The organism is Flavobacteriales bacterium (assembly GCA_016779995.1).
Classification (GTDB): domain Bacteria; phylum Bacteroidota; class Bacteroidia; order Flavobacteriales; family UBA7312; genus UBA8444.
In genome coordinates this window covers 1-57671 of record JADHMO010000007.1, presented here as the reverse complement: position 1 = coordinate 57671, position 57671 = coordinate 1, and the positions used below count along the sequence as shown (strand labels likewise).

44 protein-coding genes and 1 tRNA gene (1 of these 45 running past the window's edge) are annotated in these 57671 nt (G+C 34.2%); 23 read left to right on the top strand and 22 right to left on the bottom strand.

Annotated features, from left to right (window positions below; translation table 11 throughout):
• The 3 genes in view from ISP71_05950 to ISP71_05940 are tightly spaced (at most 8 nt apart) and all read right to left on the bottom strand, a layout consistent with a single transcriptional unit that may run on beyond the window.
• Positions 1-1266: the 5' portion of a T9SS type A sorting domain-containing protein gene (locus ISP71_05950; GenBank protein ID MBL6663632.1), read on the bottom strand. Its footprint begins 558 nt before the window's first position; 1266 of the gene's 1824 nt are visible here — the first part of the coding sequence; the start codon lies at positions 1264-1266; its stop codon lies off the left edge, out of view.
• An 8-nt stretch (positions 1267-1274) separates the two neighbouring features.
• A complete protein-coding gene (locus tag ISP71_05945) occupies positions 1275-2321 on the bottom strand; it encodes a c-type cytochrome (GenBank protein MBL6663631.1) in 1047 nt (348 codons plus the stop codon).
• Entirely contained in the window at positions 2308-3087 is a 780-nt protein-coding gene (locus ISP71_05940; GenBank protein MBL6663630.1) for a hypothetical protein, read from the bottom strand. Before ISP71_05940 ends, ISP71_05945 begins: the two co-directional genes overlap by 14 nt.
• Positions 3088-3231: 144 nt before the next feature.
• Between ISP71_05940 and ISP71_05935 the strand changes: the two genes are divergently transcribed.
• Positions 3232-6372: a UvrD-helicase domain-containing protein gene (locus tag ISP71_05935; GenBank protein MBL6663629.1), complete on the top strand. Its 3141-nt coding sequence runs from the start codon at positions 3232-3234 to the stop codon at positions 6370-6372.
• Positions 6366-9125: a PD-(D/E)XK nuclease family protein gene (locus tag ISP71_05930; GenBank protein MBL6663628.1), complete on the top strand. Its 2760-nt coding sequence runs from the start codon at positions 6366-6368 to the stop codon at positions 9123-9125. Before ISP71_05935 ends, ISP71_05930 begins: the two co-directional genes overlap by 7 nt.
• Before the next feature lie 7 nt (positions 9126-9132).
• Here the strand turns inward: ISP71_05930 and ISP71_05925 are convergent, their stop codons facing one another.
• From ISP71_05925 to ISP71_05910, 4 genes are all read right to left on the bottom strand, one after another.
• On the bottom strand, positions 9133-9954 hold the full coding sequence (locus tag ISP71_05925) for a hypothetical protein (GenBank protein MBL6663627.1): 822 nt from the start codon (positions 9952-9954) through the stop codon (positions 9133-9135).
• Positions 9955-10049: 95 nt separating this feature from the next.
• A tRNA-Glu gene (locus ISP71_05920) sits at positions 10050-10121 on the bottom strand.
• Between the two features lie 81 nt (positions 10122-10202).
• The gene (locus tag ISP71_05915; protein ID MBL6663626.1) at positions 10203-10874 is read right to left on the bottom strand and encodes a hypothetical protein; all 672 of its coding nucleotides are present in this window, start codon (positions 10872-10874) and stop codon (positions 10203-10205) included.
• Positions 10874-12349, bottom strand: coding sequence for a proline--tRNA ligase (locus ISP71_05910; GenBank protein ID MBL6663625.1), 1476 nt, complete (start codon positions 12347-12349; stop codon positions 10874-10876). Before ISP71_05910 ends, ISP71_05915 begins: the two co-directional genes overlap by 1 nt.
• Positions 12350-12472: 123 nt before the next feature.
• Between ISP71_05910 and ISP71_05905 the strand changes: the two genes are divergently transcribed.
• Together ISP71_05905 and ISP71_05900 are read left to right on the top strand one after the other, a co-directional pair.
• A complete protein-coding gene (locus ISP71_05905) occupies positions 12473-13516 on the top strand; it encodes a hypothetical protein (protein ID MBL6663624.1) in 1044 nt (347 codons plus the stop codon).
• Positions 13517-13524: 8 nt separating this feature from the next.
• The gene (locus tag ISP71_05900) at positions 13525-14988 is read left to right on the top strand and encodes a hypothetical protein (protein MBL6663623.1); all 1464 of its coding nucleotides are present in this window, start codon (positions 13525-13527) and stop codon (positions 14986-14988) included.
• On the opposite strand, the gene ISP71_05895 is transcribed toward ISP71_05900, so the two are convergent.
• The 3 genes from ISP71_05895 to ISP71_05885 are packed head-to-tail and all read right to left on the bottom strand — an operon-like array spanning position 14985 to position 18375.
• Positions 14985-16460 (bottom strand): hypothetical protein, encoded by a 1476-nt coding sequence (locus ISP71_05895; GenBank protein ID MBL6663622.1) that lies wholly within the window; start codon positions 16458-16460, stop codon positions 14985-14987. The two genes, ISP71_05900 and ISP71_05895, sit on opposite strands and share 4 nt — an antisense overlap.
• A gap of 53 nt (positions 16461-16513) precedes the next feature.
• Entirely contained in the window at positions 16514-17278 is a 765-nt protein-coding gene (locus ISP71_05890; protein ID MBL6663621.1) for a hypothetical protein, read from the bottom strand.
• A 2-nt stretch (positions 17279-17280) separates the two neighbouring features.
• Entirely contained in the window at positions 17281-18375 is a 1095-nt protein-coding gene (locus ISP71_05885; GenBank protein ID MBL6663620.1) for a Nif3-like dinuclear metal center hexameric protein, read from the bottom strand.
• Positions 18376-18445: 70 nt separating this feature from the next.
• On the opposite strand from ISP71_05885, the gene lpxK reads away from it, so the two are divergent.
• The 9 genes from lpxK (at position 18446) to ISP71_05840 (ending at position 29884) form a co-directional block, all read left to right on the top strand.
• Positions 18446-19519, top strand: coding sequence for a tetraacyldisaccharide 4'-kinase (lpxK, locus tag ISP71_05880; protein MBL6663619.1), 1074 nt, complete (start codon positions 18446-18448; stop codon positions 19517-19519).
• Positions 19458-20270 carry a purine-nucleoside phosphorylase gene (locus tag ISP71_05875; protein ID MBL6663618.1) on the top strand — a complete coding sequence of 271 codons (813 nt, stop codon included), beginning with the start codon at positions 19458-19460 and terminating at the stop codon, positions 20268-20270. The genes lpxK and ISP71_05875 overlap by 62 nt, the downstream gene beginning before the upstream one ends.
• Before the next feature lies 1 nt (position 20271).
• Positions 20272-21603 (top strand): choice-of-anchor B family protein, encoded by a 1332-nt coding sequence (locus ISP71_05870; protein MBL6663617.1) that lies wholly within the window; start codon positions 20272-20274, stop codon positions 21601-21603.
• 74 nt (positions 21604-21677) lie between these two features.
• Positions 21678-21836 (top strand): 50S ribosomal protein L34, encoded by a 159-nt coding sequence (gene rpmH / locus ISP71_05865; GenBank protein MBL6663616.1) that lies wholly within the window; start codon positions 21678-21680, stop codon positions 21834-21836.
• A 153-nt stretch (positions 21837-21989) separates the two neighbouring features.
• Complete coding sequence (carB, locus tag ISP71_05860; GenBank protein ID MBL6663615.1) at positions 21990-24839, top strand: carbamoyl-phosphate synthase large subunit; 2850 nt, start codon at positions 21990-21992, stop codon at positions 24837-24839.
• Positions 24840-24842: 3 nt separating this feature from the next.
• Positions 24843-25082, top strand: a complete 240-nt coding sequence (locus tag ISP71_05855) for a DUF4834 domain-containing protein (protein ID MBL6663614.1) — start codon at positions 24843-24845, stop codon at positions 25080-25082.
• A 10-nt stretch (positions 25083-25092) separates the two neighbouring features.
• A complete protein-coding gene (locus tag ISP71_05850) occupies positions 25093-27486 on the top strand; it encodes a YfhO family protein (protein MBL6663613.1) in 2394 nt (797 codons plus the stop codon).
• Positions 27486-28778 (top strand): glycosyltransferase, encoded by a 1293-nt coding sequence (locus ISP71_05845; GenBank protein ID MBL6663612.1) that lies wholly within the window; start codon positions 27486-27488, stop codon positions 28776-28778. Before ISP71_05850 ends, ISP71_05845 begins: the two co-directional genes overlap by 1 nt.
• On the top strand, positions 28775-29884 hold the full coding sequence (locus tag ISP71_05840; GenBank protein MBL6663611.1) for a hypothetical protein: 1110 nt from the start codon (positions 28775-28777) through the stop codon (positions 29882-29884). Before ISP71_05845 ends, ISP71_05840 begins: the two co-directional genes overlap by 4 nt.
• Here the strand turns inward: ISP71_05840 and ISP71_05835 are convergent.
• Entirely contained in the window at positions 29865-30488 is a 624-nt protein-coding gene (locus ISP71_05835) for a PIG-L family deacetylase (protein MBL6663610.1), read from the bottom strand. The genes ISP71_05840 and ISP71_05835 overlap by 20 nt on opposite strands.
• Before the next feature lie 91 nt (positions 30489-30579).
• Here ISP71_05835 and ISP71_05830 point away from each other — a divergent pair, with 91 nt between their 5' ends.
• Complete coding sequence (locus ISP71_05830; protein ID MBL6663609.1) at positions 30580-32043, top strand: polysaccharide biosynthesis C-terminal domain-containing protein; 1464 nt, start codon at positions 30580-30582, stop codon at positions 32041-32043.
• On the opposite strand, the gene ISP71_05825 is transcribed toward ISP71_05830, so the two are convergent.
• The 4 genes from ISP71_05825 to ISP71_05810 are packed head-to-tail and all read right to left on the bottom strand — an operon-like array spanning position 32028 to position 39928.
• Positions 32028-33218, bottom strand: coding sequence for a glycosyltransferase (locus ISP71_05825; GenBank protein MBL6663608.1), 1191 nt, complete (start codon positions 33216-33218; stop codon positions 32028-32030). The genes ISP71_05830 and ISP71_05825 overlap by 16 nt on opposite strands.
• Positions 33219-33220: 2 nt before the next feature.
• Positions 33221-34216 carry a UDP-glucose 4-epimerase GalE gene (gene galE, locus ISP71_05820; GenBank protein ID MBL6663607.1) on the bottom strand — a complete coding sequence of 332 codons (996 nt, stop codon included), beginning with the start codon at positions 34214-34216 and terminating at the stop codon, positions 33221-33223.
• 13 nt (positions 34217-34229) lie between these two features.
• Complete coding sequence (locus ISP71_05815; protein ID MBL6663606.1) at positions 34230-37427, bottom strand: M1 family peptidase; 3198 nt, start codon at positions 37425-37427, stop codon at positions 34230-34232.
• Positions 37428-37471: 44 nt separating this feature from the next.
• Positions 37472-39928: a TonB-dependent receptor gene (locus ISP71_05810; GenBank protein MBL6663605.1), complete on the bottom strand. Its 2457-nt coding sequence runs from the start codon at positions 39926-39928 to the stop codon at positions 37472-37474.
• A gap of 105 nt (positions 39929-40033) precedes the next feature.
• Here ISP71_05810 and ISP71_05805 point away from each other — a divergent pair, with 105 nt between their 5' ends.
• Positions 40034-40447 (top strand): arsenate reductase ArsC, encoded by a 414-nt coding sequence (locus ISP71_05805; GenBank protein ID MBL6663604.1) that lies wholly within the window; start codon positions 40034-40036, stop codon positions 40445-40447.
• A gap of 3 nt (positions 40448-40450) precedes the next feature.
• Here ISP71_05805 and ISP71_05800 read toward each other — a convergent pair whose 3' ends face one another.
• Positions 40451-42154 (bottom strand): M23 family metallopeptidase, encoded by a 1704-nt coding sequence (locus ISP71_05800; protein MBL6663603.1) that lies wholly within the window; start codon positions 42152-42154, stop codon positions 40451-40453.
• Between the two features lie 132 nt (positions 42155-42286).
• Between ISP71_05800 and ISP71_05795 the strand changes: the two genes are divergently transcribed.
• The 3 genes from ISP71_05795 to rny all read left to right on the top strand — a co-directional run bounded on the left by ISP71_05795 (position 42287) and on the right by rny (position 44622).
• A complete protein-coding gene (locus tag ISP71_05795; GenBank protein ID MBL6663602.1) occupies positions 42287-42568 on the top strand; it encodes a hypothetical protein in 282 nt (93 codons plus the stop codon).
• A 13-nt stretch (positions 42569-42581) separates the two neighbouring features.
• The gene (locus tag ISP71_05790; GenBank protein ID MBL6663601.1) at positions 42582-42863 is read left to right on the top strand and encodes a cell division protein ZapA; all 282 of its coding nucleotides are present in this window, start codon (positions 42582-42584) and stop codon (positions 42861-42863) included.
• A 220-nt stretch (positions 42864-43083) separates the two neighbouring features.
• Positions 43084-44622 carry a ribonuclease Y gene (rny, locus tag ISP71_05785; protein MBL6663600.1) on the top strand — a complete coding sequence of 513 codons (1539 nt, stop codon included), beginning with the start codon at positions 43084-43086 and terminating at the stop codon, positions 44620-44622.
• Positions 44623-44624: 2 nt separating this feature from the next.
• Here the strand turns inward: rny and ISP71_05780 are convergent, their stop codons facing one another.
• A complete protein-coding gene (locus tag ISP71_05780) occupies positions 44625-45479 on the bottom strand; it encodes a transglutaminase family protein (GenBank protein MBL6663599.1) in 855 nt (284 codons plus the stop codon).
• 1 nt (position 45480) lies between these two features.
• A complete protein-coding gene (locus ISP71_05775) occupies positions 45481-46323 on the bottom strand; it encodes a nucleoside phosphorylase (protein ID MBL6663598.1) in 843 nt (280 codons plus the stop codon).
• Positions 46324-46365: 42 nt separating this feature from the next.
• Between ISP71_05775 and ISP71_05770 the strand changes: the two genes are divergently transcribed.
• The 3 genes from ISP71_05770 to bshA all read left to right on the top strand — a co-directional run bounded on the left by ISP71_05770 (position 46366) and on the right by bshA (position 51400).
• Positions 46366-47250: a universal stress protein gene (locus ISP71_05770; protein ID MBL6663597.1), complete on the top strand. Its 885-nt coding sequence runs from the start codon at positions 46366-46368 to the stop codon at positions 47248-47250.
• Positions 47251-47327: 77 nt separating this feature from the next.
• Entirely contained in the window at positions 47328-50264 is a 2937-nt protein-coding gene (locus ISP71_05765; protein ID MBL6663596.1) for a serine hydrolase, read from the top strand.
• The gene (gene bshA / locus ISP71_05760) at positions 50264-51400 is read left to right on the top strand and encodes an N-acetyl-alpha-D-glucosaminyl L-malate synthase BshA (protein ID MBL6663595.1); all 1137 of its coding nucleotides are present in this window, start codon (positions 50264-50266) and stop codon (positions 51398-51400) included. Before ISP71_05765 ends, bshA begins: the two co-directional genes overlap by 1 nt.
• Here bshA and ISP71_05755 read toward each other — a convergent pair.
• Genes ISP71_05755 through ISP71_05745 form a run of 3 tightly spaced genes read right to left on the bottom strand, consistent with a single transcriptional unit; the run spans position 51397 to position 54413 of the window.
• Positions 51397-51735 (bottom strand): translation initiation factor, encoded by a 339-nt coding sequence (locus ISP71_05755; protein ID MBL6663594.1) that lies wholly within the window; start codon positions 51733-51735, stop codon positions 51397-51399. The genes bshA and ISP71_05755 overlap by 4 nt on opposite strands.
• Positions 51728-52600 carry a diacylglycerol kinase family lipid kinase gene (locus ISP71_05750; GenBank protein MBL6663593.1) on the bottom strand — a complete coding sequence of 291 codons (873 nt, stop codon included), beginning with the start codon at positions 52598-52600 and terminating at the stop codon, positions 51728-51730. The genes ISP71_05755 and ISP71_05750 overlap by 8 nt, the downstream gene beginning before the upstream one ends.
• Positions 52590-54413 (bottom strand): sulfatase-like hydrolase/transferase, encoded by a 1824-nt coding sequence (locus ISP71_05745; protein ID MBL6663592.1) that lies wholly within the window; start codon positions 54411-54413, stop codon positions 52590-52592. The genes ISP71_05750 and ISP71_05745 overlap by 11 nt, the downstream gene beginning before the upstream one ends.
• Positions 54414-54603: 190 nt before the next feature.
• Between ISP71_05745 and ISP71_05740 the strand changes: the two genes are divergently transcribed.
• Together ISP71_05740 and ISP71_05735 are read left to right on the top strand one after the other, a co-directional pair.
• Complete coding sequence (locus tag ISP71_05740) at positions 54604-56583, top strand: dehydrogenase E1 component subunit alpha/beta (protein ID MBL6663591.1); 1980 nt, start codon at positions 54604-54606, stop codon at positions 56581-56583.
• A 42-nt stretch (positions 56584-56625) separates the two neighbouring features.
• Complete coding sequence (locus ISP71_05735) at positions 56626-57075, top strand: hypothetical protein (GenBank protein MBL6663590.1); 450 nt, start codon at positions 56626-56628, stop codon at positions 57073-57075.
• Between the two features lie 56 nt (positions 57076-57131).
• Here the strand turns inward: ISP71_05735 and ISP71_05730 are convergent, their stop codons facing one another.
• On the bottom strand, positions 57132-57647 hold the full coding sequence (locus ISP71_05730; GenBank protein MBL6663589.1) for a methyltransferase: 516 nt from the start codon (positions 57645-57647) through the stop codon (positions 57132-57134).
• Positions 57648-57671 lie beyond the last annotated feature (24 nt).

Below are 57671 nucleotides of genomic sequence, written 5' to 3'. Positions count from 1 at the left end.
AAAATTTACCAAAAGCGTGTCATTGTTGGGATTTAAATCACGAAACCCGTTTGGAGAAGATGAATAAATTAAAAGTGTATGTTGACCTCCTGATAAAGTGAAATTGCCAAGATTTATCTCTACTGAGGAGTTTGGCAGAAGGTCACCATTCCATTCCATCATTTGTGTTTCTCCATCATCAATTTGAAAAAAGATTTGAGATTCGTAAACACTAGAAGTTGAATAGTTAAATAGTGAAGTTATTAATTCAAAATCATAGCCGCAATAGTCTTGGTTATTAGCTGGAGATATATTTTCATTGATACCAACATCTTCATAGGGTAGTGCACAGGCTTGCGATTGAATTAAATCTGTTCTTTGTGAATTTAGGGTGGCGTGCATTCTATCTTTTTGTCCTTCTGTAAAAAGATTCATACAGGCATCGTCTGTATAGTCCATAAAGTTTTGAAACATATCCCCATTATTTGAGCAAGATGGACTAGGGTGTGAAGGACAGCCGTAGTTTTCTGTATCTTGTGTAGGAGTGTCTTGCACTTGGTCGTTTCCACAATTGCTATCGCCCCAAATATGAAATAGATTGAGCCAATGACCAAGCTCATGAGTAGCAGTTCTACCTTTGTTAAATGGAGGAGAAACATCTATAGTTCCAAAATTACTGTAATTAATGACTATGGCATCTCTATTTTCAATACCTCCTGGAAAGGAGGAGAAACCAAGGGCATTGGTTAAATCACAAACGTAGATATTTAAATATCTTTTTGAGTCCCAAATAGTCTTACCTCCCAAAGAGTCCTGAAAAATTCGGTTGTCGTATAAAGAAAAAGAGCTTATATCGGTTTGGGTGTAGGTAATGCCCGATGTACTGTCATTATTAGGTGTTCGCTGAGCTAGACAGAAATTGATATTGCAGTTGGCTGCAACATTAAGGAATTCTGCAGGTGTTTGATTGGCATCAGTATTAGTTCGATTAAAGTCTTGATTAAGCACATCAAGCTGGCTTTGAATTTGTTCTAAACTAATGTTCTCGCTTTCGTTTTCATAAAGAATATGGAATACTACAGGAATGTTGTATGAGTTTAAAGCGGTACTTTTTTGCCATTTTATTAGGTCATTTTCAATTTTTTGACGCTTTTCAATGAGGTGAGGATGGTCTTTGATTTCAGCAGTCCATCTTTGCATAGTACCACATCTAAGCTGAGAAAATGCCTCAGAAGATATGAGTGTCATAAATGAAACAGTTAAATATATTTGGATTATTCGCCTCATATCAAAGTCTAAGGTTGAAAATTGGGATTATTGATAAAACTTGTATCTGTCAAGGTTTTTAGAAAATTTATCAAATCTACTTTGTTTTGCTGGCTCAAACCTAATCCTATACCAACTTTTTTCATTAGTGGGTCAATAGTAGTTGAATTATGACCGCCAAAATTATAGTGTTCAATAACCTCTTCTAGGGTTTGAAATCTACCATCATGCATGTATGGTGCTGTGAGTTCGATATTTCTAAGAGATGGGCTTTTAAACTTGCCTTTATCATTAACATCTCTTGTAACATTAAACCTACCGTTGTCCATTTCTAATTCAGGGTCTAGACCATTGTTATGGAAATCATTACTTGTGAATAAAGGGTAGGAGTGACAGTGAAAACAATCCCCTTTTTCTGTGGTGAAAATTTCTTTACCTCTCAATTCAGATGGGGTAAGACTTGCTCTATAATCCAAGAATTTATCGAATTTAGAATCGGCAGAAATTAATGTTCTTTCAAATTGAGCAATGGCCTTAACAACGTAATTTGAATCAATAACTTCAATATTGAATGCCTCTCTAAACATGTTTTTGTAGGTGTCGTTTGCCATAAGCTTACGACTTACCTCTTGCCAACTGGGCGAATGTAATTCTATAAAGCTCGTAACAGGTCCAAAAGCTTGGTCTTCTAAAGTAACAGACCTGCCGTCCCAAAAGTTTGAAGTGTTCCATGCTGGATTTACAATGGTAGAAGCATTCATATCGCCCAAGACACCTTCTATACCAACACTAAATTGTACGGGGTCACTGAAAGAATTGGCCTGAAAATGACAATCAGCACAAGACATTGTGTTATCTCCTGAAAGAATAGGGTCGTAGAAAAGTTTTTTACCTAATTTAATACCTTCTTCTGTCATAGGGTTATCTGCTGGAATACTAGCTTGTGGAAAGCCCTTAGGTTTTTCTAAAACTACATAAGTAGGATTGTAAACAAATGGTTCTATATATGGGATATCTCTTTGACAAGAAAAGAGTATCAATGTTAAAAGTAGATATATGTATTTACTGAATTTCAAAGGTAGTAGAGAAGTTATCCATTAATAGCTGTGCTAGCTTAGAGTTAGTGCTTTGGTGTGGTAATTCTTCAGATAAATCAACAGAGTCAAAAATTTTGGATACATCTACATCAACTACCAAGGTGTTTGTATTTTCATGGGATATATTTATTGGTTTTTCTAAAGCTACATTTCTAAGCAAATCACTATGAGCCAAATGATAGGTTAATGGATAATAGTCATCGCCCACTAGGGTATCCATTTTGCCTTCTATCATTACAAAAATATAAGATGAGGGCTCCATAGCCCAAAAGGTATTTTGATTTAACCCTAACGGATGGTTCACATCATAATTTGCAGGGGTTGTGCTATTCTGTTCACTATTCAGTCCCAAATCAAAATACAAGCTATCAAACGTTCCTTCTTCTAAGTTAAAAGTTAGACTTTTGGAATTAGCATTATCTATGTCGTAGAGGTGAACTTCACTAAGAAATTTGTTCTCATCCGAAGACTTGAGTTGTAAATTACTTATGTAGAATTTAATTTTTTCAAGACGAAAACTATAATCTTGGCTTTGTATAGTATCGTATTTGCTAAAGGCTTGATTGCCATTTACTAGTCTGAAGTCTATGTTTAAGCTGCCGTTGTATAAGCAAGAGTTATCATCTTCATTAGCTGCACTATCATAATTTATAGCGTTGGCATCGGTGCAGCCAGGTTCTTTACAAGAGAAAATTGTCAGAAAAAGTCCGAATAAAAATAAGTTAAAAATATGGGAAATCTTCATAGGTACAAATATAACGATTATCTAGATTTAAATTTTAAACGTTGATGTTAAATGATTAATTGTGAAATGGACAAATTGTGAATAAATGTTGCTGATTTTAAGATTTTTTTTCTTTTTAATTATCTATTTTGCGAGTACAAATCGATGAGTAAAAACCTACACATATACCGTTCTTCTGCTGGCTCTGGAAAAACCTACTCATTGGTGCGTAATTTCATAGGAATGGCATTGATTGGTGATGGTAAAACATTTTACCCTCGTTATTTTAGACATATTTTAGCTATCACCTTTACCAACAAGGCGGCCTCTGAAATGAAAGAACGGGTATTATCGTTCATTTCCGATTTGTCAAAAGGAGTGGGGCAAGGAAAGACTAATTCATTTTTTAGTCACATACAGGAAGATACTTCTTTAAGCGATGAGGAAATCAAAACTCGCTCACAGCAGATTCTCACAGCTATATTACATAACTACACTGATTTATCCATTTCTACTATTGATAAGTTTGTTTTTCGTATTGTACGAACTTTCGCCCATGATTTGCAAATGGCTCAATCCTTTGAGGTAGAGATGGATAAAGATTTGCTAATACAACCAACAGTATCTTTTTTAATTAGTCGAATAGGAACAAATAAAGAAGTGTCTGATGCTTTGGTAGCATTTGCTTTGAGCAAGGCAGATGAAGGTAAGAGTTATAATCTTGAAAATGCTCTTGAACAGTTTGCTAAACATTTATTTATCGAAAAATCTGAGAAGTTTATTAGTTCACTCAATGATGTAAGTATTTCCGATTGTTTGGAAGTAAAGAACGATTTATTATCAGAAATCGATGCTTTTGAACAGATATTGTTAAATAAAAGAACGGAATTCTTAGCTTTTTGCAAAACCTTCAATCTAGGTCCAAAAGACTTTACGAGAGGTTCATTTTACAATTATTTTAATAATTTTAGAAAACGTTCTTCAGATAAATTCTTCCCTTCAGACACATTACAGAAAAATGTAGCCGATAACAAATGGTGTGCCAATTCGGTAGATGAGGATAAAAAAGAAATTATAATTAATCACGCTGATTTTCTAACCGCTCTTTTTGACGATGTACAAAAGCATTTAAGAGTAGGATTTAAGGATTATATTTTCAATAAGCTCTTGTTAAACAATATCTTTTCAATAGCAGTGCTTAATGAGTTGTCAAAGGAATTGGAACAGTTTAAAGAAGAAAATAACGTTAAGCATATTTCAGAATTTAACAATGCCATTGCGGAAATAATCCGTAAAGAACCCACGCCATTTATTTATGAAAGGTTAGGAGAGAGGTATCATCATTTTTTGATAGATGAATTTCAAGATACTTCGGTAATGCAATGGCATAATTTATTGCCTTTGGTTCATAACTCTTTATCTGAGGGTTATCAGAACCTTATTGTAGGCGATGCTAAGCAATCCATTTACCGATGGCGAGGGGGTGAGGTAGAACAATTTGTTCAGTTGCCAGAACATATCTTTCAATCTGAATTATTGCCAAACCCAGATGAATTGAATAACAGTTTATTGAACAATGCTGAGGAAAAAGTATTGTCGGACAATTGGAGAAGTGATAAAGAGATAGTACAATTTAATAATGCTTTCTTTAATAATTTAAAGAGCATCATTAGTCCAGATTTACAAGCCATATATGAATCTAGCGAACAAAACCCTAAAGGGAAAGATGGTGGGTATATACATATCGATTTGACCCCTGATACCAAAAGCTTTAAATCCGATGTAATGGATAAGATTATACAACAGATAGAGGTGTTGAGGTCTATGAATTACGATTTTAAGGATATGGCTATTTTGTGTAGATCTGGAAAAGAAGCATGTCAAGCAGCAGAAAGTCTAAACCGGGCAGGAGTGAATGTTTTATCAGATGAGGCTTTATTATTGAGTGCCTCAAAAGATGTGAATTTCATTTTAGCTGTATTGGCATATTTGCATAATACTCAGGATAAAGTGTCCCAAACTTATATAATTAGTTATTTATACTACAATAATGAAAATGATGATTACAACTTGCACCAAGTTTTGGAGTCAATTGGTAAAGGCGATAGACGTGTATTTAATGACTTTATTACATCTTTAGGAATTGATTTCCAACCACAAGCACTTTGGGAATTGGCTATATATGATTTGGTAGAACGATTAATACATGTCTTTAAACTTTCTTCAACAGATATTTACCTTCATTATTTTCTAGATACTATACATAAGTTCTCTATAAAAAATAGTAACGATATAGTGGCATTTTTAGAATGGTGGGACAAAAACCAAGATAAAGAAGCTATTGTAGTACCTGACGATATGGATGCCGTAAAAGTAATGACTGTACACAAGTCTAAGGGTTTAGAATTTCCAATAGTGTTTATTCCCTTTAATTGGAAGGTAGGTAAGGCAAGTGAAGAGTTATGGGTTGATGCCAAAGGCAAAATAAAGAAAATGAAAGTGGCATTATTGAAGAATAGTCAGCAATTAGAACGTTCAGAATATGCCGAGATTCATAAAGAGGAGAAAAATAAAGCCATAATGGACGATTTGAATGTTCTGTATGTGGCTATGACTCGAGCTAAGCAACAGTTATACATCTATACTGCTGAATATAAAAACCTAGATGATTTTAATACACTAAGTAAGTTAATTGGTTATTACTTTCAAAGTACAACAGATGAATTCCCAATTAGTGTAGGAAAGTTAGAGCCTAAATCAGATAAAAAAGCCATTGATAACTTGGCGCTTAATTTAAATTATTCTTCTTTATCTGATTGGAGGAAGACCATTCGTCTAAAGAACAATTCCAATCAATTATGGGATATCAATTTAGATAGACAACAATGGGGGAGTTTGTTGCACGAATGTTTGGCTCAGATTCATTATCCAAAAGATAAGGAGGAAGTACTTGATAAATTAGAACGTAACGGCTTAGTATCAGTAGAGATGAAAAGTAAGCTTAGAAAAAGAGTTGAGGAATTGCTAAATGATGAACAGCTAAGACCATTCTTTTTAGAAGATTGGGAAGTGAAAACTGAACAAATTATTTTACAAGAAAGTGGCGAAAGTTATGTGCCAGATCGACTTTTAATTAAGAATAATAAAGTAAAAATTATTGACTACAAGACGGGCTCGACTTCTCAAATGGAAAAGCATAAAAATCAAGTAGATGGATATTATAAAGCATTGAAAAAGATGGGTTTTAATGAAATATCTAAATATATAATTTATACTGAAGAAAACGATAAAATAGTACAGTGGTAAAGCCTTTTTTAGAACATATCGCTCAACAAATTTTGGATAAAGGTAATACCGACAGACTAACGGTTGTGTTGCCCTCAAAACGTTCCATAGTATTTCTAAAACATTATTTGTCTAAGTACATTTCTAAGCCCATTTGGTTGCCCAAAATTTATTCGATTGAAGATTTTATTACTGAGCTTTCAGGACTACATACTATTGATAATTTGAGTTTGCAGTTTCGCCTCTATGAAATATTTGATGCCAATAGACCAGATAATAATGACGATAATTTTGAGCAATTTCTAAAATGGAGTCAAACTATATTGTACGACTTCAATGAAATGGATAGATATTTGGTTGATACCCAAGCTCTATTGACTAACCTTAGAGATATTAAAGAGTTAGAACAATGGAGTTTAAATAGTGCTGAATTAACTCCATTTCAAGAGAAATATGTTCAGTTTTTTGCTTATTTGTATGATTGGTATACAACATTTAAGGCTTCTTTACTCAAAGATAATTTGGCTTATCAAGGTTTGGCATATCGTCAAGCTGCCGATTCTATAGTTAATTTAAAACACGATTTTGATGAGGTTTGGTTTGTTGGTTTAAATGCTCTTACAACCGCTGAAAACAGAATAGTGAATCACTTTGTGACTCATAAAAATGCTAAATTGTTTTGGGACGCTGATGCCCATTATGTAGAAAACGATAAACACGAGGGAGGACTTTTTCTAAGACAACATTTTCAACAATGGGGAAATGCTAAACTTAGTCGCTTTTTTGAAAACGATAAAACCATAGATATAATAGGGTGCGCTAAGAATGTAGGACAAGCACGTACTGCGGGTCATTTGTTAGCCAACTTTCCTAAAGGAGATTTGACTGATAGTCAAACGGCACTAGTACTTGCAGACGAAAACTTATTATTTCCTGTGTTGAATAATTTGCCTGATTCAATTCAGAGTGTAAATATAACCATGGGTGCGCCAATAAGTAGTACACCTTTGTTTAGTTTGGTTGATTTACTCTTTAAAACTCAGTTGAAGAAACAGCAATACGGTAAAAATAAATTCCATTCGAAAGACATTCAAAAACTTCTTAGAAATCCATATTTGAGCCGTCTGATAGATTCCTCTAAATTGATGGCAATCAATCACCATTTGAATAAAAAAAATATTGTTTTTGTTTCAACTTCTTCTCTGAAAAAAGTTGTTAACGATGATAGCCAATGGGATATTCTTGCTTTCATCTTGGGCGATTGGTCGGATACCACTTTAGCCATTCATAACATTAAGCTTTTGCTAGATAAATTAAAAAACCAATTGGTTAAGCAAGAGGCAAGTGTAGAATCTGAAATTTTATTTTCTTTTTACAAATCCATTCAGATATTAGAAAACCATTTGATAGATTTTAAAGGAGATATGGATTTAAAGACGCTAAGAGCCATCTTTTTCCAAATCATAGGCAAAGAGTCCATTGCTTTTATGGGAGAACCGCTTAACGGCTTACAAATGATGGGAGTGCTAGAAACACGTACACTTGACTTTAAGAATGTTATTATTATGAGTGTTAACGAAGAAAAATTACCTGCTGGTAAGTCCGTCAATTCGTTTATTCCTTTTGTATTGAAAAAGCATTTTAAGATGCCTACACACGAAGAAAGAGATGCTATTTTTGGGTATCACTTTTATAGATTACTTCAACGTGCAGAACATGTTTCCTTGATATATAACACCCAAAACGATGATTTTGGAAGCGGTGAAAAAAGCCGATTCATTACTCAAATTATCAATGAGTTAGACCATCTTCAGATTAATGAAAAGGTCTTGCAATCGGAGGTTAATAGTGTAAACTCAATAGAGCCTATTATCATTGATAAATCAGAAACTATAAAAGGAAAACTCGAGGAATGGGCAGCTAAAAGGGTGTCGCCAACGGCCCTAACTACCTTTATAAATTGTAGGTTGCAATTTTATTTCAAATACATCGCTAAAATATATCCACAAGATGAGATTGAGGAATTTATGGAAGCCAATTCTTTTGGTACAATTATACACGAGGCTCTGTGCGAAGCCTACTCTCCACATCTGTATGCACCTTTAAGACCTCAATTGTTAGATGAAATCAAGAATACCACTTTGATGGCTATAACAGAAGGTTTTCAAAAAGAAGTAGGAGATCGTATGAATCACGGTAAAAATCATTTGTTGTATCAAGTAGCACAACGACTTACCTCAAATTACTTTGAGGCTGAACAGCATTTTTTATCTGAATGTGAAGAATCCTTTTTTGTTACCGATGTAGAGCGTTCTCTTTCTTACCCTATAAATGTCAATGGTATAGAGTTTAACTTGTTTGGAAATGTGGATAGGGTAGATAGAGTAGGTGATTCTGTGCGAATTATTGATTATAAATCGGGAAAAGTTGAACAAAAAGACCTAAGTTTTAAGTCATTTCAAGAATTAAGAGAAAACCCCAAAAAAGCTAAAGCCTTTCAACTGATGACATACGCCTATTTGTATGCCAAGACTGTAATGAATGACAGTAGTTTTACGGCTGCTAACTATTCGTTAAGAAATTTAGACGATGGACCTATCTTTGTAAAGCTAGATAAAACAATACTCAAAATGGACGCTTTAGTAATGGAAAAATTCGAAGAAGAATTGGAAATTCTATTATCGACCATAGTAGAAGATGAAAAAGAATTTTATCCTACTGAAAATAAAGATGCTTGTCAATGGTGCGATTTTAAATCGGTGTGTGGTAGGTAATTATAATCTAGTAAGCTGTGATTTGAGAAGATAAACTAGAGTCGTAGTCTATTATCAAATGCCTCAACCCCATATCTATAGCTTGTTGGTAATTACTTTTGTTAATACCATACACTACTTTACGGGGCATTAAATTTTGTTCATTTAAAAACTTTATATGCTTGTCATCTACTTCTGAGAAAAAACTAGCAAAATAATCTGGTTTTAAAGACGATGGTATGAGGTAATAAGTCCATTCTTTTCCTTTATTAAAACCTTCCAAAACAGTTTTAATCTGGGGTATTTTATGCTTTAAGTAGGCTAAAAACAAGATGTTGGCATCAGCAAGAAGTACACGTTCATATGCTTGATGTTTTTCCATCAAAGCCAATAGGCTATCTGCAATGGTTTTGTTAGTTGTTTTGAAATCTAGATAGAGGTATTGAAAATCTGACGATAATCTAAGTAGTTCATCTAAAGATAGTACATATTGCTCACTAATTTCGTTGTTGTGTATAATGGCTTTAGTTTCGATTTCACTCCATATCAAGTCTTCTATGTTCTGGTCTATTCCTAGTAACCTTTTGGCATTTTTATCGTGAAAAATGATGAGTTTATTGTCTTTGGTGAATTGCACATCGCACTCAATGGAATTAAAACCGAGAGTTTGAGATTGTTTGAAACCCTGCCAAGAATTTTCAGCAAATTCAGCTAAGCCTCTATGTGCAAATAGCATTTTATCAGTGCTGCTAAAGTCATGATTATTATCTTCATCATTATTGAAATCCACGAATGCAATTAGGATAAGAATAGCACAAATAAAAAGAATACTTTTTATGATGGTCTTCATTACGAACAGTTGTTAAGGAATTTGCAATTTACATCAATCTATTCTATTAGAAAGTGGTAAAATAAAAAAACCCACTCTGAAGTAGAGTGGGTTTGCAGCCCCTAGGAGAATCGAACTCCTGTTTCCAGGATGAAAACCTGGCGTCCTAACCACTAGACGAAGGGGCCAGTGTATTAGTCCTTAAAAAAGGCGAGTGCAAATATAATATCTTTTGTATTTCTACAAAGAAGTTGAACAAAAAAAAGAAATTATTTTTCGTTGCTGAACTTGAAACCTAGTTTTTTGGCTGTTTTGAGCTTCATATTTTGGCTCATTTGATTGATTTGATCTAGACTAACTACTTGGACATCTTTAAAGGAAGGTGTGACAAGTTCAAAGTCCATAGCGTGCAACATTAACTCGTGTACGATATTTTTTAAAATATTCTTATCTAAAACGTCGTTTTGAAAGTTGTTGTATAAAAATCTCATTCTTCCATCACCTTCCGTAAAAAAGTGCTGTTCTTTATTAATAAATAGCCTTCCTATCATATAGCCTAAGTCATTTATTCTATTGTATTTGAAGCTATCGCTTAAAAAATTATAGACGTTTATAACACCACAGTAAGCTTTGTATTCGTCTTTTTTAACGTAGCTAGAATTCCAAATCTGATGACTTTTCTCAAAGGAGAAGGTATTGGTGTGCATGTGAAAAATTAGGGTGTCACCCGAAAATTTAAGCTCAATTTCAAATTCTCCTTTATCTGTGTACTTAATTTCTACATGTTTGTCCACCGGTGACACATTATTGGACAATTCTTCTGAAAGCTCACTAACGACCTCTTTTAGCATTTCAAAAGATGATTTACATACTCTATAAACTTCTTGTTTAGTAGCAGCTTTCTTAGTGAGTCTATTGATGATTTTTTCAGATGAATCCATTAGTATGCTTTTGCAAATATTACTTTTTGTGAAGAAGGCTTATCGCTATATATACATTTTCCTGCTTCGGCTTTATTGTTAAGAGGAATACAACGGATAGTAGCTTTGGTTTCTTCTTTAATTTTTTGTTCGGTTTCTCCTGTACCGTCCCAATGTGCATAAACAAAACCAGCATCTTTTGAGATAAGCTCTTTAAAGTGATTCCAATCCTTAGCGTGATGAGTATTGTCATCTCGATAGGTTTGAGCTTTTAATAGTAGAGTTTCTTGAATTTTTTCTAGTAGGTTAGCAATTTTATTACTCAAATCACTAGTGCTGACCGTTTCTTTCTCTAAAGTATCACGTCTGGCCAATTCAACAGTACCATTTTCTAAATCTCTTGGACCTATGGCAATACGTAAGGGTACACCTTTAAATTCGTATTCCGAAAATTTCCATCCCGGTTTGTGTGTATCTCTGTCGTCGTATTTTACTGATATTCCGATTTTTTCTAAGTCATTTTTGATTTTTACAGCCTCTTCACTGATTTGCTGTAATTGTTCGTCACCTTTGTAAATTGGAACAATGACAACTTGAAAAGGAGCTAGTTTCGGTGGTAATACCAGTCCATTGTCGTCTGAATGTGTCATTACTAGAGCACCCATTAATCTAGTGGAAACACCCCAAGATGTCGCCCAAACGTGTTCTAACTTACCTTCTTTACTTGTAAATTTCACATCAAAGGCTTTCGCAAAATTTTGACCTAAAAAGTGTGAGGTTCCTGCTTGTAAAGCTTTGCCGTCCTGCATTAAGGCTTCAATACAATAGGTTTCTAATGCACCGGCAAAACGTTCGTTAGCACTTTTTAAACCTTTAATTACTGGCATAGCCATAAAATCTTCTGCAAATCGAGCGTAAACTTCAATCATTTGTTCAGTCTCTTCAATGGCTTCTTGCTTGGTAGCGTGTGCTGTATGTCCTTCTTGCCATAAAAATTCGGCTGTTCTTAAGAATAAACGGGTTCTCATTTCCCAACGCACAACATTTGCCCATTGATTTACTAAAATTGGTAAATCTCTGTAGGATTGAATCCAGCCTTTGTAGGTATCCCAAATAATTGTTTCAGAAGTAGGACGTACGATAAGTTCTTCTTCTAACTTAGCATCTGGGTCGACCACGACACTCTTACCGTCTTCACTATTTTTTAAACGGTAGTGTGTAACAACGGCACATTCTTTAGCAAAACCTTCTACGTGCTCAGCTTCTTTACTCAAATATGACTTTGGAATGAATAAAGGGAAATAAGCGTTGGAGTGACCAGTTTCTTTGAACATTCTATCCAACTCCTGTTGCATTTTTTCCCAAATGGCAAAACCATAGGGCTTAATAACCATACAGCCTCGAACACCTGAGCTTTCAGCTAAGTCTGCCTTCACCACTAATTCATTGTACCATTTTGAATAATCTTCTGCCCTTGACGTAAAATTCTTTGCCATTTTTTAATTTGAAAGTTTGTTTGTAATTTTACAGTTAATAATGCGTTATCTATAATGCTAAGCAAAATTAAACTTTTTGATGAATTGCCTAAAGATTATACGTATCATTTAAATTGTAACATTATGAAACCTATTCAGCTCCTTTTTTTATTTCTAATATTTATTTTTTCATCTTGTATTACTATCGAGACAACTTCATCAGGTTTCAAAGATGAAATATATTATACGGCTGACCAATATGCCCAAGTAGCAGAGAAAGAAGAACAAGAGCAACAATCTTTTGAGGAGGAACAAGTACAAGATTCAGATGATAATGAAGAAAATTATTATGACGAATATTCATCTGACGACTATTACGACTACGGATACTCTGCACGTTTAAGACGTTTTCATGGTCCTACTTTTGGTTTTAGTTATTACAATAATTACTATACTAATTCCTTTTGGTATTCAGGCTATCCGGCTCATTGTGGAGTGAGTATATATTATGGTTATAATTTTTGGAATCCACATTATTACGATCCTTTTTATAGCTTTTATGCTTACAGCCCCTATTATTACAATCCTTTTTACTACAACCATTTTTATCCTCATCATCATTATAACCATCATCACGGTGGTATTTATGCCTATAATTCTTACCCTACATACTACAATTCGTATGATAATAACAGTATCTATTATGGACCTAGAGAAAATAATAAAAATAAGACCCCAGAAACTTTTGCTAATCGCTACATAAGTCAGGTTAAAAATAGAGTGCCTGAACAAGCAACCAAAGTCAATGATTTTGATAGAAAGCCTAATAACAACTTTCAATATTCCAATGGCTTAGATAATAAAAAACCAAGCTACACTAATAATAATAGCGACTTAGATAATAAGGTTAACTCAAACTATAGTATTTCTAATAATCCTAATTTTTCCAAGCCTGTTAGTAATAAACCGTCTAATAAGCCAACATATAGCAAGCCAGTAAGTAATAATCCTAAACCTATTAGTAATAAAAAACCTAGTTATTCTAAACCAATCAAAGATAACAAGCCTAACGATTATAATAATCCTAAACCCAGCAGAACCTATTCTAAGCCAACGTTTAACTCTTCGCCAAGAAATTCTTCGCCAAGTAGAGGAGGTTCTAATAATTCAGGAAGAAGACCTAGATAACATATATTATGAGAAAAGAAATTTTAAGTTTTTTAGCACTATTTATTGTTGTAACAACTACAGCTCAAACGCATGAAGATGCTTTGTTGTTTTCTGAAAATGCAGTAGTCGGAACAGCCCGTACAGCCGCAATGTCCAATGCTTTTGGTGCTTTAGGTGCAGATTTGTCAACACTTAGTACTAACCCTGCTGGTCTTGGAGTTTATCAATCCTATGAATTTGCTTTTTCTTTGAATCTAGGTGGTATAGATATGGCATCTTACTATTTGAATAATAAAATTACAAATAGTTCGGGTAACTTCAACATTCCATCTGTAGGTTTAGTAACGCCTTTGAAATCGAGTGCAACTTCGGATTGGAGAAGAACAAATTTAGGTTTCGCCTATAATACCACTAAGATATTTAAAGCCAATACCATACAATCGGCTTACAACCCCAATTCATCATTAGTAGATGTGTTTTATGCTTTTGCTGATGGATACCGTTTAGATGATTTAGACCCTTTCTTTGAATTAGCTGCTTTTGATACGGACTTAATTGATTTACAGGTTGATTCAAACGGTTGGATTGATGATGGTAATTACTTTAGGGAAGTTCAGACAGGACAAGATCAATTTAAACAAACTCATACTTTTGGTTCAATGGGCGAGTTTGCCATAAGTTATGCCGGCTCATATATGGAAAAATTATACTTGGGAGCTACTTTAGGTTTGACTTCTATTGAGTACACCAAAAAATCAAGATATAATGAAAGAAATTTTGCCGATACGTCATCTACGGTAGAATATTTTGATATGTATGAAAATCAATTTACTACTGGCAGCGGTGTCAATCTTAAATTAGGTGCTATATACAGAGCAAGTGATAATCTAAGATTAGGTGTAGCTTGGCATTCGCCAACCTTAAACGAAATGCACGATGAATGGGAAATGGTGCTTAGAACACAGCACAACAATGATAGCACCTATTCATATACCTATACCTCGCCATATGGTGTTTACGATTATACCATTACTACTCCAATGAAATTTATAGGTTCTGCTGCTTTAGTATTGGATAATATTCTGTTAAGTGGTGATTTAGAGTATGTAGATTATGCAACTATGAGTATAGACGGTGATAATTTTGATTATTTTAACAATCAACAAAACATCATTGAAAGTAATTATATATCGGTTGTTAACGCTCGTTTTGGAGCTGAACTAAACTTATCACCTTTTGTTATAAGAGCTGGATATGCTCAAGTTAAATCTCCTTATACTGATGCCTCAACTTTAAATACGTATAGAGATGAGCGAAAATCATATTCATTTGGGCTAGGTAAGAGAAATCAATTCAGTTATTTTGATTTAGCTTATGTGTTCTCTGAATATTCTAATTCAGCATCGCTTTACAACACTTATTTTGAACCAGCTCATAGAGTAACAACAACGGCTTATAACCTTGTTTTTACAATGGGTTGGAAATTTTAGTTCAAACGATTTAGTCCTGCTTTAGCTTTTTGTTCTATTCCTTGCTCGTATTGATGGTCTTTCATTTCAATACAAATATTGAAGTAGCGTTTAGCCTCATTTATATTGTTAGACTTTTCATATAAAAGAGCAATTTGTAAGGCTGCTTTAGCAGCAAAATAATAAGGTTCTTCAGAACCTGCTAAGACAGTTTTTTTATAATATTTAATAGCGACTTCGTCTTTGCTCATTTGTTCCATGCATCTTCCGTATCTGTAGAAATATTCTAAATTGTTTTTAGAGTGATTAAAGAAGTTATGAGACTTGATTTTTTCTAATTCTTCAACAGCTAATTTAGAGTAACCTCCGTCAAAAAACAGACGTGCTTTAAGAAGATTGATGTGTGGTGCTTTAGAGGTATTATAATAAGATTGTGCTTCTTTATCGGCATCGACTTGTTTGCCATCTAGACTGTTAATTCTATTTTTATAATACTCATATTTTTCATTGTTACCATTAATGTGGTGGTGCCAACTCATTCGCATTAGAGCTGATTTTTTATAATTTATTCCTTTAAAATTAAGAAGATAATTTTCAAAATGCACTAAACAATTATTATCCATCTTATTTTGTTTGTTTATGCCAAGTAAATAATCCAAATAGTGAAAAGGGTAGTGGTCTTTTTCTACTTTTCTATTTTCCAGAATTTGTATGGCTAAATCATTTTGTCCTAACTTACTGGCTATTCTACTTGAGGCAAAATTGAGTAGGAGATATTCCTTGGTTTGTAATTCAGATAGTAGTTTTTGTAAATCAGCTTTATTATTATCAAGATTCATCTTTAGAAAAGCATATAAAAAATAGCTTTCTTCGAGCATAATTTCAAAGTCTTTGTTAGTCTTCATCTCTTGAATAGCTTCATTCATTAAGCTTAAACCTGAATTAATGTTGCCTTCCATACCTATAATAGACAGAATCCAATTGTACTGTTCAGGGACACTACCTATCAAAGTATAAAGAAGTCCTAAACTTTTTTTATTGGGTATGAAGTTAGGATATAATTTGTTGTTTTCTTGGATTAGCCTGTAGGCTTTATTAATCTCAAAAGCAGCCGTAAAGTATTCACCAAATTTTAATCTACTAGCAGCCCATTGTAAGTTTATTTCTGCTTGACTGTATAAATTCCATGGTGATAAAGATTTATCGCTTTCTATAAGGTCTAACCTTGAATCTTTATTTTTTTTAAGTTTTTCGAAATCTGATTGTTCTTCGCCAATTTGTATTTTGAGATAGTCGCTATAGTTTTCAATAAAGTAAATAAGGGTATTGTTAGGATTTTCTTTTTTCTCTTTCTTTAATAGTAAGTGGGCTTTATCAAACTTTAATTGAATGCTTAGATTGTATGCTTCTTTACAGTTTTTATTCCACAAAAAGTCGGCAAATGTACTTTTCGAGATTAATAATAGGGTGAATATGATTAGAGAATAACGCATAAAAAAAGGGATTCTAAAATATTAGAATCCCTACAAATTTATATTAAAAAATATTAAGCTTCAGCAGTTTCGAACATTTGAGAATCAATAAGTATTCTTCCACAGTGTTCACAAACGATAATTTTTTTGTGAGCTTTGATATCCAATTGTCTTTGTGGTGGTATTTTACTAAAGCAACCTCCACAAGCATCTCTTTGAACAGATACTACTGCTAAACCATTTCTAGAATTTTTACGAATTCTTTTGTAAGCAGATAACAATCTTTCATCAACAACCTTTTCAGCTTGTTCTGACTTTTTAAGAAGAGATTTTTCTTCTTTTTCTGTTTCAGAAACTATATTTTCCAACTCTTTTTTCTTCTCTTCGAAAATTTCTTTTCTCTCTTTATATTGTTCAGAAGCTACTCCTTTTGTTTCGTTCAAAAACTCGATTTTAGCGAGAGTATCATTAATTTTTTTGTTAGCTAATTCGATTTCAAGATTTTGGAATTCTATCTCTTTACTTAAAGAGTCATATTCTCTATTGTTTTTGATACTATCTAGTTGTTTGTTGTATTTTTTAACCAGTTCTTCAGCTTCTTTAATTGCTAACTTTCTAGAAGAAACGAATTTTTCTTTGTCTTCAAGGTCAGTGTCGATTTTACCAATACGTGTCTCTAATCCTTTTAGATCATCTTCTAAATCTTGAACTTCTAAAGGCAATTCTCCTCTTACGGTTCTTATCTTGTCAATTTCAGAATCGATGGTTTGTAATTGGTGTAAAGCATGTAGCTTATCTTCAATTGAAAATTCTTTTGTTGCAGCTTTCTTTTTTGCCATTATTACATGTAGTTGATAGGGTTCGTATTTATGCTTGATAAATGGGTGGCAAACTTAGTAAATTTTTCGTTAAGAATTTCACTTAAAAGCTCTTTAGTAAATTGTTCGCTTTCATAATGCCCAATATCAGCAATAATAATATCGTTTTCAGCATCAAAAAATTCGTGATATTTAAAGTCTGCTGTTATGAAAATATCGGCTTTTACTCTTTTAGCATCATCTAGTAAAAATGAACCAGACCCACCGCATACGGCAACAGTTTCTATGTGTTCTTTATGTAATTCAGTGTATCTAACGCAATCTGTTTGCATAAGCTTTTTTAAATGCTTTAGAAAGTCATTCGTTTTCATTGGAGTTTTTAACTTTCCATACAAACCCGAGCCAATATTTTGATTTACATTATCTAAAAGGTGTATTTCATATGCTACCTCTTCATAAGGGTGCTCACTAAATAGAGTGTCTAAAATTCTATTTTGAAGATATGAGGGGAGTATCATCTCTATTTTTTCTTCTTTTTCGGTATGTAGTACGTTTTTTTGTCCCAAGGTAGGTTTACTATCATTGTTACCCATAAATGTTCCTTGTCCAATCGTGCTAAAACTACAATGGCTATAATTTCCAATATTTCCAGCACCTGCTTCCCACAGTAAATCTTTTAAGCGTTGAGCGTCTGAAACAGGACAATAGAAGCTTAGTTTTTTAATAAAATCTTTTTTAGGTCTTAAGATTTTGGTGTTTTCCAATCCTATTTTTTTAGCTATAACAGCATTAACACCGTCTTTAATATTGTCCAAATTGGTATGTATAGCGTAAATAGCAATGTCATTTTTAATGGCTTTTATTATGGTTCGTTCTACATAATTTTTGCCAACTATAGATTTTAATCCACTAAACACAATAGGGTGATGTGCAACTATCAAATTACATGATTTAGCAACTGCTTCGTCAACCACTTCTTCGGTACAATCAAGACATACCAATACATTGTTTACGTTCCATGATTTATCACCAGTAATAAAGCCAGAATTATCATAATCTTCTTGCAAGTAGAGTGGTGCTAAACTTTCTAGGTATTCAGTGATTTCATTTATTTTCATAAATTCAAAAATAGTACATATAATTTATTTATATTTGTTGTGAACGAAATTTATTCCCTTTAAAAAGAGTATGCCATTTTTAAGATTATTTCTTCTTCCTATAGCCCTTTTTTATGGTTTAGTTGTATTTTTTAGAAATATGTTATTCGATTACGGAATTTTTTCTTCGAAAGAATATTCTGTTCCAATAATATCTGTAGGTAATTTGTGCGCTGGAGGAAGTGGTAAATCGCCCTTAGTAGAGTACATACTTAGACTCATTGATAATCGTGAAAAAGTTGCTGTTTTGAGCAGAGGATACGGAAGAGATTCTACAGGTTTTCAGTGGGTTACAAGTAAATCTTTTGTCAAAGACGTTGGTGATGAATCTCTGCAAATTGCTCGTAAGTTTCCAGAATTAAATGTAGCTGTATCGGAAAGTAGAAACAAGGGTATTCAAGAAATAATCCACAACGAGTGTGATTTAATTTTGTTAGATGACGCTTATCAACACCGTTGGGTAAAACCGGGTTTGAACATATTATTGACTACTTATGATAATTTATTTATCAACGATAATTTGTTACCATACGGAAAACTGAGAGAGTCTAAGAAAAATTTTAGGAGAGCAGATATTATTGTAGTTACAAAAACGCCATACCCTTTATTGCCCCTAGACGAATATAGACTTAAAGAACAAATATCACCATTCTTTAATCAAAAGTTGTGTTATTCTTATCTAGAATACCAAGAGCCTGTTAGTTTATACACTAAAAAAACACTTTCAATAGAAGGTAAAGAGGTGATTTTGATGACAGCTATTGCCTCAGCAGATTTGTTAAAAGAGTATGTTGATTCTAGAGCAAAGATAATAGAGCATTTTGAGTTTAAAGACCACTATAATTTTAAGAAAAAGGACATAAAAAAAATAATTGAATGTTATAACAAGATTGATTCGCAAGAAAAGTTAATTTTAACCACTGAAAAAGATGCTACCCGATTAGCACTTTATGAAAACAACTTTAAAGGTATTCATATTGGATATATACCCATAGAGTTTAAGTTTCAAGGTAAAACCAACTTTAACGAATTAATTTTAAATTATGTTGAGCAAAATAGAGTCGATAGCAATGTTTCTAGAGCCGAAAATGCCATTCACGCCTAAGGCGGGTATTATTCTTGGCACTGGATTAGGAGGATTGATTCAAAAAATTGATATAAAACTTAGCCTTTCTTACCAAGACATTCCAAATTTTCCTGTTTCTACCGTTGAGGGTCATAGTGGTAAACTCATTTTTGGTCTTTTGTCAGATGTACCTGTTGTAGCTATGCAGGGACGCTTTCATTATTATGAAGGATATGATATGCAAGATGTTACTTTACCTGTTAGAGTAATGAAATTCTTAGGAATAGAACATTTATTTATCTCAAACGCTAGTGGTGGAGTAAATCCTGATTATGAAGTGGGAGATTTGATGGTTTTGAATGACCATATCAATTTAATTCCTAGCCCTTTGGTTGGTGCTAATTTAGACACTTTAGGTCCTCGATTTCCTGATATGAGTGATGCTTATGAAAGAACAATGATAGAAAAGGCATTGAAAATAGGTCTTGATAAGGGATATCGTGTATTTGAAGGAGTTTATGCGGCAGTTACTGGACCTTGTTTGGAAACTCCTGCTGAATATAAATATCTTAGAATAATTGGAGCTGATACAGTAGGAATGTCAACAGCTCCAGAGGTTATTGTAGCTCGTCATATGGGTATTCCTTGTTTTGCCATCTCTGTGATAACGGATTTAGGAGTGCCTGGAAAAATTCAAAAGGTTAGCCACCAAGAAATACAAAAAGTAGCTGAAGTGGCTGAGCCTAAACTTACCATAATAGTAGAAGAACTAATCAAAACATTAGTGTAAAATGAAAACTTTCAATTTCATATTTTTTCTTTGTTTACTTCTAGCCAATATTTTAAAAGCTCAAGTTGCTGAAAACGTTAATCTTTTGTTCAACTGGAATGAAGATACATTGGTGGGGTCAGCAGCATTCGATAATGTCTATAATGAAATATGGGGTGTGGTGGTTGATGATAGAGAATATGCCATTATTGGCTCAACTTATGGAACACATTTTTTTGATGTTACCAACCCACAATCTTCTTATGAGGCGGCCTTTGTAATGGGGCGTGTAGTGGGACCAGAGATTATCCACAGAGATTATCACGATTATCAAGGTTATTTGTACGCTGTTTCTGATGAAGGAGCTAGCTCTTTGCAAATCATTGATATGTCAACTTTGCCGGATTCGGTAAGTGTGGTTTATGATTCGTCTGATTTATTTGAGCGTTCGCACAATATTTTTATAGATACTGCTAAAGCACGATTATATACTACTAATGGGGATATCTATTCTTTGGAAAATCCTCTTGACCCAAAATTTATTTATAATACCTCATTATTAAGTTGTCATGATGTGTATGTTGAAAACGATACTGCTTACATCAATACAGGTACTCAAGGTTTTGCTATTGTAGATTTTAGCCAAACTTCTTTAGAAAATCAATCGCATGAAGTCATAGGTACTTTAGCAAGTTATGCTGACCAAGGATATAACCATTCTGGTTGGATAACACCAGATGGTAACTATTATGCTATGGCTGATGAAACTTGGGGTATGAGGATGAAAATGCTAGACATTTCAGATTTTTCTAACATTGAAGTAATTGCTCTTTTTGGTTCTGGTGTAGATGTCAATTCCATTCCACATAATCAAATTATAAACGGAAACTATTTATATACAGCCTATTATCATGATGGTTTGTATGTACATGACATTTCCAATCCGTCAACACCTATACTCATGGGTTATTACGATACATTTGAGCCTAATCATCACGATAGCTATATGGGGGCGTGGGGCGTTTATCCATTTCTTCCTTCTGGGAATATCTTACTTTCAGATATGCAAACGGGTTTGTATGTTTTTGAAGTTAATTATGAAAATCCATTATCAAATGACGAAATGCTAGTCAAAAAGAATAAGGTTTATCCTAATCCTAGTGATGGGATTATTAATGTAGAGCTTACCTCTGTTTCAGAAGTAGAATTGTTTGACATTCAAGGTGGCAAAGTTTATACAGCTAGTGATGTTTTAGATTTGCAAATTCAAACGGATATGTTTAGTGATGGTATTTACATTTTAAAAATTAATGATAATAAAGGAACAAGTACTCATAAAATTAGTATTCAATAATCTTTTTTAAATTTCTTTGTAATAAGAAAAAGAAGTGTAAATTTGCAAACCATTTCGGATAAATTATATATAAAATGAAAAGAACATTTCAACCTTCAAATAGAAAAAGAAGAAATAAGCATGGTTTTAGAGATAGAATGGAATCTGCTAACGGCCGTAGAGTATTGGCTAGTAGAAGGGCTAAGGGAAGAAAAAGATTAACTGTTTCCGACGAACCAAGACATAAGCGTTAATCGTCGGTCTCAATATTATAAAGGTGTTGCTTTTGCAACACCTTTTTTTTGAGCTGTTCTGTTAAAAAATCTTTATTTTTTGTTAATAGTTTCAATTCCAAACTAGTCCACACCTTTTTTAAATCTTTTACATTCGCACATACACAAATTATTATGCCCAAAGACACCTCCATACAATCCATTTTAATTATCGGTAGTGGACCAATTGTTATTGGTCAAGCCTGTGAATTCGATTACTCTGGTTCTCAAGCTGCTAGATCACTTGCCGAAGAAGGAATAGAAGTTTCACTGATAAATTCTAATCCGGCAACTATTATGACAGACCCCTTAGTTGCTGATCATGTTTACCTTAAACCATTAACCGTTGAGTCTATTGAAGAGATTTTAGAAGAACGTAAAATAGATGCTGTTCTTCCTACAATGGGTGGACAAACAGCTCTAAATTTATGTATAGAAGTGGATGAGAAAGGTATTTGGGAAAAACACGGTGTTAGAATTATTGGAGTAGATATTGCCGCTATTAATATTACTGAAGACAGAGAAGAATTCAAACAGTTAATGGAAACAATAGACATTTCCTGCGCTCCCTCTCAAACGGCTACTTCGTATTTAGAGGGGAAAGAAATAGCTCAAAAATTTGGTTTCCCTTTATGTATAAGACCATCTTTTACTCTAGGTGGAAGTGGTGCTTCATTTGTCCATGCAGCCAAAGATTTTGATAAACTCCTAAAACGAGGAATGGCAGCATCTCCAATTCATGAGGTAATGATTGATAAAGCCTTATTTGGTTGGAAAGAGTATGAATTAGAATTGCTTAGAGATAAAAACGATAATGTTATCATTATTTGTTCTATTGAAAATATGGACCCTATGGGAATCCATACTGGTGACTCTATTACGGTAGCACCAGCTATGACATTATCCGACACCACTTATCAGAAAATGAGAGATATGGCTATCAAAATGATGAGAGCTATTGGTGACTTTGCAGGAGGTTGTAATGTGCAATTTGCTGTTTCTCCAGATGAAAAAGAAGATATAATTGCCATAGAAATTAATCCAAGAGTTTCTCGTTCATCAGCATTAGCATCAAAAGCAACAGGATATCCTATTGCCAAGATAGCTTCCAAATTGGCTATTGGTTATACACTTGACGAATTGAATAATCAGATTACAAAGTCTACATCGGCTTATTTTGAGCCTACTTTAGATTACGTGATAGTTAAAATACCACGTTGGAATTTTGAAAAATTCGAAGGTGCTGATAAAGAGTTAGGCTTACAGATGAAGTCTGTAGGTGAAGTGATGGCTATCGGGCGTTCATTCCAAGAAGCCTTACAAAAAGCTTGTCAATCGTTAGAAATTGGAAGAAATGGCTTAGGTGCCGATGGTAAAAATTGGACCAATCAAGACGATATTCTTCATGCTATGAAACATGCTAGTAGCGATAGGGTATTTAGAATTTATGATGCTATGCGATTGGGAATACCTTTAAAAACCATATACGATATTACCAAAATGGATTATTGGTTCCTTAGACAATTGGAGCAATTAGTCGTTTTAGAATTTGAAATTGAAAAATACCACGTTGGTAATGTTCCTGAAGAACTTATACTAGAGGCTAAAATGAAGGGTTATGCGGATAGACAGATAGCTCATTTACTAAGATGTCTTGAAAGTGAAGTGCATCAATTAAGAACAGAAATGGGAATTAATAGGGTTTATAAACTTGTAGATACCTGCGCTGCTGAATTTGAAGCAAAAACACCATACTATTATTCTACATTCGAATCCAAAAAGCAATTAGCCAATGGTGAATCTTTTTCGGAAAATGAAAGTGTTTCTTCCGACAAAAAGAAAATAGTTGTGCTAGGTTCTGGACCTAACCGAATCGGTCAAGGTATTGAGTTTGATTATTGTTGTGTTCATGGTGTTTTAGCAGCCAAGGAGTGCGAGTACGAAACCATCATGATTAACTGTAACCCTGAAACGGTTTCAACTGACTTCGATACTTCTGACAAGCTTTATTTTGAACCTGTTTTCTGGGAACACATTTACGACATTATAAAGCATGAAAAACCTGAAGGTGTAATTGTTCAGTTAGGCGGACAAACAGCATTAAAATTAGCAGAAAAACTTGAGCGTTATGGTATCAAAATTATGGGTACTAGTTACGAGGCATTAGATTTAGCTGAAGATAGAGGTCGTTTCTCTACACTTTTAAGAGATAATGATGTGCCATTCCCTGAATTTGGAGTTATTGAAACAGCCGAAGAAGCTTTAGAACTAGCTAAAGAATTAAATTTTCCAATTCTTGTTCGTCCTTCCTATGTACTAGGAGGTCAAGGCATGAAGATTGTAATTAATGAATCTGAATTAGAACATCACGTTGTTAATCTTTTGAAAGATATTCCTGGCAACAGAGTTTTATTAGATCATTATTTAGATAATGCTATTGAGGCTGAAGCAGATGCTATTTGTGATGGGGAAAATGAATATATCATAGGAATTATGGAACACATAGAACCTTGTGGTATACATTCTGGTGATTCTAATGCTGTGTTACCGACATTTGATTTGAGTGATAATGTCCGTCAACAGATGATTGATATTACACACAAAATTGCTATAGCATTGAAAACAGTAGGTCTTATTAATATTCAATTTGCTATTAAAGACGAAAAGGTATTTGTTATAGAAGCTAATCCTAGAGCATCACGTACTGTTCCTTTTATTGCTAAGGCATACAAAGAGCCTTATGTTAATTATGCTACTAAAGTAATGTTGGGTGATAAAAAAGTGACAGACTTTAATTTTGACCCTCAGAAAAGTGGATATGCTATAAAAGTACCCGTATTCTCATTTAATAAGTTTCCAAATGTCAATAAAGAATTAGGTCCTGAGATGAAATCTACTGGTGAGGCCATACATTTTATTGATGATTTGAAAGATCCGTTTTTCAAAAAAGTATATTCTGAAAGAAGTTTATATTTGAGTCGTTAAAGTATGTTAAAAGCACTTCTACTCATATTAATAATTTTTTATTCTGTTCGCTTTATTAGTCGACTCTTGTTGCCTTTATTGTTTAGAACGATGGTTAAGAAGGCGAGTAGAAATATGAGACCCAATGAACCTAAAAGGAGAGAAGGAGAAGTATCTATTGACAAAGCTTCAAAGCAAAAAAAACAGTCTAATTCTTCAGTTGGTGAATACGTTGATTTTGAAGAAATAGACGATAACTCATAAAAATATAATTATGAAGACACTTGAATTGAAAAAGCTGATTCCTCATGTATCAGCAGTTGTGCTATTTGTGTTGATAACACTAATTTATTTTTCTCCTGTTTTGGAAGGCAAGAAAATAGACCAACAAGATATTAGACAGTTTACTGGTATGTCCAAAGAGATAGTAGACCATCGTGCCGAATACGATGAAGAGCCACTATGGACCAATTCTATGTTTAGTGGTATGCCAGCTTATCAAATATCGGTGCGTTACAAAAAGAATCTTATATCGTATTGTTCTCAATGGTTTAAATTGTATTTGCCTGGACCAGTAGGTGCTGTTTTTCTATACCTTATAGGATTTTATTTTTTATTAGTTTCTTTAGGAATAGACTATCGCTTGGCAATTGTTGGTGCAGTAGCCTATGCCTTTTCCTCGTATTTCTTTATAATTATAGAAGCAGGACATAATACTAAAGCTCACGCTATTGGGTATGTAGCACCAATACTGGCATCTTTCCTTATGGTACTTAGGGGTAAAAAAGTGCTTTTGGGCTCCGCTTTAACGGCTCTGTTTACCTCACTTATTTTAAATGCCAATCATCTTCAAATTACCTATTATCTAGTGATGTTATTGTTTATAATAGGTTTAGTTAAGTTTATAGAAGCCTACAAAGAAAAAGCTTTACCACTTTTCTTAAAACACCTAGGTATGTTATTATTAGCAGGTACGATAGGTTCTTTGACTAGCTTAAGCAGGATTGCTACCACTCTGGAATACGGTCAAGAAAGTATTAGGGGAAAGTCTGAACTTACCGACAACCAATCTAATAAAACATCAGGTTTAGACAAGGATTATGCCACTGCTTGGAGTTATGGTAAAGCAGAGTCATTTACTCTATTAATACCTAATTTTCATGGAGGTGCTTCTGGCGGAGCTTTAACCACCGATTCTGAAACATATCGACTATTTAAAAACTCACAACAAGCAAGTCAAGCTAAAAAAATCATAAAACAATTACCATTGTACTGGGGGTCTCAACCTTTTACTTCTGGACCTGTTTATGCTGGAGCTATAGTTTGCTTTTTGTTTGTACTGGGATTATTTTTGATAAAAGGTTATCTGCGTTGGTGGATTTTAACCACCTTTTTGTTGATGTTAGCTCTTAGTTGGGGTAAAAATCTTATGCCACTAACTGATTTCTTTTTAGAGTATATTCCTGGATATAACAAGTTCAGAGCGGTTTCTACCACATTAGTAATCGTAGAATTGCTTATTCCATTTTTAGGTATCCTTGCGCTCAATAAAATTATTAAAGAAGGAAAGACTAATGAAATTATGAAATCTTTCAAATACGCTTTAGGAATTGTTGGAGGTTTATGTTTACTATTTGCCTTAATGCCAAATACCTTTTTTGACTTTGAGGGTTTAAACGATGCTCAATACGGAGAGGCATTGACTGAAGCATTACGAGTAGATAGAGCTTCTTTGTTTTCTGCCGATGCGTTTCGTTCTTTAGCCTTTATACTATTATCAGCAGCTGGTATTTGGTTGTATTTAAACAAAACGATAAAGAAAACGCCTCTTATTCTTCTTATAGGTGTGCTTATTCTTGGCGATATGTGGGCGGTCAATAAGCGTTATATAAATGATGAAAATTTCAAGGCAAAAAGAAAAATATTACAACCTTTTACACCATCTTTAGCAGATAGCCAAATTTTGCAAGACCCCGACCCAAACTATAGAGTTTATAATACTACTGTTAGCCCTTTCAATGACGCTTCTACCTCGTATTTCCATAAGTCTATAGGTGGTTATCACGGAGCAAAGCTTAAGCGTTATCAAGAGCTAATCGATTTCCATATTTCTAAAGGTAATATGAATGTCTTGAATATGCTTAATTCAAAATACTTCATTGTTAGAGGACAAAATAATCAGCCTATTGCTCAGCGTAATCCTAATGCTTTAGGAAATGCTTGGTTTGTTTCAGATATAATAATGGTAGAGAATTCCGATGTAGAAATTCAAAAGTTAGGTCAAATAAACACTGCTAATCAAGTTGTAGTAGACCAACGTTATGAAGTGCCATCTACCATAGACTATGATAGTACAGCAACTATTCAATTAACGAATTATAAAGCCAATCATTTAAGCTACACATCTTCGGCTACTACAAATCAGTTTGCAGTATTTTCTGAAATATATTACGACAAAGGTTGGAACGCTTATATCGATGGAGAGCTAGTGCCACATATACGAGCCAATTATCTGTTGAGGGCATTACCTATACCTTCAGGTCAGCATACCATTGAATTTAAGTTTGAACCACAAACCTATTATGCAACCGAAAATATTACTTTATTTAGTTCACTCATTGTAATTATAGCCTTGTTCGGTGCAGTATTCAAAGAGGTAAAAGATTAATGAAAAAGGTTCTCATCATTACTTACTATTGGCCACCGGGTTCAGGACCTGGTGTTCAACGCTTTTTAAAGTTTAGTAAGTACCTGAGAGAGTTTGGTTGGGAGCCAGTAATTCTGACTGTTGATAACGGTAGTTATCCATCGATTGATCAATCTTTAGAGCAAGATATACCAAAGGGTCTGCATGTTTACAGAAGTCAATCTTTTGAACCCTTTAGATGGTACAATTTATTGAAAGGAAAAACTTCAAAAAATGCTAGTGTTGGTGCTATAGGTTTACAAAGTCGTTCTTTTTTCCAACGTCTAGCATTGTATATAAGAGCAAACTTTTTCATTCCTGATGCTAGAGTAGGATGGAATAGATTTGCTATTAAAAAAGCTCGAACTATTTTTAAAGAACATGACATTGATGCTATAATTAGTACTGGGCCACCACATAGCTCACATCTTATTGCTGATGTACTTAAAAAAACATATAATAGACCATGGATTGCTGATTTAAGAGACCCTTGGACAACGGTTTTTTATAATGCCTATTTTCCTAGAACAGAAAGTACTAAAAAGAAAGACAAACAATTAGAAGATTTAGTCCTAAAAAATGCCGATTCTATATCTGTAGTCAGTCAGGGTATGCATGATGAATTTTCTGATAGAGCTAATGATATTAGTTTGATTTATAATGGCTTTGATGATGCTGATTTTAAGGGGTTGAAAAAGGTTAATAATGATAAGTTTACGATTGCCTATGTAGGAAATTTTAAACCTAATCAAAACGCAGTCTTAGTTTGGGAATGTTTAAAAGAATTGTGTGACAAAAACGTTCAATTCAAATCCGATTTAAACATTTCTTTGACTGGTAATATAGATTCTTGTGTTGTAAATTCTTTACAAGAAAATGGTTTAAAAGAACAACTCTCAATTGAGGGTTTTGCTGCTCATCATACTGCTGTACAGCGCATGTTAGATGCTAGTTTATTATTATTTGTTATTCCAGTATCTGAAAGAAATCACTTAATAATAACAGGTAAATTGTTCGAATACCTAGCAACTGCAAACCCTATACTAGCTATTGGTCCAACAAATGGGAATGCTTCGTCTTTGCTCAAAGATGCTAAAAGAGACGAAATGTTGGATTACAACGATAAAGACAACATTTTACTACAAATTGAAAGTGCTTACACCAGTTGGAAAAATAAGAGTATTCCGCAATATAGCCTCAATGATTTAGAACGTTTTACAAGGAGAGGCTTGACAGAAAAATTAGCAAATAAACTTAATGAGCTTTCTAAATGAAACGGATAGACATCAGTAAGTTCCAAAAAGACAGTTCTTTTTACGGTCAAATAGATTTGCTACTTACGGTAAAGAGTTTTGACTTACAAGCCATCAGAAAAAGGTATTTAGAATCCAAAAAAAATAAACGCTCTGGAAGTACTCAGCGTAGAACACCAGCTTTAGGCGGTGTAGTCTCATTAAGTCTTAATAAGGGTAAACTTTTTAACGATGAAGTTTTAAGTCAACTGAAAGAGCCTAGAGGTATTGATTTTTTGAATAATAAGTTAGCTGTTTCTTCTGAAGAAAAAGTTTTTGTTTTAACAGATGAAGTTCAAACTTTAGAAAACGATTATTTCAGTTATATACACACGGTTTCCTTTTGTCCTTTCGATGACAATAGATTAATGGTTTCATCATCGGGTTTTGATTGTATTTTTGAATACGACTTAAAAGATTCTAATCTAATTTGGGAATGGTTTGCTTGGGAAAATGGATTCGATAGGGGAAAAGATCCCATTACACATTCAGATGTACTATTGACTAGAGATAAAGACCAAGCTAAAAAGTGGCAAAAAGAGGGTAAGACGTTTTTATTAATAGACAACCCAAAGACTCAAAGTTTACCTACGGCTCTGCGTTCAGCATTCATCAATTCAGTAGCTTATCACATGAATAAGGAAAACCTCATTTTAGCGACTTTCTTCCATGCCGGTAAGATGATGCAAATCAATAAAAAAGATAATAGTGTGCTGACTGTTATTGAATCCATGCAACATCCTCATGGAGGCAAACAATCTGATGCTATTTCTCTAGCAACAAGTACAAACTCTGGTGAAATTGTGCTTATTAAAGATAGTGTTGAATACAGGTATTACACCAATAAGTTGGAAGGTAAACCATCTGAATTAGGTGATATGGAATGGCTTCAGAATTCTATACTTATAGATGATTTCATCATTACCATTGATAGTAACCGAACTTCATTTCTGATTTTTAGTCCTGACAAAGGTTTATATGATATAATACCATACAATATGGATTGGGCGATACAAGATATGGTATGTGGTACTTTAACTCAAGAGCAAAAGGTCTTGTTACAAGAAATTAGTCTATCCAACGGATAAGTTCAAAGGCTTCGGCAAATTCACAGCCTACTTGAGTGCCTCTCACACGTGCTAAGCCTTCTATAAACGATTTCGATTTGTAATTTCTAAATCCTTGAGATTTATATTCTGAAATAGCTTGCCATTTGGCATCTAATTGCTTTTCAGAAAGTCTAGTATGGTAGTTAGAGGTAAAGGATAAATTATTCCATACCAATTCATAACCTAAAATACGAGAGTGCTTAAAGGCACGTATTCCTTCTTGGTTTACGACTTGATGATCTTGATGAACATCATTTGAACTAGGAAGTACAACCATATCTACTTGTCCAATTCTTTTACGGAAATCGATTAATTCTTCCAATATATCTTGTCTGTATTTAGGAAACTCTCTCACTGGAAAATTAAAAGTATGTATATTATCTTCAGCTATTCCTAGATGAGCACATGCTTTTTTTAATTCACTAAAAAGAATGTCTTTTTCAAAACCTGTAGGGATAGACTTATGACAAGGAGAAAAAGCTAAGTAATGAATTTTTGCTCCTTCATCAGACCATTTCTTGATACTTGCTCCGCAACCAAATTCACCGTCATCAGGGTGAGGTGCTAAAATTAGAATATTCATCGTTAATAGGTTAAGTCTTACAAATATAGTGTTTATTAAAAGTTATTTTTGGATTCTAACAACTGAATTAAATCTTTTACATTTGTAATGTATGGGAATCATTAGGAAGCAAAGTATTCATAACTCCATTAGCCTTTATATAGGAATTTTTATTGGTGCCGTAAACACCATTTTAATTTATCCTTTTGTTTTTGAAAGTAATCCAGAATATTGGGGTTTATTACAAATTTTAGTGTCCTATTCTATAATTTTTTCATCTTTCTCTCATTTAGGTGGGCCTAGCATTTTCCTTCGTTTTTTTCCGAAAGCCCAAGCTAAAAGTGAATTATTGAGTTTTGTGTTGTTACTATGTGTTATTGGTTTTTTACTCTTTGCCTCAATATTCCTTTTTTTTAAAGATTCTTTGTTGTCTTTTATCGATGCCACACCTTTACTACAAGACCATTTTTATTTAGTTGGGGTATTGGTATTTGCACTGAGCTTTTTTGACTTATTTTCTAGTGTATCACGTTCTCATTTAGATTCTTCCACACCAATTTTTTTAAATGAAGTTTTTGTAAGGGTTTGTGTATTAGTTTTACTCGTATTGTATCATTACGAATGGATTATTTTTAATCAGTTTTTGCTTAGCTTTATTTTTATTTATCTGATTAAACTAGTTATATTATTATTCTTACAATTTAAAAATAGACGACTTTCACTCAGTTTGCAATTTAGCAAGTCGGATTTTAAAGAACAGTTGAAATACGGTTTTTATGTCATTACGGGAGGTGGTGCAGCCATTTTAGTATCTCGTTTTGATATGTTGATGATAGAGCATTATCTTGATTTAAAACAAGTCGCATATTACGGCTTGGCATTTTTCATTGGTAGTGTTATTTTAGTGCCTTCTCGTTCCGTTTCTTCTATTTCTTCACCTTTAATTGCCAAATCCTTTGAGAAAAATAATTTGAATAATATACAATCGATATATTCCAAAAGCTCTATCAATTTACTAATTATAGGGGCTGTTCTTTTCCTCTGTGTACTTTTAAATATTGATGATATTTTAAGCATACTACCAGAGAAATTTTCACATGGCAAGATTGTGGTATTTTTTATTGGAGCTGCTCAATTAGTCAATCTTGTTGCAGGTTTGCACGGTTTGATTTTGATTCACTCTTCGTATTATAAATCTATCGTGTACTTCAATTTATTTCTATTCTTAATTACCTTCATTACTAACCTTATTTTTATTCCAATGTATGGTATAAATGGTGCGGCTCTTGCCACCTTTATTTCCTTATTGTTATTCAATGCTGTAAGGATGATATACGTTTATAAAAAAATGAATTTTCAACCGTTTAGCTCGAAAACTGCAATTACTTTTTTGATGATGGTGGCTATCTACTTTGGTCTAAATTACATACCTCTGACTTCTATGGCTTTATTGAATATTGTTATCAGAAGTCTTATCGTTTGTGTATTAGTAGCTTTTACAGTTCAGCATTTTAAACTGTCTGAAGATATTAGCTCTCTGATTAAAGAATTTAGAAAGAATTATCTAAAAATTTGAATCAACGTGTTATCCTGCTTTTGATTATCGTAGTTGTGGTAAAGCATTTTTTTACCATTTTCACCCATTTCTTTTCGCAACGATTCATCATTAACAAGTTGTTCTATACATGCTAAAAACTCATCTTCATTAGTATAAACCAAGCCACAATTATAATTTTCTATAAGTTGTTGTTGTGGCAGACAATCAGATGCTATGATTGCTTTTGCACCGAATAAGTATTGGAATATTTTGTTGGCTATTCCAGATTCGTGTTGTGCATTTTTGATAAGAGGGCATACGCAAATATCAATGCTGTTAAGATAGGAGGGGAGTTCCGATAAATCAATCCAAGGAATGTGATTGACGTATTCTTTAATAGAAGGATTAGCAATCCATTCTTTAAAAGTCTTTACGTCAGCTTTATCAATAGGCCCAATCAAAAGAAGGTCAATTTTTAAACCTATTTCTATGGCCTTCTGAAACACTGAAAACAACGTAAAAATACCTCTTCTTTGACCGATAACACCGAAGTAAAAAAGAGTTGTTCTATTCTTTGTTTTAGGTAATATTTTGATAGAAAATGACTCGAATTTTTTTAAATCAATAGAATTGTCAAAAGAGTAAATAGTTTCAGATTTCAAGAAATTATATCTTTCAATTAGGGAGTTTTTAAAATTTTCCGATAATACAATGATTTTATCGGCATAGGATAAATACTCTTTTTCTTTTTTAAACCAAATAGAAGTATTTGCTAAAAACCCTCTTAGCGAACCTTTTGTCCAGTTATAGGAGTTGACAGCAACTGGGTAATTTTCGTGCAAATCTAGAATTAGCTCTACCTCTTTTTTTGAAGATTTAATGGCTTTATGAGCACATTTTGACATGTATAAATCGTGTGCATGAATTGTGTCAATGGAATTTTCTAGAATAAACTGACGTATTTTCTTAGACCATAGGTACTCGTATATGGGTATTCTTTGAAAAAGAAAAAATAAAATATTTTTTAATTTTTTACTCAGCTTAATGCTAGTTACTTCAATAGGCTGTACATTGCTGTAGTCGTAATTTTTGAAACTAAAGCACAACACAAATACATTAAAACCATTTTTCACCAAGATGTCGGCTTCTTTTCTTACTCTAATATCAGAGTAAAATTCTTTATCTAAAACAATACCGACATTTTTTTTGGACATTCTTAACTACTTTTTTGTTGTTCCCATTTCCAAGCACTTTTCATAGCGTCCTCAAGAGTTTTTTTAGCCTTCCATTGAAGTTGGTTTGAGGATAAGGTATTATCCGAGTAAATTTTTTCTACATCACCAGCTCTACGGGGTCCAATTTTGTAATTTACCTTAATATCGTTTACTTGTTCAAATATATGAATAGCCTCAAGAACACTAACCCCATTTCCTGTGCCAATATTGAATGCTGATTTTCCCTTGTTTTTCATGACATATTGCAAGGCTTTAACATGAGCGTTAGCCAAATCAACAACGTGAATATAATCCCTTAGACAAGTACCGTCTTTTGTATCATAATCATCTCCAAAAACAGTTATTTGTTCTCTGATGCCTATAGCTGTTTCAGTAATGATAGGAACTAGGTTACTAGCTTTGTCAGATGAACAGTCTCCAATTAATCCGCTTTCGTGAGAGCCGATAGGGTTGAAGTAGCGTAATGAAATACCACTAATATTGGTCTTGTTTAATAATTCTTCGCAAAGTTGTTTTGTCTCACCATAAGGAGATTCTGCTTTTTTGAAAGGGGCACTCTCACTGACAGGTAATACATCTGGGCTACCATAAACTGTACATGAGGATGAGAAAATGATATTTTCTACTTTATGTTTTTTCATTACATTCAATAGAACTTGTAAAGAGCCTATATTATTTAAGTGGTATTTTTCTGGTTCTCTGACCGATTCTTCAACAGATTTATAGGCTGCAAAATGTATAGCACCTTCAATATTTTTTTCTTGTTCAAAGACAGCATTTAATGCCTCTTCATTGGTACAATCTACATTGAAAAAAGGTATGTGTTTGCCAATAATTTTCTCAGCACCTTTAATATTCTGAATAGAGGTGTTACAAAGGTTATCAACTATAATAGGTTCGAAATTGTTTGCTGATAATTCAACAAGAGTATGAGACCCTATATATCCTGCTCCTCCTGTTACTAATATCTTTGTCATAATAAACTAATGGTTAAAATGTTCTGCCGATTCCTACAACAAACCTATTGGTCTGAAAATAACCTTCGTCAATACTTGGGTATCTATTTAAGAAAAATGGTAAATCTAATCTCAAAGTTATGGGCTCTATCATTTGTAAAGGTCCCCATTCATTAAAGGTTAGAGCAAAACCTAATCCAGCATCTGAGCGTACCTTTGAAAAAGCTTCTTTATAATTTTCTCTTGTTATTTCTGTAGTGTTTATCACACCAGCATCGGCGAAGAGATAACTTTTGAATGGTAAGCCAAAAATTCTATTTAATGAAAAGATATTCTGAAACTCTAATTCAGCACTTATTGAAGCACCTGAAGTCCCGTTATAAGAGAGTAAATAATTGCCATCTTCATTTATCTCCGGAGCATAATAACCTGCATAACCTCTGAGGTTTAAGCCACCACCCATTTGAAAATGATTGGTGGTGCTTCCATAACCAAGCCATTGATTAGGAATGAAACCTTCTGCTCTAGTGAACTTATTTTCCATTAATTCCTCGGAATTAGCACCTGCAAGATTAAGCCTTGATTCTCCAGCCCAATTCGTTCCACTACCGTATTGACCAAATAAGCGCGTGTTGAGTTGTAATTTTCCTAATTTACTCTTGTGTACGGAAGTTAGAACTACCTTAGAATAATCATAGTCACTTCCTACAGATGAACTCGTTAATTCTAAGTTAAGTTCACCATCACCTCCTTTGTAATTATAAGAATGCGTCCACCCAAAAGATGCAGTATTATTGAATTTTTCACTTTCCCAAACTTTATAATTGGTATATCTTAAGTCTGATTCTTTGGCTCGGTACATACTTTTAAATGAAGCATAAAACATATTCTTTTTAGAATAATCGTATTTCTTCATTTTAATTTTATTTAGATTTAATCCATCTAGCAATCTACTATGTAAAGTGATATCTGTATGCTTACTGAATTTATCTAAGCCTGTATTATAATTAAAGCGATAGGAGAATGGGTTATATTCATTTTGATAATAATCATAATAATTATAATCTTGAAGGAAAGCCGTATTTAGCCAAACGTTAGCATCTACTTTATGGTGGTAGTTCATATAATCTCCATTAATATGAAAACCTAATTTAACACCATCATAATTATTATACCATACATCTGGTCTTGCGTTTAGTTCGTATTGCTTCCAATCTGGAATATTCCAAACCCTTGAATCGAAATCGACCTCCATTGGTACTTTACTAACATTATTTAACATATACTTGTCTGCTAGTCGGTTAGTAGGGTCAATAACGACACGTTCTATACCAGATGGAATTTCTACAGTTGCAATATATTTAGGATACAATTTACCCCAAGCGTGCCATTTGTTTAATACCGTTGCATCGGTATTTTTTACAAACCAATGATTTGGAATGTGGTATTTGTACTCTTTTCCATCATTAGCAAAAACACTAAAATCAATAGGCATTTGCATTTCGCCTTTACGTTCAAAAGTAATTTCATATTTATCTTGAACAATATTTTTTACATTATCAATGCTGTAATCAATAGTTTTACTGGTTTCTAACCATTGGTCAAAAAACCAGTTTAAATCTACTTTGGTATATTCTATAATAGACTCTCTAAAATCTTCAAAATAGGGATGTGCCATTTTCCACTTTTGAAAATAGTGTTGCATAGCTTCTAAAAAGAGTTCATCACCCAAAACGTATTGAAGATTATATAGCATAGCACCTGTCTTGTAATAAACGTGGCGGTATCCTCCACCATGACCAAGTGCGCTACCAAAATCATCAGAATGCGTGTTTAAAGCAGGGTCATTGTATTTAGTTGCATCTCGTAAATAAGCATAATATACTCTTGAGTCTATGGCTTTAACGTCTTTTGTAAAACGTATGCCGTATTTGCTACTTGGCTTTTCTCTAACTAGATAATCCCCATCAATTTTTGTTAATGCCCAAGCAGTTAAAAACTGAGTAAATCCTTCATCCATTGCAGCTCTGTAAGTTTCATTAGAACCTACTTGAGCATAAAACCATTGGTGTCCAATTTCGTGAGCTAATAATCCTCTATAGCCAGGGTCACTACCACTATCTAGTGTAATCATGGGGTATTCCATACCATCTCTAGCATCAGCAACAATGATTTTGTTATAAACGTACATACCGATATCTTCAGAGAAAACCTGAATAACTTTAGCTGCAAAGTCAGCAGCATTTTGCCATCTTGAGGCATGTGGCTCTTGTACTAAAGAAATGGCTCTAATGCCATTCCACTCGGCTTCACCAATTCTGTATGTTGGGTCGGCAGTAAAGGCGAAGTCGTGAACATTTTCAGCGTGATATATCCATGTTTTTCTGGAAAGACTATCGTAAGGAATAATAATGCTAGGGGGTGAGTTCCAAGGTTTATTCGCAAAATTCTTGATGTCTAATTTTTCTCTTAGACTAGCTGGCATAACTTCCTCTCTGTTTTGAAGAGCTCCAGTAGCTTCAACAATGTAATTCGATGCAAAAGTTAGTTCCACATCAAATGTTCCAAAGTCACCATAAAACTCTTTACCTAGGTGTTGGTCTTTAGTCCAACCGAATTTTTTATCGTAAACGGCAATTCTTGGATACCACAACACACCATCATAATGAGTATTGCCAAAGGCGTTAAAGGTTTTCATTCGTCTTCTCAAAGAACCCGTATCAAAATAGGTTTTAAAATCCATATTGATAGTAATCTTATCACCACTTTTTAGTGGTTCATTTAGAATAACTTTCAAAATGGTATTGTCTAATATTGTCTCTACTAATTTACCATCGACTTTAAGGTTTTTTACTACTGTACCTAGACCTTGTTTTTCGTACCTACCATAACTTATTTCTTTTTGGTTTTGATTATGAAGTTCTGAACAATACGAATTGGGGGTAAAGGCATTTTGATACAAGTGAAAATACAATTCATTTAAATCATCAGGAGAATTGTTCCAATACACCAATTGTTCTGTGGCATCAATAATATCTTTGGTTTCATCGATGTTAGCAATAATGGTGTAGTGTACATCTTGTTGCCAATAGCCTGCAGGTGCTTTATTTTTCCAGTAGTTTGGATTGTCTGCTTGATTGTAGGTGTTAGGTTTGCTAAGTGGATTGTATATGTTCTGAGAGAACGAAATTGTGCTAGATAAAATAGCTAATAAAATGAAAAATAACCTCATGAAAAACTGTCTTAGATTTTAAGTCGCAAAGATAGAAAAATCAATCAGATTTCTATGTGAAGTTTTAGGTTGATTAGCCTTGAAGTTAGTCTGTTAGGAACACCAAACTGATAACCATTGGTGTCTTTTACCCATAAGAAAGAGATGGTGTTGTCTATATCTAGTAAATTGAAGACTTCCATACTTATCCAAGTCGATTTGGTAAATTTGAAAGGGTTGAATTTTCTTGTTTCTTGACCTTCTTTTTTAAGAATAGCAGAAAAACCAATATCTACTCTTTTATAGTTTGGAATGGTAAAATTGTACTGACCTTTATAGCTGCCAGGAGCAGTAAGTGGTAGGCGTGAACCGTAAACCAAATTGAGATGCATCTTGAAGTTAGGGTTTTTGGGAAGATAATCTTGAAAGAATAGGTTGAAATTAACCAATTGATTGGTTGGTCTATCATAATAGCCTGGTTCTATAGTATTTCCTTCGCTATCGGTATAACTATCGTCTAGAATGTCTGCTTTTGTACTTAAAATAGATACACTAGCCCAGGACTCAATATTTTTAACAAATTCACCATTGAGTCTTAAATCTATACCCTTTGCATAACCCACAGCATTGTTATTGGCGTAATAACGAATTCTAACATTTTCTACTTCATAGGGAATGAGGTCGGTAATATCTTTATAATACAGTTCAGTGACTAACTTAAAAGGACGTTGCCAAATTTTAAAATTATAATCACTACCCAGAACATAATGAATGGATTTTTGAGATTTAATATTGGTATTTAAATTACCGTTAAAATCTCTTAGCTCTCTGTAAAATGGAGATTGATAGTAGTATCCTGTTGCAAACCTAAAAACGATGTCTTCATCCCATAAGGGCTGATAAGAAAGTGATGCTCTAGGACTAAATAGGTATTCTTCATTAAGTGTCCAATAGGAAGTTCTTATTCCAGAATTCAGATTAAACCGACCTAATTTTTGTTCAAATTGCATAAATGCATTATATCTGTATGAATCCAAATCAATGGAAGTTCTAAGTGATTCGTCCAAAACAAAAGAGGTTGGGTTTTGCAGACCTATGCCTACAGAATCTACTGGGTGAGGTAATGAATAATCAGAAGAATCAATTAATGTCCATTCGTTGATTTCATCTTTAATTTGTTCTTTTTGTCCTTTTATTCCCCATCGAAATTCAAAGTCATTTTTGAAATAGACTCCTTTATGCTCTAAATTATAGACGACAGCTTGAAGGTAGTTTCTAGCATGATTGAGGTGAGAGCCTACGCCAATATTAAAACTTGCTTCTCCAAATGATTCTGACCCCAAGTCGTTATCAACTTCAGATAGCCAATATTGACCAAGAATATCAAAAGTTTCGCTTTCATAGGTTTGAAAAGCAGTTAGCGTCAAGTCAGTTTTTAGGTGTTCATTGGCTTGATAAGAGAGGTTATAGGCATTGAAAAAGGTTTCGTATTTATCTATTTCTTGTCCTTCAAAATAAATACGTAATTCTAAGGGAACGCTAATTGTACCAAAACGGGTGGTTTTATTAGCAGGAATATGTTGGTATTTGTTGTTGGAGTAATTGAATAGAGTATTAAAGGATAGGCGATTGCTGATTTGGTAATTGACAAAGGCTTGAACATCGCTAAAACTTGGTTTGTATTCTCCTTTAGTTTCAAGACTATTTAACAAATAGGCGTTGGATTTATGACGTGCCCCTATCAAATATGATAATTTTTTAGACTTATCAGCTCCTTCAAGGTGTAAATTTGCACCTAGCAAACTCAAGGTTGCCGATGCTCCAAACTCTTTAGGGTTTTTATAGGTTATATCTAGAACAGAAGACATCTTGTCACCATACCTAGCGGCATATCCTCCAGCTGAAAATTGTATGGATGATACTAGGTCTGAATTTACAAACGACAGACCTTCTTGTTGACCAGAACGTATTAAAAATGGGCGATACACTTCTATACCATTGACATAAACTAGGTTTTCGTCAAAATTTCCACCTCTAACAGTATATTGAGAGCTTAATTCTGTCGAAGAATTAACACCTGGTAAAGTTTTGATTAATCCCTCAACACCTCCACTAGCAGTAGGAATTGTGACAGCGTGCTTAGCATCTACCTTTTCAAAGGTATTAGAACGTGTTTTTTGGTCTTCTATTTCTACATTATCTATAGATACTCCAAGGTTTTCTAAGGTAATATCAAGCTCGTAATTTTGTCCCTTTTTGAGCATAGGGAGTTTTACAATTTTGGTTTTGTAGCCTACAAAAGAAAAACTTAACTCTTGCTCTCTATTGGCCGAAACATCGATAGAATATTTTCCGTTACCATCTGATATTGTGCCTTTAGATTGGTTAATGACACTAACATTTACACCTTGAAGAAAAAATTTTTCTGAAGTGCTTACTACTCCATTAACATTTTGTCCAAAACCATTATAGGAAAGGAATAAAATTAGTATTAATGAATGCCTGAAAACACCTTTTAACATAGATTCGCAAATGTATTAATATTCATATTAAATTATTTTAGATAAGCACATTTATTTTAAATTTGGCGTCAATAGAATAACTTATAATTTTTAGATATAGTATCTATGAAAAAAATATTGATTTTATGTACTGGTAATTCTTGTCGTTCTCAGATGATGGAAGTTGTCCTCAAAGATATGCTAAGTGCGTCACAATTTGAAGTTTACAGTGCTGGTGTAGAGGCTCATGGTATCAATCCTTACATGAAACGAGCAATGGAGAACAAAGGTTATTCTTTAGAGGGGCATACTTCCAATACTATGGATGAATATGCACATTTACAATTCGATTATGTCTTTACAGTTTGTGACCATGCAAAAGATAATTGTCCATACTTTCAAAATGCTACACAACGAATACACCATTCTTTCAATGACCCTGCAGATGCTGAAGGTAGTGACGAAGAAAAAATGCTAGTTTATGAAAAGGTTAGGGATGAAATAATTTCTTATTGCACGAGTGCTGTTCACAATCTTTGATTTTTATCTGTAGAAAACAGCTTGGTATTCTGTAGCATTGTTTACCGAATCATAAACAACCAATTTAAAGACATGTTTTCCAGCTTTTAAATCTTTTTTAAAATAATGAGTAAGCTTATTATTTTTAGGCTCATATTCCATTAATACCCATTCGTCATTGATTGTGGCTGAATAGGTTTTAACACCACTTTCTTCGTCTTTAATGGTCATTTTTAAGGTTGAACTTTTCATCGTTTTACCTGGATATATATTTAGACCTTTTACAATTGGATTAATGGTGTCTATGGCTACAGTGAAATTACCGAATAAACGCGTTTTTACAGAAATTTTTCCGTCTTTGTAATTGCCGCCAACATAGTTCGGTTTACCTGTTTTATTGAGTTTACAGATGTATGATTTGGACGCCAAACTATCAGGCACTGTTGTTTTTACCGATAGAGCGTAGGGACTATGAACAGTAGATTCTTCATTGTGAATACAATGTATAGGAGAATGAAAAATATCACTTGAGTCTTCAAAAACTTTATATGTGAAGAATAAGGTGTCGTATAAGGAATATTTAGGTATTTCTATGGAAAGTAGTTCATTGTCGAAACTATTTTGTTCTTCAAAAGGAAAAACAGATGTGAACTTAACGGTATCTTTAATATTGTTATTGGATAAAACCTGCTCGGATTTCTTGACATTAAAGTTCAATTCAGACACATTTTCATAAACATCTTTTACTCTAATCACCACTTTTTGCGTACCATTTTTAGGGTTAATAATTCCTTTGTTGGCAACATAATCGTATATGGATAATTTGTTGTTAGGCTCAAGAAAACACTTGTGTAACTTTCTTTTGTTTGTGACTTTTTCAGAATAATCCAAATGAGAGTTGATATAACGTGTTTCATGAAAACCAAATTCCTTCATAGTATGGGAATAAATTAACTGACTATCTACCAAGACTTCAATGGAATACACCCCGTTTTTATTGTTGGCTTTATTCAATAAGTCGTAAGTATTTATACCCAAAGCATATGGTCCACTGACCTCGATAGTTTTGTCGATGTAACAATTCTTAGCGGAACCTTTTACTAGAAAAATCTTATCTTCATTATCACCATCAATAACGGTCTTTTTTGCCTTAGAATAAACTTTTAACTCTTTTATGACTGGTGGAATATTGTCAGTAATATCAAAACCAAATTGTAAACCATTTTGTGGGTATTGATTTTGACTATTTCTAATTTCAAAATGGAGGTGAGGAGCTGCTGAACTGCCTGTGTTTCCAGAAAGTCCAATGATCTCGCCTTTCTTTACTCTTAACTCATCTTTAGTTGGAAATAATTCAATGTCATAGCTTTGGTTTTTGTATTGGTTGCTAATAACATAATCTTGAATGGCACCAGTATAACGCATCAAATGGGCATAAACCGAACTGTAGCCATTATCGTGTGTGATGTAAATGGCTTTGCCATAGCCCCAAGGAGAAACTTTTATTCTAGAAACATAGCCGTCAGCTATAGCATAAACTTTTAAACCAGATTGCCCTTGGGTTTTAATGTCGATACCTGCATGAAAATGATTATTTCGCAATTCTCCAAATGTACCTGATAACACCAATGGAATATCTAGAGGAGGATGAAAGTCTTGAGGATGTTCTTGTCCAAAACTAACTAAACTAAACAACACCACTACAGCAACAAAATAAATTTTATGCATTAATTATAATCTTTACTAGGTCAATAAATATTTGCAAAAATAATACTATAAAAATTAACGTAATACTTTGTATTTAAGTATTGCAATGTTACCTTTGTTATTCATATCAATTGAGGATATTTTTTGCTGAATATGAAAGCTACTATTGAGAGATTACATAACAAGTTAGAGTTATTACTCGCTAACTATCAGCAACTTAAAGAGGAGTTAAACGCCTCAAATCAGAAGGTTGATGTATTGTCTAAACAATTAGATGAGCATAACCAAACTATCCAACAATTGAATGAAAAAAATAAAGTTTTGAAGCTTTCATCTTCTATTCAGGGTGAACAAGGGGATAATAAAGCGGCTAAACAAAAAATAAATGAGCTAGTGCGAGAAATAGATAAATGCATTGCCTTGTTAAATAAATGATTGAAATCTTTTTATGCAACAACTTAAAATTAAAGTAACAGTAGCCAACAGAGTATATCCTCTTACCATAAATAGGAAGGATGAGGAAGGTGTTCGAAAGGCAGTAAAAACTATCGAAGATAGGCTGAAGCTTTATGAAGCTAAATTTGAAGCTCGAGACACTCAAGATTTACTGAGTATGTGTTTGCTTGAAATGGCTGTAAAAGTACTTGGAGATGAGCAAAAGGTTAAAGTTGATAGTAGCCTTGAAGATCAGTTATTGGCAATAGAATCTATTATCGATAGTCACTTGTAAAAATGTTCTTTACATAATACCCGCGTCATTCAATCCAGTTTTTAAACTCAACACGTTTAAATTCGAGGACTGACTTATGCCTTCAAAAACCGGCCTCAACCTTTATGGTTTCTTAATAGAACAGTGGACTTTTGCGATTGTGTAGCTACCTCATTCATTTTTTTAAAGGAGTTTATCAGCTCATCGTTTGATGTGGGTATTTAATTTTAAACTTAAAACAATGAATTCAATTTTAATTTTGATGACGCTTACGGGAGTTTTAGTTGGTGGTGTATTAGCGTATTTAGTTATTAGCTACAACTCAAAAAAGCAATCAAATTCAATCATATCCGAAGCCAAAAAAGAAGCTGAACAGATAAAAAAAGATAAAATTCTTCAAGCTAAAGAAAAATTTATCGAACTAAAATCTGAACACGAGAAGGTTATCAATCAGCGAAATCAAAAGATAGCTCATGCTGAATCTAGAGTGAAAGAAAAGGAAAGTAAGCTTTCTCAAAAGCTAAATCATGTCAGCAATAAGGAGAAGAAATTAGATGAAATCAGAAATTCTATCTCTAGACAGTTAGATGTACTCAAGCAAAAAGAAGAAAAATCTAATAAAATGCTTGAAAAACAAGTTGAGGCACTAGAGACCATTTCTGGCTTATCAGCGGCTGAAGCAAAAGAAGAATTAGTACAAGCCTTAAAAGACGAAGCAAAAACAAAATCTTTAGCGTATGCTCAAGAAATTGTCGAAGAAGCTAAACTGACGGCAAGCAAAGACGCTAAAAAAATTGTAATCCAAACCATACAAAGAGTAGCGACAGAACAAGCTATCGAAAATTCAGTATCAGTATTCAATATTGATAGCGATGATGTCAAAGGTAGAATAATCGGTAGAGAGGGAAGAAATATTCGTTCTCTAGAGGCTGCTACTGGAGTAGAAATCATTGTTGATGACACTCCTGATGCTATATTGTTATCATGCTTCGACCCAGTTAGGAGAGAGGTCGCTCGATTGGCACTACATAAATTGGTTACAGATGGTAGAATACATCCTGCACGAATAGAGGAGGTTGTCAAAAAGACCAGAAAACAAATTGAAGAAGAAATTATTGACATTGGTAAACGAACATCTATAGATTTAGGAATTCACGGTTTACATCCTGAAATGATAAGAATGGTAGGGCGTATGAAATACCGTTCTTCTTATGGTCAAAACCTATTGCAACACTCTAGAGAGGTCGCTAATATGTGTGCTACTATGGCTTCTGAATTAGGCTTAAATTCTAAAGCTGCCAAACGAGCTGGTTTGTTACACGATATTGGTAAGGTTCCTGATGATGAACCAGAATTGCCACACGCTATTTTAGGAATGAAATTAGCTCAAAAATACGGTGAAAAAGAGGATATATGTAACGCCATTGGTGCTCACCATGACGAAATAGAGATGACGTCTATGATTTCGCCAATAGTACAAGTTTGTGATGCTATTTCAGGGTCAAGACCGGGTGCTAGACGTGAGATTGTAGAATCTTATATCAAGCGTATTAAAGAGTTAGAAGACACAGCACTTGCTTATCCTGGTGTTTTAAAATCTTATGCTATACAAGCTGGTCGTGAGTTGAGAGTCGTTGTTGAGAGTGAGAAAGTATCGGATACCGACGCAGAAAAGCTATCCTTTGAAATATCTCAAAAGATAGAAACAGAAATGACTTACCCTGGTCAAGTTAAAGTAACTGTTATCAGAGAAACAAGAGCGGTAAATTTTGCTAAATAAGTTTAAGATGATTTAAAAAGTCTGATGAGGGTAATTATCTCTTGAGCTTTTTCTTTCTTAGACTGAAATGTAAACGAATGCAGTAGGTTATTCAACAATCGTTTGATAATTGCACTATTGCCACAAGGGGTAAAGTACTTAGATTCTTCTTTGAGTTTTTCTCTTTTCAAAAAAACCTCTAAGTCTTGACGATTTAGTATTGTGCCTTTGCTAAATGGATTGATATAAAATTTTATAGGGTCTCCATTTATCTCATTTTCATCTTCAAAACCTATGATAAAATGCTTGGGCATATTTATACCACAGATAGTCAGACCTATTTGTTCAGCAATAATAATGTAAAGCATAGATAACGATAGGGGATTGCCTTTACGCTTATCAATGACTGTATTGATGAAAGAGTTGTCTGTTGATTGAAAGTTGCGTACATTTCCTCTGAATCCATTTTGTGTAAAAAAGACCCTGTTAAAAGCAGATATTTTTTCTAGTTCAGAATAACTTTTCTCAACCTCTAAGTTGATTTGATAAACAAGATTATAAATTTTTGTTCTGTAAAATTGTTCGTCAATATCGGGATATTGGTACTTACTAATTATAAACCAGGCTTCAAGAAGATTTTTATCCTTTTTTTGAATCCATTTCTTTAAGGATTTAACAATATCTCTAAAATGTATTTCATGAATGATTTTTTCGGCTCTATCTTGAACTAAGCTGTCAAAGTTGCTTTCCCAAGCATTTTCGAGTTCGGGCAACACTTCGATACCTAACTCTACAAGTCTTGATTTGACGGAATCAAATACCTCCTTGTCAGGATCTTCTAAAAGACTAATTAAAGCATTTAATTCTTTTTCATTCATTTTAAACTAATTTATCTAGTGCTTGAACAATTAAATTATCAATAGCACTTTTGTAGTTAGTGGAACGTTGGTTAGTTGCTCTGTTGGCTAAAATTGTACAAAGTGTAAGGCAATTATGCCCCATTAATTTTCCTAAGCCATACAAAGCAGAAGTCTCCATCTCAAAGTTAGTGATTTTTATACCATTATGATTAAAATTAAGCATTCTTTGGTGCAAATCTTTAATGGCGAAAGGTATTCGCATCTGACGACCTTGGGGCGCGTAGAAGCCAGGTGCTGTAATGGTTATTCCTTGAGTAAAACCTTCAAATTTATTTAGCAAATCTTTGTTTGCAGCATAAACATAGGGTTTGGATAGGGAAGTAGGCCACTGTAATTGTTGGTCAACAGCATTTTGAATTTCGTAATCGAATTGGTTATTAGCATAAAAATGCATCAAATTGTCAATGCCTAAACCATAAGATGAAACGACAATGGAGTTTATGTTTATGTCTTTTTGTATGGTGCCAGATGTTCCTAGTCTAACTAGATTAAGGCTAGTCTTTTCTTTTAGTTCTTGACCACTTTCCAAATCCGTATTTACTAAGGCATCTAATTCGTTGAGTACAATATCTATGTTGTCTGTGCCTATACCAGTAGATATAGCACTTATTCTTTTTTCGCCAATATATCCAGTATGAGTAACAAATTCACGGTTAGTAATTTGATATTCTATTTTATCAAAGTGTTTTGAAATTTCACTAACTCTACTTTGATCGCCAACTAAGAATATATCCTTAGATATGTGTTTTGGTAGTAAATTGAGGTGATAAACTCCTTTTATATCTTTAGCATTCGATTTCATCTTCTTTTTGTTTACTTTTGCACTAACAAAGCTATAATAATTATGACTTCTAAAGATATAATTCTTGTCCCAATTGGTTTTACTAATCAATCCATAGTTGCTTTAAAACAAGCAGTTATCGTTGCCAAACATACAAATTCTGAATTGTTTCTTCTATCGGTAGTTGAAATGCCAACAGCATTACAAAAGATATTTTCAGATTATGAAGAAAAACAGAAACAATTTAAGGAGAAGCTAAGAGAAAATCTCGTTGAATTGAGTAATAAATATTGCGATGGTGTATCTGAAGTGAAGTGTTTAGTATCTTCTGGAAAGATATATGACGAGATTACTGATATTGCAGAATCAATTGGTGCTAGTCTAATTGTAATGGGTACAGATGGAACTCCAAAAGACATCAAGAAAAAGTTTATTGGTTCCAACGCCAATAATGTGGTAAGGTCAGCACCATGCCCAGTTATTACTATAAAGGGCAAGTCTATAAGAAAAGCTTGTGATTTGATTGCACTTCCTTTAGATTTAAATAAAGAAACTCGTGAAAAGGTAACCAATGCTATTCAATTTGCTAGGTTATTTAATTCAGAAGTTAGAGCATTTTCAGTGTCTTATTCAGATGATGACGATTCTGTAAAAAATAAGCTTAACAGAAAGCTTTCTCAGGTTAGTGACTTCATCACTTCGAAGGGAGTTGAATGCAGTACTGAACTTTTAGAAATATCTTCTTCTGCAAGTTTTTCAGGTTCTATAGTTAAATACACTGAGGATATTAATGCTGATTTGATTATGATAATGACTAAAGGAGAAGAGAATTTAGATTTAAACTTCATAGGCTCTAACGCTAGAAAATTAATTAATAAATCGGATATTCCTGTAATGAGTATAAGGCCTGCTGCTAAAAAAGACACCTCTTCTTTTACCATTCAATAACTTTTTTGTTCATAAACTTTTTGAAATTTTGAATATTAGCAATACGCATTTGTTAATTTTGTTCGTTCACTAATTTTATGAAACTTCTTAGCTCACTTTTAATTCTTATTTTTTCTTTCTTGGCTTTTAATTCCCAAGAAGATACCCCTATCCAAAATCCGCCATTTTACGACACAGATACTACTTGGGTAAATCAAGTGATGTCATCATTAACTTTAGAACAACGCATAGCCCAATTATTCATGGTTGCTGCCTATTCTAATAAGGGCGTGTCACATCAGCAAGAGATTGAAAACCTAATCAGTAAATACCACATCGGAGGTTTAATGTTTATGCAAGGTGGTCCTATTCGACAATTGCATTTAACAAATACCTATCAATCTTTAAGCAAAGTGCCTTTGATGATTGCTCAAGATGCTGAATGGGGATTGTCTATGCGTATTGATAGTACTATTCGTTATCCTTGGCAAATGACTTTAGGTGCTATTCAAAATGATAGCTTAATTTATCAAATGGGATTAGATGTTGCTGAGCAATGCCGAAGGTTAGGCGTTCACATCAATTTTGCACCTGTTGTTGACGTTAATTCTAATCCTAAGAATCCCATAATAAATAACCGTTCTTTTGGAGAAAATCCATACCGTGTTGCTCAACAGTCTTTGGCATACATGCAAGGCTTACAAGATGGTGGTGTTATGGCATGTGCCAAACATTTTCCTGGTCATGGAGATACTGATTCAGATTCTCATAAAACACTTCCCACTATTAATCATTCTTACGAAAGATTAGATACGGTGGATTTAATTCCATTTAAAACTTTATTTGACAAAGGACTTGGGAGTGTTATGGTAGCACATTTACACATTCCCGCCCTAGATGATACCGACTCTTTAGCTTCGACCTTATCTCCTAATGTAGTTAAAGACTTATTGAAAGATACTTTAGCATTTAAAGGCTTAGTATTTACTGATGCATTGAATATGAAAGGAGTCAGTCAATTTTATGAACCTGGTGAGGTGGATTTGAAAGCACTTTTAGCAGGAAACGATGTCTTACTTTTTGCTGAAGATGTGCCTAAAGCCATTGAAAAAATCAAAGAAGCTATAATCAATAAAGCCATTAGTGAGGAGGAAATCAATAGCCGTTGTAGAAAAATTTTAATGGCAAAAAAATGGTTTGGATTAGATGAAAGGATACACCTTAACTCCACTAATATAATACAAGATTTGAATATTAAAAGGTATGAGACATTAAATCGAAAGTTAGTAGAAAAGTCTATGACTGTCTTACAAAATACTGATGATTTGTTGCCTTTAAAACGATTGGACACCTTAAATATCGCCCTTGTTTCTATTGGTGAACGGTCCAATCAATTCCAACAAACATTGTCCAATTACGCCCCTATTAAGACCTTTCATCTTAGTGAGCAACACAGCGATAAAGAAAGAAAAAAGATGTTGGATTCACTGGCTCAATTCAATCTAGTAATTGCTAGTGTTCACAAATCCAATAAACACGCTTGGAAATCCTACCGCATCCATCAGAATACGGATTTATTTTTACAAACTTTAGCCCTACAATCCAAAGTAGTTTTAAGTGTTTTTGCCAACCCATATTCTATTAGTGATTTACTGATGACCTATTCTTTTGACGGCTTACTTATGGCTTATCAAAATTCGAATGAGGCTCAATTTTATGCTGCTCAGCTTATTTTTGGTGGAATAGGGGCAGATGCCACTTTACCGGTTTCCAACAAACATTTTGACGAAGGTTTTGGATTAACAACTAAACCCTCACGTCTTAAATACGATTTTCCTGAAAGTTTGGGGATAGATAGTAAATTACTACTAAAAATAGATAGTATAGCTTTAGATGCTATAGAAAAAGAAGCTACACCAGGTTGTCAAATTTTAGCTATCAAAGACGGTGTAGTATTTTACAATAAAAGCTATGGACACCATACCTACAAGAAAAATAAAGCTGTAGAGAATTCGGATATTTATGATTTAGCCTCATTGACCAAGATAATTGCCTCTGTCCCTGCATTGATGCATTTGGAAGAAAATGGACAAATGCATTTGGATAGCTCCTTACAACATTATATTAGTCTAGCTGATACCTCCAACAAGAAAAATCTAACAATACGAGAAATTCTAGCTCATCAATCAGGTCTAGCATCTTGGATACCATTTTACAAGCAAACACTAGAGGAGGATGGTTCTTTACGTGACACATTGTATAGCACAGTTTATTCGGATACATTTTCTGTAAAAGTTGCCGATGGCATTTTCTTACATAAAAGCTATCCAGACAGCATTATGGCTCGAATATTGGCTACTAAACTCAAGCCCAAAACATACAAATACAGCGATATGGGTTTTTATATTTTTAAAGATATTATTGAGCATAAAACCAACTTAGCCTTTCAAGATTTTGTAAGCCAACAATTTTACAGTCCATTAGGATTAAATACTATGGGTTTTTTACCAAAAAACCGATTCGATAGCAGTCGTATAGTGCCTACCGAATTTGACTATTACTTTAGGAGTCAGCTTTTGCAAGGTGATGTGCATGATATGGGTGCTGCCATGCTAGGTGGCGTGGGTGGTCATGCTGGGCTTTTTTCAAATGCTAACGATTTAGGAATTTTTATGCAAATGCTACTTCAGAAAGGATACTATGGTGGCGAACGCTATTTCCACAACTATACCGTCAATCAATTTACTAAATGTCAGTTTTGTAAGGATGAAAATAGGAGAGGTGCTGGTTTTGATAAAGCCGTTTTAGAAGGGCAAGAAGGTGGGCCAGCCTGTGATTGTTCTCCTTCTTCAGAAGCCTTTGGTCATAGTGGCTTTACGGGTACTTTAGTATGGGCTGACCCTGATGAACAATTTGTTTATGTATTTTTGTCCAATCGAATACATCCTACTTCAGAAAACAAAAAATTGTTGGAAATGGATGTGAGGACCAAAATTATGCAAGTCTTTTATGATGCTATAAGAACCGTTAATTGATGCACAAATCGTTAAAAATAGGTTTAGTTTGTTATCCTACCTTTGGTGGTAGTGGTATTGTGGCTACTGAACTAGGTAAGGCCTTGGCTGAAAAAGGACATGAAATACACTTCATTACATACAGTAAGCCCGTTCGAATGGATTGGTTTACTAAAAACATGTATTATCACGAAGTATCTGTATCTGACTATCCACTATTTGAATACGCTCCTTACGAATTGTTACTCTCTAGTAAATTGGTAGATGTTGCTATCAATCAAAAGTTAGATATTTTGCATGTGCATTATGCTATACCACACGCTTCGGCAGCCTTTTCTGCCCAACAAATATTGAAGACCAAAAATATAGATTTACCTTTTATTACCACTTTACACGGTACGGATATTACTTTATTGGGCAAGGATAAATCTTTTCAGCCAGTCATAGAATTTGCCATAAACCAATCCGATGCGGTGACGGCTGTTTCGGAAAGTTTAAAAGAGGATACCTATCAATTTTTTGATATCAAAAAGAATATAGAAGTTATTCCCAACTTCATAGACCCTACTTTATACCGTTTTGCTGAGGATATTGAATTGAGAGCTCAATTTGCTGAAAAGGACGAAGTGATAATCACTCATATTTCTAACTTCAGAAAAGTCAAGCGGGTGGACGATGTCATTCGTATTTTTGAAGGTGTACAACAGCAATTGTCTGCCAAGCTACTAATGGTTGGCGATGGTCCTGAATTGCATCAAGTAAAAAATTTAGCTAGAGAACTAGGCATTTCCGATAAGGTTTTCTTTTTGGGTAAATCCAAGCGTATAGAACAGATAACAAGCATATCGGATGTTTTCCTTTTACCTTCTGAAAAAGAAAGTTTTGGTTTGGTAGCTCTTGAAGCTATGGCATCAGCAGTAGCGGTAGTATCTTCCAATGTTGGTGGTTTGCCAGAGGTCAACAAAAATGGTGTAACGGGTTTTTTAAATGAAGTAGGGGATATTGAGGGTATGATAGCTAGTGTATTGTCTATCCTTAAAGACAAAGACACTTTAGCCCGTTTTAAAACCAATGCCTTAGAGCATTCCCAAAACTTCGAGCTTAACAAGATAGTGCCTGTATATGAGAAGTTATACCTTTCTCTAGTAAAGCATTAAGCACCCACTCGTTTACAGTGATAGCCTTTCTTTTGCAGTAGTTCCATTACTTTATCTCGAACATTACCTTGAATAATGATTTCTCCATTTTTGGCACTACCACCCACACCACATGCCGATTTTAGAGCTTTTCCTAAGTCTTTTAAGTCACTCTCTTGACCTACAAAACCTTTGACGATAGTAGCCACTTTACCGCCTCTATTTTTTTTATCAATCCAAACTTCTAAGCGTTGATTTTCGATAGCTAGTGTTTCTTCTTCGCTTTCGTATTCGTACTCAAAATTGGAATTGGTAGAATACATTACGCCGATTTTATTTTTCTTCTTTTTAGCCATAAGGAATAAATACTTTTAATGTTTTAGGACGGGTATCTATGTGTATTTTTTTGCCAAGGTCGTGCCCTTCACCATCGAGGTGGCTTTGGCCATTTTGACAACTTATTGTTATGCTTTTGGTTTTGATGATAGTCATGTATTTAGACTGGTGTATTTTGCCTGTAAATAGACGATACAACAATACAGGGACTAGATAACGTCTAAAGTCTTTCAAGACACAAATTTCTGTTAAACCATCATCTACTTTACTTTCAGGCGATATCTGAGCACCATTTCCAAACTGAGTCGCATTGGCCCATGAAATGATGACAGCATTATACACTTCTTTTTTACCATCGTATTCTAGGATATAATCTTGAGCTGGGTAGTTGGCACACTCACGCAAGACCAATTTGACGTAAGATGAAAAGCCCCTTACCTTAGTCGTTGCAAAAAGGTGAGCGATATGAGCATCGAAGCCTACACCAGAAACGTTAAAAAAGGGCAGTCCGTTAGCTGTGCAGCTATCTATGATTTTGAAATCCGAAATGTTAAGTTGCTTAATGGCTTTGTCAATGTCCCTTTCCATACCAAAATGAAAAGCAAAACCATTACCAGAACCACAAGGCAGTACTGCTAAAGCCGTTTGACTTCCTAATAATCCCTTAGCACATTCGTGCATAGTGCCATCGCCACCAACGGCTACTACCACATCTATCTTATCTTTTACTGCTTGTTGCGCCAATTCGGTAGCATGTTTTGCTCTTTCAGTATAGAAATAGTCAAAATCAAATTTGTTCAAGTCAAGGTGCTTTTCAATGCGACTTTCTATACCTTTATGTTGGGCTTTACCAGAGATGGGATTGATGATAAATCTAATTTTCATAGACACTCATTTGGTTAGTAATCATAGAGTTATTAAAGCCTTGTTTGATAGCTTTTAACCGATTGACAAGAGCAGGAGAATTGGGCATACTCTCTTTCAATGTTTTATCCTTATAGGTGGTATAGACTTCGTCTTTATTCACTAGATATCCATCTTGTGTTATCATTAGGTATTCGTTTTTTAGAAAGGATACAGCCAAGTCTTGTCCTTGTAATATTGATTGACCAAAGCTAAAAAATTCTTGCTCATATCCTATCAAGTCCAATACGGTGGGTAAGATGTCTATGTGTTGGCTAGTATTTTCAACTGAACCTTTTAGTGTGCTATCGCTTTTCCAAAATAGCAGAGGCACAGCATATCTACCGATTTTATTTTTGTAAGCTAGCTTGTTAGAAAGGGGCGAAGTATGGTCAGCAGTGATGACAAATAAGGTGTTATCGAACCAATCCATCTGTTGGGCAGTTTGGAAAAATGTTCTTAGGGCATTATCGGAATAGGCTATACTTTCGTGTATATCCAATTCCCCTTTAGGAAATCGGTTTTCGTACTTTGCTGGTATGTGGTATGGTGGGTGAGAAGTGAGAGAGAAAAAGACACTTAGAAATGGCTTCTCAATGGTATTTAATTGCTTAGCAAAATAGGAGAAAAAAGGCTCGTCATATATACCCCAATGCTTATCGTAATGCCTATCGTCATTGAATTCTTCTCTACCGTGATAGTCGGTAAATCCAGCCTTTTTAGAAAATTCATAAAAGCCCATAGTTCCTTTTTGTCCACCGTGAAAAAAGGAGGTGTGATAGTCTTCTTTAGACAAGATAGACGCTATGCTAGTGTAGTTGTTATTGGCATAAGATGAAGTGATGAATGGCTCTGTCATTAGCGAAGGAATAGAGGCAGTAATAGCAGGTAATGCTTCTATAGAACGTACGCCATTGGCATAGGCATTTTGTGTGACCAATCCTGTGGACATTAAGCTATCCAGAAAAGGGGTATAGCCTTGACCGTCGTTATAATAGCCTACAAATTCTTTAGAGAAACTCTCTAAGATGATGATAACGACATTTTGTTTGCTGAAGCCATCGGATTCGTAACGGTGAAGGGTATTGTAATAATTAGTTTGGTCGGCATCAAAGTAAGTATAAGCTTGCAAGCTATTTTGTTGGTAAGAATGAAGTATTGTAAAAGGCGTATTCAGCACCAAATCGGACTCGTTACAAGAAGAAAGCACACCAGCATTAATGGTTTTGATGGGTTTGAGTTGAGTGCCACCTCTTAAGCCCAAGACGATACTACCAACGAGAAAAACAAGGAGTAGGAGGTCCATGGGTTTACGCTGAATAGCTTTAGGTAGCTTTAGTGTATAACACAACACTAGCATTTGTGCCATGAACAACAAAGTTACGGGCCAGTATTCTAAGATATACTTGAGGTAAACACCAAAAAAATCGTCTTTAGTGATGAAGCTAAAAAAGTCTATGGTACTGCGTTTGAGGTTAAAAGCGTAAAAGACAATATCGATGTTGTTGAGAAGTATAAAGGGCGTATTGACTAGAATAAAAACAGCACTTATAAAACGATTGTAAATCTTGGATTGGGGTAAAATGTAGTGAATAATGAATAGCAACACAAGGGGTAGGTTGATATACAAAATAGCCGATATATCGAAGCGAATGCCCTCTAGGAATGCTAAAAATAGATGACTTACTTCACTATCAGAAAAATTATAGAAATAAAATGCTAACCGACTTAAGCTATAAATAAGACATAAGGTTAAGACCTTTTTTAGAAAAGTAAGTAAGTGAGAAATACTCATAGTTTATTCACAATTACAACTATCGTCGCCACAATTGGATTTAGGCTTTCTCAAAGTTTTAATCAGATAAACTACAGCCGAAAGCACTAAAAGTATGATAATGATATTTTCCCAATTCATTGCATGAAATTTATTGCACAAAGTAACGAATTATTCTATTTTTACTCACTTAATGAAGGAATAAAGTTTTATGGTATTCAATAGAAAAGGTATCCCTGACGAGCAACTTTTGGACTTGTACAAATCCATTCTTAAGCCGCGAATGATAGAGGAGAAGATGCTCATTCTGTTACGTCAAGGCAAGATATCCAAATGGTTTTCTGGTATAGGCCAAGAAGCCATCGCTGTTGGTGTTTCTTCGGCTTTGGAACAAGAAGAATACATTTTGCCTATGCACAGAAACCTAGGTGTTTTTACCACTAAAGGCGTTCCTTTAAATCGTTTGTTTTCTCAGTTTCAAGGTAAGATGAACGGCTTTACTAAGGGTAGAGACCGTTCTTTTCATTTTGGCAGTCAGGAACATAAGGTAGTCGGTATGATATCGCATCTAGGCCCTCAATTGGGTGTAGCAGACGGTATAGCCTTAGCCAATAAACTTAAAGACAACAAACAAGTCACAGCTGTATTTACTGGAGAAGGAGGTACATCTGAGGGCGATTTTCACGAGGCTTTGAATGTAGCCGCCGTTTGGGATTTGCCCGTTATCTTTATTGTAGAAAATAACGGCTACGGCTTGTCAACACCTACCAATGAACAATTCAGATGCCAACAAATAGCCGATAAAGGCAAAGGCTTTGGTATGGAAAGCTATACCATAGACGGCAATAACCTTTTGGAAGTGTACAGAACTATTTCTCAGTTAAGGGCAGAAATACAAAAAAAACCTAAGCCTGTATTGTTGGAGTGTATGACCTTTAGAATGAGGGGACACGAAGAAGCCTCAGGTACAAAATACGTTCCTCAAGAGAAGTTTGACAAGTGGCAAGACAAAGACCCAGTACACAATTACGAACAATTTTTAATATCAGAAAAGCTACTTACAAACGAGCTGATAGAAGACATCAAAGCACAGATAAAAGCAGACATTAATAGTGCTTTGGATACGGCCTTTGCTGAAGAAGAAATTAAATCTAGTACTGAGCAAGAATTGGCAGATATGTACAGTCCTTTTGATTTTGAGGAACAGCCACCAGCCAACAGCACCACCACCAATATACGTATGGTAGATGCCATTTCCGATGGTTTAAAACAGTCTATGCAAAAGTACCCCAATACCGTAGTGATGGGACAAGACATTGCCGAATATGGAGGCGTGTTTAAAATTACAGATGGCTTCATTGATGAATTTGGCAAAGAAAGGGTACGCAATACGCCCATTTGCGAATCGGCAATTGTTAGTGCCGCTATGGGCTTGTCCATCAATGGCTATAAAGCCATTATGGAAATGCAGTTTGCCGATTTTGTAAGCTCAGGATTTAACCCCATTGTCAATTATTTGGCTAAGGTACACTACCGTTGGGGACAAGCCGCCGATGTAGTGGTACGTATGCCTACAGGAGCTGGTGTAGGAGCAGGGCCATTTCATTCCCAATCCAATGAGGCTTGGTTTACGCATACCCCCGGATTAAAGGTAGTTTATCCAGCCTTTCCTGCTGATGCCAAAGGTTTATTAGCAGCAGCTATTGAAGACCCTAACCCAGTCATGTTCTTCGAGCACAAAGCCTTGTACCGTAGTGTCTATCAAGAGGTTAATGACGATTATTATACTCTAGAAATTGGCAAAGCCAATCTACTAAAAGAGGGGCAAGAGGTGACCATTGTTTCTTACGGAGCAGGTGTACATTGGGCATTGGAAGTGTTGGAAAAAAAACCACATATCTCCGCCGACCTCATAGATTTACGCACCTTAGTGCCACTAGATACCGATACCATTTTTGCTTCTGTACAGAAAACAGCAAAAGTCATTATACTGCACGAAGATTGCGAAATGGGTGGTTTTGGGGCTGATATTTCGGCATTGATTAGCGAACATTGTTTTGAATACTTAGACGCCCCAGTTATGCGTTCGGCAAGTCTGAATACCGCTGTACCATTTGCTAAAAATCTAGAAGATAATTTCTTAGCTAAACAAAGCTTTGAGCAAAAGCTAAACGACTTGTTGGCTTATTAAGAAATATTCGTAAATTGTAAATTCATTTAAACCCCAAAATTTATGAAAGTTATATTCGCTTTTTGCTTGACAGTTTTGTCATTTGTTTCTCTAGCCCAGTCTAGTTCAGACGATATTTTAAGACGTGCTGAAGTTATGCCTGTTTTTCAACAATGTGAAGACCCAAACTATGCCGATGCACCTTATCCCTGCACTATGAAGCAGTTATCGGATTACATTAAATCTGCTGTTGTTTTGGATGAAACTACTGGAAAAATTACCAAATGTGTAATAAGCTTAGTGGTAGAAAAAGACGGTAGCGTTTCCAACGTTCAGTTGCTAAGAGGTGTTTTTGTTAATGCCGAAAACGAGCAAGAAAAACTTGCTTTAGAAAATACACTAAATACTATGATTACCGAAACCGTAGAAGGCTTGAACTTCGTTCTTCCAGGCTACCAAAACGGTGAAAAAGCTAGAGTAATGTTACAATTCTCGGCTTCTGTAAATTACTAGATATACAACATAAAACATAATAGAAAAGACCACTTTTAGTGGTCTTTTTTTGTGGTCTATCGTTCGCAATAGACGATGTAGTATCTTGGGTAAAAACGCCTCAGTAGTGGACGGATACCGATTTCATTCTTATAAGACGCCCACATTTCACTGTCCTTTATTTTCCAGCCCGTTTGTTCCAGTAAGAAGTCAAATTGTTTCTTCTCAAATTCGTGATAGTGTTTGTCCCACTCATCAGCTCCCCAGTAGGCAGATGAAAACCATAAATTCAAAGGTACAGAGGCGATTAATTTATCGGTTTTAAGGTCTTTTAGAATATTAAACGGTGCCAACATATGCTCAAAAATTTCAAAGGCAGTAACTACATCTACACCAGTATCTAGATAAGCTTGGTAGTCAGTGTCTAAGTTTTCTCCATTGGTGTTTTGTAGAACAAAACCATAGTCATTGATTAGTTTAGATAAATCCGTAGGAGTACCTAAGTCTAAAATTTTAGATTGTGTAGGCATGTGCTTTTTTAAAAAAGCTAAAGTCATTTGATGACGTTCAGAATGTCCGTGTATCGTTTTCATAGTTTTATTTTAAGGAATTTCCTC

Bases quoted from the DNA above. Each gene is read 5' to 3' on its own strand.
- ISP71_05900 (MBL6663623.1), top strand. From the start codon at position 13,525: ATGAGAAAAGAAATTTTAAGTTTTTTAGCACTATTTATTGTTGTAACA.
- ISP71_05740 (MBL6663591.1), top strand. From the start codon at position 54,604: ATGGTATTCAATAGAAAAGGTATCCCTGACGAGCAACTTTTGGACTTG.
- ISP71_05925 (MBL6663627.1), bottom strand. From the start codon at position 9,954: ATGAAGACCATCATAAAAAGTATTCTTTTTATTTGTGCTATTCTTATC.
- ISP71_05910 (MBL6663625.1), bottom strand. From the start codon at position 12,349: ATGGCAAAGAATTTTACGTCAAGGGCAGAAGATTATTCAAAATGGTAC.
- ISP71_05885 (MBL6663620.1), bottom strand. From the start codon at position 18,375: ATGAAAATAAATGAAATCACTGAATACCTAGAAAGTTTAGCACCACTC.
- ISP71_05855 (MBL6663614.1), top strand. From the start codon at position 24,843: ATGTTAAAAGCACTTCTACTCATATTAATAATTTTTTATTCTGTTCGC.
- ISP71_05815 (MBL6663606.1), bottom strand. From the start codon at position 37,427: ATGAGGTTATTTTTCATTTTATTAGCTATTTTATCTAGCACAATTTCG.
- ISP71_05935 (MBL6663629.1), top strand. From the start codon at position 3,232: ATGAGTAAAAACCTACACATATACCGTTCTTCTGCTGGCTCTGGAAAA.
- ISP71_05840 (MBL6663611.1), top strand. From the start codon at position 28,775: ATGAAACGGATAGACATCAGTAAGTTCCAAAAAGACAGTTCTTTTTAC.
- ISP71_05850 (MBL6663613.1), top strand. From the start codon at position 25,093: ATGAAGACACTTGAATTGAAAAAGCTGATTCCTCATGTATCAGCAGTT.
- ISP71_05895 (MBL6663622.1), bottom strand. From the start codon at position 16,460: ATGCGTTATTCTCTAATCATATTCACCCTATTATTAATCTCGAAAAGT.
- ISP71_05915 (MBL6663626.1), bottom strand. From the start codon at position 10,874: ATGGATTCATCTGAAAAAATCATCAATAGACTCACTAAGAAAGCTGCT.
- ISP71_05870 (MBL6663617.1), top strand. From the start codon at position 20,272: ATGAAAACTTTCAATTTCATATTTTTTCTTTGTTTACTTCTAGCCAAT.
- rny (MBL6663600.1), top strand. From the start codon at position 43,084: ATGAATTCAATTTTAATTTTGATGACGCTTACGGGAGTTTTAGTTGGT.
- ISP71_05790 (MBL6663601.1), top strand. From the start codon at position 42,582: ATGCAACAACTTAAAATTAAAGTAACAGTAGCCAACAGAGTATATCCT.
- rpmH (MBL6663616.1), top strand. From the start codon at position 21,678: ATGAAAAGAACATTTCAACCTTCAAATAGAAAAAGAAGAAATAAGCAT.
- ISP71_05810 (MBL6663605.1), bottom strand. From the start codon at position 39,928: ATGTTAAAAGGTGTTTTCAGGCATTCATTAATACTAATTTTATTCCTT.
- ISP71_05845 (MBL6663612.1), top strand. From the start codon at position 27,486: ATGAAAAAGGTTCTCATCATTACTTACTATTGGCCACCGGGTTCAGGA.
- ISP71_05830 (MBL6663609.1), top strand. From the start codon at position 30,580: ATGGGAATCATTAGGAAGCAAAGTATTCATAACTCCATTAGCCTTTAT.
- lpxK (MBL6663619.1), top strand. From the start codon at position 18,446: ATGCCATTTTTAAGATTATTTCTTCTTCCTATAGCCCTTTTTTATGGT.
- ISP71_05765 (MBL6663596.1), top strand. From the start codon at position 47,328: ATGAAACTTCTTAGCTCACTTTTAATTCTTATTTTTTCTTTCTTGGCT.
- bshA (MBL6663595.1), top strand. From the start codon at position 50,264: ATGCACAAATCGTTAAAAATAGGTTTAGTTTGTTATCCTACCTTTGGT.
- ISP71_05735 (MBL6663590.1), top strand. From the start codon at position 56,626: ATGAAAGTTATATTCGCTTTTTGCTTGACAGTTTTGTCATTTGTTTCT.
- ISP71_05730 (MBL6663589.1), bottom strand. From the start codon at position 57,647: ATGAAAACGATACACGGACATTCTGAACGTCATCAAATGACTTTAGCT.
- ISP71_05805 (MBL6663604.1), top strand. From the start codon at position 40,034: ATGAAAAAAATATTGATTTTATGTACTGGTAATTCTTGTCGTTCTCAG.
- ISP71_05890 (MBL6663621.1), bottom strand. From the start codon at position 17,278: ATGGCAAAAAAGAAAGCTGCAACAAAAGAATTTTCAATTGAAGATAAG.
- ISP71_05770 (MBL6663597.1), top strand. From the start codon at position 46,366: ATGACTTCTAAAGATATAATTCTTGTCCCAATTGGTTTTACTAATCAA.
- ISP71_05800 (MBL6663603.1), bottom strand. From the start codon at position 42,154: ATGCATAAAATTTATTTTGTTGCTGTAGTGGTGTTGTTTAGTTTAGTT.
- galE (MBL6663607.1), bottom strand. From the start codon at position 34,216: ATGACAAAGATATTAGTAACAGGAGGAGCAGGATATATAGGGTCTCAT.
- ISP71_05835 (MBL6663610.1), bottom strand. From the start codon at position 30,488: ATGAATATTCTAATTTTAGCACCTCACCCTGATGACGGTGAATTTGGT.
- ISP71_05825 (MBL6663608.1), bottom strand. From the start codon at position 33,218: ATGTCCAAAAAAAATGTCGGTATTGTTTTAGATAAAGAATTTTACTCT.
- carB (MBL6663615.1), top strand. From the start codon at position 21,990: ATGCCCAAAGACACCTCCATACAATCCATTTTAATTATCGGTAGTGGA.
- ISP71_05940 (MBL6663630.1), bottom strand. From the start codon at position 3,087: ATGAAGATTTCCCATATTTTTAACTTATTTTTATTCGGACTTTTTCTG.
- ISP71_05775 (MBL6663598.1), bottom strand. From the start codon at position 46,323: ATGAAATCGAATGCTAAAGATATAAAAGGAGTTTATCACCTCAATTTA.
- ISP71_05745 (MBL6663592.1), bottom strand. From the start codon at position 54,413: ATGAGTATTTCTCACTTACTTACTTTTCTAAAAAAGGTCTTAACCTTA.
- ISP71_05755 (MBL6663594.1), bottom strand. From the start codon at position 51,735: ATGGCTAAAAAGAAGAAAAATAAAATCGGCGTAATGTATTCTACCAAT.
- ISP71_05875 (MBL6663618.1), top strand. From the start codon at position 19,458: ATGTTGAGCAAAATAGAGTCGATAGCAATGTTTCTAGAGCCGAAAATG.
- ISP71_05795 (MBL6663602.1), top strand. From the start codon at position 42,287: ATGAAAGCTACTATTGAGAGATTACATAACAAGTTAGAGTTATTACTC.
- ISP71_05750 (MBL6663593.1), bottom strand. From the start codon at position 52,600: ATGAAAATTAGATTTATCATCAATCCCATCTCTGGTAAAGCCCAACAT.
- ISP71_05780 (MBL6663599.1), bottom strand. From the start codon at position 45,479: ATGAATGAAAAAGAATTAAATGCTTTAATTAGTCTTTTAGAAGATCCT.
- ISP71_05905 (MBL6663624.1), top strand. From the start codon at position 12,473: ATGAAACCTATTCAGCTCCTTTTTTTATTTCTAATATTTATTTTTTCA.